At 68.9% G+C, this 54,687-nt stretch carries 56 protein-coding genes and 1 pseudogene (1 of these 57 only partly in view); 34 read left to right on the top strand and 23 right to left on the bottom strand.

Features of this window, described 5'->3' with window-relative positions; translation table 11 throughout:
- Window positions 1-328: the start of an endopeptidase La gene (lon, locus tag ACFYPC_RS02825; RefSeq protein WP_388669589.1), read on the bottom strand. The gene continues 2,093 nt to the left of window position 1, outside the view; the window shows 328 of its 2,421 coding nt (coding positions 1-328); it begins with the start codon at window positions 326-328; the stop codon falls past the left edge of the window.
- Window positions 329-836: 508 nt separating this feature from the next.
- Here lon and ACFYPC_RS02820 point away from each other — a divergent pair.
- From ACFYPC_RS02820 to ACFYPC_RS02795, 6 genes and pseudogenes are all read left to right on the top strand, one after another.
- Window positions 837-950, top strand: a pseudogene (locus ACFYPC_RS02820) (GNAT family N-acetyltransferase); the annotation flags it as partial.
- A 140-nt stretch (window positions 951-1,090) separates the two neighbouring features.
- A complete protein-coding gene (locus tag ACFYPC_RS02815) occupies window positions 1,091-1,768 on the top strand; it encodes a spermidine synthase (RefSeq protein ID WP_388669586.1) in 678 nt (225 codons plus the stop codon).
- A 113-nt stretch (window positions 1,769-1,881) separates the two neighbouring features.
- Window positions 1,882-2,619: a response regulator transcription factor gene (locus tag ACFYPC_RS02810; RefSeq protein ID WP_266832490.1), complete on the top strand. Its 738-nt coding sequence runs from the start codon at window positions 1,882-1,884 to the stop codon at window positions 2,617-2,619.
- A 37-nt stretch (window positions 2,620-2,656) separates the two neighbouring features.
- Window positions 2,657-3,847, top strand: a complete 1,191-nt coding sequence (locus tag ACFYPC_RS02805; protein ID WP_388669583.1) for an ATP-binding protein — start codon at window positions 2,657-2,659, stop codon at window positions 3,845-3,847.
- Between the two features lie 291 nt (window positions 3,848-4,138).
- Window positions 4,139-7,969, top strand: a complete 3,831-nt coding sequence (locus ACFYPC_RS02800; RefSeq protein ID WP_388669580.1) for a multifunctional oxoglutarate decarboxylase/oxoglutarate dehydrogenase thiamine pyrophosphate-binding subunit/dihydrolipoyllysine-residue succinyltransferase subunit — start codon at window positions 4,139-4,141, stop codon at window positions 7,967-7,969.
- Between the two features lie 246 nt (window positions 7,970-8,215).
- On the top strand, window positions 8,216-8,401 hold the full coding sequence (locus tag ACFYPC_RS02795; RefSeq protein ID WP_266832462.1) for a DUF6104 family protein: 186 nt from the start codon (window positions 8,216-8,218) through the stop codon (window positions 8,399-8,401).
- Between the two features lie 204 nt (window positions 8,402-8,605).
- On the opposite strand, the gene ACFYPC_RS02790 is transcribed toward ACFYPC_RS02795, so the two are convergent.
- Window positions 8,606-8,797, bottom strand: a complete 192-nt coding sequence (locus ACFYPC_RS02790; RefSeq protein ID WP_388669577.1) for a hypothetical protein — start codon at window positions 8,795-8,797, stop codon at window positions 8,606-8,608.
- A 227-nt stretch (window positions 8,798-9,024) separates the two neighbouring features.
- Between ACFYPC_RS02790 and ACFYPC_RS02785 the strand changes: the two genes are divergently transcribed.
- On the top strand, window positions 9,025-9,948 hold the full coding sequence (locus ACFYPC_RS02785) for a DUF4097 domain-containing protein (RefSeq protein WP_388669574.1): 924 nt from the start codon (window positions 9,025-9,027) through the stop codon (window positions 9,946-9,948).
- 1 nt (window position 9,949) lies between these two features.
- Complete coding sequence (locus ACFYPC_RS02780) at window positions 9,950-11,146, top strand: helix-turn-helix transcriptional regulator (protein ID WP_388669571.1); 1,197 nt, start codon at window positions 9,950-9,952, stop codon at window positions 11,144-11,146.
- A 96-nt stretch (window positions 11,147-11,242) separates the two neighbouring features.
- Here the strand turns inward: ACFYPC_RS02780 and ACFYPC_RS02775 are convergent, their stop codons facing one another.
- The 4 genes from ACFYPC_RS02775 to ACFYPC_RS02760 all read right to left on the bottom strand — a co-directional run bounded on the left by ACFYPC_RS02775 (window position 11,243) and on the right by ACFYPC_RS02760 (window position 14,521).
- Entirely contained in the window at window positions 11,243-11,815 is a 573-nt protein-coding gene (locus ACFYPC_RS02775; protein WP_388669568.1) for a Clp protease N-terminal domain-containing protein, read from the bottom strand.
- Window positions 11,815-12,024 carry a helix-turn-helix domain-containing protein gene (locus tag ACFYPC_RS02770; RefSeq protein ID WP_388669566.1) on the bottom strand — a complete coding sequence of 70 codons (210 nt, stop codon included), beginning with the start codon at window positions 12,022-12,024 and terminating at the stop codon, window positions 11,815-11,817. The genes ACFYPC_RS02775 and ACFYPC_RS02770 overlap by 1 nt, the downstream gene beginning before the upstream one ends.
- Window positions 12,025-12,152: 128 nt before the next feature.
- Window positions 12,153-13,118 carry a zinc-binding dehydrogenase gene (locus tag ACFYPC_RS02765; RefSeq protein ID WP_388669563.1) on the bottom strand — a complete coding sequence of 322 codons (966 nt, stop codon included), beginning with the start codon at window positions 13,116-13,118 and terminating at the stop codon, window positions 12,153-12,155.
- A gap of 128 nt (window positions 13,119-13,246) precedes the next feature.
- The gene (locus tag ACFYPC_RS02760; RefSeq protein ID WP_388669560.1) at window positions 13,247-14,521 is read right to left on the bottom strand and encodes an NADP-dependent malic enzyme; all 1,275 of its coding nucleotides are present in this window, start codon (window positions 14,519-14,521) and stop codon (window positions 13,247-13,249) included.
- Window positions 14,522-15,082: 561 nt separating this feature from the next.
- Between ACFYPC_RS02760 and ACFYPC_RS02755 the strand changes: the two genes are divergently transcribed.
- The 3 genes from ACFYPC_RS02755 to ACFYPC_RS02745 are packed head-to-tail and all read left to right on the top strand — an operon-like array spanning window position 15,083 to window position 17,799.
- Window positions 15,083-16,036 carry an ABC transporter substrate-binding protein gene (locus ACFYPC_RS02755; RefSeq protein WP_388669557.1) on the top strand — a complete coding sequence of 318 codons (954 nt, stop codon included), beginning with the start codon at window positions 15,083-15,085 and terminating at the stop codon, window positions 16,034-16,036.
- A 33-nt stretch (window positions 16,037-16,069) separates the two neighbouring features.
- Window positions 16,070-17,008, top strand: coding sequence for an amino acid ABC transporter permease (locus tag ACFYPC_RS02750; RefSeq protein ID WP_388669554.1), 939 nt, complete (start codon window positions 16,070-16,072; stop codon window positions 17,006-17,008).
- Window positions 17,005-17,799, top strand: coding sequence for an amino acid ABC transporter ATP-binding protein (locus ACFYPC_RS02745; protein WP_388669551.1), 795 nt, complete (start codon window positions 17,005-17,007; stop codon window positions 17,797-17,799). The genes ACFYPC_RS02750 and ACFYPC_RS02745 overlap by 4 nt, the downstream gene beginning before the upstream one ends.
- A gap of 197 nt (window positions 17,800-17,996) precedes the next feature.
- Here the strand turns inward: ACFYPC_RS02745 and ACFYPC_RS02740 are convergent, their stop codons facing one another.
- The gene (locus tag ACFYPC_RS02740) at window positions 17,997-18,755 is read right to left on the bottom strand and encodes a class I SAM-dependent methyltransferase (RefSeq protein ID WP_388669548.1); all 759 of its coding nucleotides are present in this window, start codon (window positions 18,753-18,755) and stop codon (window positions 17,997-17,999) included.
- 116 nt (window positions 18,756-18,871) lie between these two features.
- Here ACFYPC_RS02740 and ACFYPC_RS02735 point away from each other — a divergent pair, with 116 nt between their 5' ends.
- Complete coding sequence (locus ACFYPC_RS02735) at window positions 18,872-19,501, top strand: CGNR zinc finger domain-containing protein (RefSeq protein WP_388669545.1); 630 nt, start codon at window positions 18,872-18,874, stop codon at window positions 19,499-19,501.
- On the opposite strand, the gene sodX is transcribed toward ACFYPC_RS02735, so the two are convergent.
- Complete coding sequence (gene sodX, locus ACFYPC_RS02730; protein WP_388670039.1) at window positions 19,405-19,839, bottom strand: nickel-type superoxide dismutase maturation protease; 435 nt, start codon at window positions 19,837-19,839, stop codon at window positions 19,405-19,407. The genes ACFYPC_RS02735 and sodX overlap by 97 nt on opposite strands.
- Window positions 19,840-19,984: 145 nt before the next feature.
- Here sodX and sodN point away from each other — a divergent pair, with 145 nt between their 5' ends.
- The 6 genes from sodN to ACFYPC_RS02700 all read left to right on the top strand — a co-directional run bounded on the left by sodN (window position 19,985) and on the right by ACFYPC_RS02700 (window position 23,908).
- Window positions 19,985-20,380, top strand: a complete 396-nt coding sequence (sodN, locus tag ACFYPC_RS02725; protein WP_388669542.1) for a superoxide dismutase, Ni — start codon at window positions 19,985-19,987, stop codon at window positions 20,378-20,380.
- Window positions 20,381-20,602: 222 nt separating this feature from the next.
- Window positions 20,603-21,232: a hypothetical protein gene (locus tag ACFYPC_RS02720; RefSeq protein ID WP_388669539.1), complete on the top strand. Its 630-nt coding sequence runs from the start codon at window positions 20,603-20,605 to the stop codon at window positions 21,230-21,232.
- 162 nt (window positions 21,233-21,394) lie between these two features.
- The gene (locus ACFYPC_RS02715; protein WP_388670036.1) at window positions 21,395-21,775 is read left to right on the top strand and encodes a helix-turn-helix transcriptional regulator; all 381 of its coding nucleotides are present in this window, start codon (window positions 21,395-21,397) and stop codon (window positions 21,773-21,775) included.
- A gap of 10 nt (window positions 21,776-21,785) precedes the next feature.
- Window positions 21,786-22,220: a VOC family protein gene (locus tag ACFYPC_RS02710; protein ID WP_388669536.1), complete on the top strand. Its 435-nt coding sequence runs from the start codon at window positions 21,786-21,788 to the stop codon at window positions 22,218-22,220.
- Between the two features lie 72 nt (window positions 22,221-22,292).
- Complete coding sequence (locus ACFYPC_RS02705) at window positions 22,293-23,132, top strand: hypothetical protein (protein ID WP_388669533.1); 840 nt, start codon at window positions 22,293-22,295, stop codon at window positions 23,130-23,132.
- Complete coding sequence (locus ACFYPC_RS02700) at window positions 23,129-23,908, top strand: VOC family protein (protein ID WP_388669530.1); 780 nt, start codon at window positions 23,129-23,131, stop codon at window positions 23,906-23,908. Before ACFYPC_RS02705 ends, ACFYPC_RS02700 begins: the two co-directional genes overlap by 4 nt.
- A gap of 42 nt (window positions 23,909-23,950) precedes the next feature.
- Here the strand turns inward: ACFYPC_RS02700 and ACFYPC_RS02695 are convergent, their stop codons facing one another.
- The 5 genes from ACFYPC_RS02695 to ACFYPC_RS02675 form a co-directional block, all read right to left on the bottom strand.
- Window positions 23,951-24,289 (bottom strand): DUF952 domain-containing protein, encoded by a 339-nt coding sequence (locus ACFYPC_RS02695; protein ID WP_388669527.1) that lies wholly within the window; start codon window positions 24,287-24,289, stop codon window positions 23,951-23,953.
- Between the two features lie 9 nt (window positions 24,290-24,298).
- Window positions 24,299-25,540: an RNA polymerase sigma factor gene (locus ACFYPC_RS02690; protein ID WP_388669524.1), complete on the bottom strand. Its 1,242-nt coding sequence runs from the start codon at window positions 25,538-25,540 to the stop codon at window positions 24,299-24,301.
- 5 nt (window positions 25,541-25,545) lie between these two features.
- Entirely contained in the window at window positions 25,546-25,959 is a 414-nt protein-coding gene (locus ACFYPC_RS02685) for a YciI family protein (protein WP_388669521.1), read from the bottom strand.
- A gap of 106 nt (window positions 25,960-26,065) precedes the next feature.
- A complete protein-coding gene (locus tag ACFYPC_RS02680; protein WP_388669518.1) occupies window positions 26,066-26,269 on the bottom strand; it encodes a hypothetical protein in 204 nt (67 codons plus the stop codon).
- Between the two features lie 26 nt (window positions 26,270-26,295).
- Window positions 26,296-26,883 (bottom strand): dihydrofolate reductase family protein, encoded by a 588-nt coding sequence (locus ACFYPC_RS02675; protein WP_388669515.1) that lies wholly within the window; start codon window positions 26,881-26,883, stop codon window positions 26,296-26,298.
- Between the two features lie 169 nt (window positions 26,884-27,052).
- On the opposite strand from ACFYPC_RS02675, the gene ACFYPC_RS02670 reads away from it, so the two are divergent.
- Window positions 27,053-27,652: a TetR/AcrR family transcriptional regulator gene (locus ACFYPC_RS02670; protein WP_388669513.1), complete on the top strand. Its 600-nt coding sequence runs from the start codon at window positions 27,053-27,055 to the stop codon at window positions 27,650-27,652.
- Between the two features lie 387 nt (window positions 27,653-28,039).
- Here ACFYPC_RS02670 and ACFYPC_RS02665 read toward each other — a convergent pair whose 3' ends face one another.
- Both ACFYPC_RS02665 and ACFYPC_RS02660 read right to left on the bottom strand, forming a co-directional pair.
- Complete coding sequence (locus tag ACFYPC_RS02665) at window positions 28,040-29,122, bottom strand: family 2 encapsulin nanocompartment cargo protein polyprenyl transferase (RefSeq protein ID WP_388669510.1); 1,083 nt, start codon at window positions 29,120-29,122, stop codon at window positions 28,040-28,042.
- 116 nt (window positions 29,123-29,238) lie between these two features.
- The gene (locus tag ACFYPC_RS02660; RefSeq protein WP_388669507.1) at window positions 29,239-30,645 is read right to left on the bottom strand and encodes a family 2B encapsulin nanocompartment shell protein; all 1,407 of its coding nucleotides are present in this window, start codon (window positions 30,643-30,645) and stop codon (window positions 29,239-29,241) included.
- 257 nt (window positions 30,646-30,902) lie between these two features.
- On the opposite strand from ACFYPC_RS02660, the gene ACFYPC_RS02655 reads away from it, so the two are divergent.
- From ACFYPC_RS02655 to ACFYPC_RS02645, 3 genes are all read left to right on the top strand, one after another.
- Window positions 30,903-31,136 (top strand): hypothetical protein, encoded by a 234-nt coding sequence (locus ACFYPC_RS02655; protein WP_384382613.1) that lies wholly within the window; start codon window positions 30,903-30,905, stop codon window positions 31,134-31,136.
- A gap of 173 nt (window positions 31,137-31,309) precedes the next feature.
- A complete protein-coding gene (locus ACFYPC_RS02650; protein ID WP_388669503.1) occupies window positions 31,310-31,900 on the top strand; it encodes an N-acetylmuramoyl-L-alanine amidase in 591 nt (196 codons plus the stop codon).
- A 249-nt stretch (window positions 31,901-32,149) separates the two neighbouring features.
- The gene (locus ACFYPC_RS02645; protein ID WP_388669500.1) at window positions 32,150-33,184 is read left to right on the top strand and encodes a 1-aminocyclopropane-1-carboxylate deaminase/D-cysteine desulfhydrase; all 1,035 of its coding nucleotides are present in this window, start codon (window positions 32,150-32,152) and stop codon (window positions 33,182-33,184) included.
- Between the two features lie 30 nt (window positions 33,185-33,214).
- On the opposite strand, the gene ACFYPC_RS02640 is transcribed toward ACFYPC_RS02645, so the two are convergent.
- Window positions 33,215-34,810 (bottom strand): Na+/H+ antiporter, encoded by a 1,596-nt coding sequence (locus ACFYPC_RS02640; RefSeq protein WP_388669497.1) that lies wholly within the window; start codon window positions 34,808-34,810, stop codon window positions 33,215-33,217.
- A gap of 62 nt (window positions 34,811-34,872) precedes the next feature.
- Between ACFYPC_RS02640 and ACFYPC_RS02635 the strand changes: the two genes are divergently transcribed.
- The 3 genes from ACFYPC_RS02635 to ACFYPC_RS02625 all read left to right on the top strand — a co-directional run bounded on the left by ACFYPC_RS02635 (window position 34,873) and on the right by ACFYPC_RS02625 (window position 37,020).
- Window positions 34,873-35,133 (top strand): UBP-type zinc finger domain-containing protein, encoded by a 261-nt coding sequence (locus tag ACFYPC_RS02635; RefSeq protein ID WP_388669494.1) that lies wholly within the window; start codon window positions 34,873-34,875, stop codon window positions 35,131-35,133.
- Between the two features lie 310 nt (window positions 35,134-35,443).
- Complete coding sequence (locus tag ACFYPC_RS02630; protein WP_266454474.1) at window positions 35,444-35,857, top strand: anti-sigma regulatory factor; 414 nt, start codon at window positions 35,444-35,446, stop codon at window positions 35,855-35,857.
- Window positions 35,854-37,020, top strand: a complete 1,167-nt coding sequence (locus ACFYPC_RS02625) for an RNA polymerase sigma factor SigF (RefSeq protein WP_388669491.1) — start codon at window positions 35,854-35,856, stop codon at window positions 37,018-37,020. Before ACFYPC_RS02630 ends, ACFYPC_RS02625 begins: the two co-directional genes overlap by 4 nt.
- A 35-nt stretch (window positions 37,021-37,055) precedes the next feature.
- On the opposite strand, the gene ACFYPC_RS02620 is transcribed toward ACFYPC_RS02625, so the two are convergent.
- Entirely contained in the window at window positions 37,056-37,502 is a 447-nt protein-coding gene (locus ACFYPC_RS02620) for a hypothetical protein (RefSeq protein ID WP_388669488.1), read from the bottom strand.
- 293 nt (window positions 37,503-37,795) lie between these two features.
- Between ACFYPC_RS02620 and ACFYPC_RS02615 the strand changes: the two genes are divergently transcribed.
- The gene (locus ACFYPC_RS02615; protein ID WP_388669485.1) at window positions 37,796-38,764 is read left to right on the top strand and encodes a diacylglycerol/lipid kinase family protein; all 969 of its coding nucleotides are present in this window, start codon (window positions 37,796-37,798) and stop codon (window positions 38,762-38,764) included.
- Between the two features lie 319 nt (window positions 38,765-39,083).
- On the top strand, window positions 39,084-39,341 hold the full coding sequence (locus ACFYPC_RS02610; protein ID WP_016639615.1) for a WhiB family transcriptional regulator: 258 nt from the start codon (window positions 39,084-39,086) through the stop codon (window positions 39,339-39,341).
- 250 nt (window positions 39,342-39,591) lie between these two features.
- On the opposite strand, the gene ACFYPC_RS02605 is transcribed toward ACFYPC_RS02610, so the two are convergent.
- On the bottom strand, window positions 39,592-41,058 hold the full coding sequence (locus ACFYPC_RS02605) for a sensor histidine kinase (RefSeq protein ID WP_388670033.1): 1,467 nt from the start codon (window positions 41,056-41,058) through the stop codon (window positions 39,592-39,594).
- Between the two features lie 399 nt (window positions 41,059-41,457).
- Window positions 41,458-42,153 carry a TetR/AcrR family transcriptional regulator gene (locus ACFYPC_RS02600; RefSeq protein WP_388669483.1) on the bottom strand — a complete coding sequence of 232 codons (696 nt, stop codon included), beginning with the start codon at window positions 42,151-42,153 and terminating at the stop codon, window positions 41,458-41,460.
- 96 nt (window positions 42,154-42,249) lie between these two features.
- On the opposite strand from ACFYPC_RS02600, the gene ACFYPC_RS02595 reads away from it, so the two are divergent.
- On the top strand, window positions 42,250-43,002 hold the full coding sequence (locus ACFYPC_RS02595) for an SDR family oxidoreductase (protein ID WP_388669480.1): 753 nt from the start codon (window positions 42,250-42,252) through the stop codon (window positions 43,000-43,002).
- 164 nt (window positions 43,003-43,166) lie between these two features.
- Window positions 43,167-43,952 (top strand): glucosamine-6-phosphate deaminase, encoded by a 786-nt coding sequence (nagB, locus tag ACFYPC_RS02590; RefSeq protein ID WP_388669477.1) that lies wholly within the window; start codon window positions 43,167-43,169, stop codon window positions 43,950-43,952.
- A gap of 236 nt (window positions 43,953-44,188) precedes the next feature.
- Here the strand turns inward: nagB and ACFYPC_RS02585 are convergent, their stop codons facing one another.
- The 4 genes from ACFYPC_RS02585 to ACFYPC_RS02570 all read right to left on the bottom strand — a co-directional run bounded on the left by ACFYPC_RS02585 (window position 44,189) and on the right by ACFYPC_RS02570 (window position 48,867).
- Window positions 44,189-45,688 (bottom strand): glycoside hydrolase family 3 protein, encoded by a 1,500-nt coding sequence (locus tag ACFYPC_RS02585; RefSeq protein WP_388669475.1) that lies wholly within the window; start codon window positions 45,686-45,688, stop codon window positions 44,189-44,191.
- A 9-nt stretch (window positions 45,689-45,697) separates the two neighbouring features.
- Window positions 45,698-46,528: a carbohydrate ABC transporter permease gene (locus ACFYPC_RS02580; RefSeq protein WP_388669472.1), complete on the bottom strand. Its 831-nt coding sequence runs from the start codon at window positions 46,526-46,528 to the stop codon at window positions 45,698-45,700.
- Window positions 46,525-47,514 carry a carbohydrate ABC transporter permease gene (locus tag ACFYPC_RS02575; RefSeq protein ID WP_388669469.1) on the bottom strand — a complete coding sequence of 330 codons (990 nt, stop codon included), beginning with the start codon at window positions 47,512-47,514 and terminating at the stop codon, window positions 46,525-46,527. Before ACFYPC_RS02575 ends, ACFYPC_RS02580 begins: the two co-directional genes overlap by 4 nt.
- Before the next feature lie 81 nt (window positions 47,515-47,595).
- Window positions 47,596-48,867 carry an extracellular solute-binding protein gene (locus ACFYPC_RS02570; protein WP_388669466.1) on the bottom strand — a complete coding sequence of 424 codons (1,272 nt, stop codon included), beginning with the start codon at window positions 48,865-48,867 and terminating at the stop codon, window positions 47,596-47,598.
- Between the two features lie 404 nt (window positions 48,868-49,271).
- Between ACFYPC_RS02570 and ACFYPC_RS02565 the strand changes: the two genes are divergently transcribed.
- The 5 genes from ACFYPC_RS02565 (at window position 49,272) to mctP (ending at window position 54,453) form a co-directional block, all read left to right on the top strand.
- The gene (locus ACFYPC_RS02565; RefSeq protein WP_384382628.1) at window positions 49,272-50,036 is read left to right on the top strand and encodes a GntR family transcriptional regulator; all 765 of its coding nucleotides are present in this window, start codon (window positions 49,272-49,274) and stop codon (window positions 50,034-50,036) included.
- A gap of 114 nt (window positions 50,037-50,150) precedes the next feature.
- A complete protein-coding gene (locus ACFYPC_RS02560; RefSeq protein WP_388669463.1) occupies window positions 50,151-52,289 on the top strand; it encodes a carbon starvation CstA family protein in 2,139 nt (712 codons plus the stop codon).
- Window positions 52,261-52,461, top strand: coding sequence for a YbdD/YjiX family protein (locus ACFYPC_RS02555; protein WP_388669460.1), 201 nt, complete (start codon window positions 52,261-52,263; stop codon window positions 52,459-52,461). Before ACFYPC_RS02560 ends, ACFYPC_RS02555 begins: the two co-directional genes overlap by 29 nt.
- Window positions 52,462-52,591: 130 nt before the next feature.
- Window positions 52,592-52,846, top strand: coding sequence for a DUF3311 domain-containing protein (locus ACFYPC_RS02550; RefSeq protein ID WP_388669457.1), 255 nt, complete (start codon window positions 52,592-52,594; stop codon window positions 52,844-52,846).
- Window positions 52,843-54,453 (top strand): monocarboxylate uptake permease MctP, encoded by a 1,611-nt coding sequence (gene mctP, locus ACFYPC_RS02545; protein ID WP_388669454.1) that lies wholly within the window; start codon window positions 52,843-52,845, stop codon window positions 54,451-54,453. The genes ACFYPC_RS02550 and mctP overlap by 4 nt, the downstream gene beginning before the upstream one ends.
- Window positions 54,454-54,687: the final 234 nt, after the last annotated feature.

Raw genomic sequence — 54,687 nt, 5'->3', positions numbered from 1 at the left:
GTGCGGCTCCCGGACCCGTGGTCCCGGCGCCGATCTGCACGCGCCCACGGCCGCGGATCAGCGCGCCCGGGTCGCCGTCGGCAAGCCGGCCGACCTGTTCGACCGTCCCGAGCACACCCGTGCCCGCGTACGTCCCGTCGATCCGCGGCACCAGCAGCACCTGCGGCTTCCCCGGTGTCGAGCGGGCGGCAGCCTGAGCGGCCTCCACCGCGGCCCGCACATCGGTGTCGTTCAGGTCCAGCGGAACCACCATTCCGGGCAGCACGACCTCGTCGTCGAGCGGCAGCACGGGCAGGTTGAGCGGTGTGGACGTCGTATCGGCAGCCATGATCTTCCTCTCGACAAGCAAGTTGAGCTATGTGGACTCAATGCTTGTGAGCGCTCTGGTGTTCCCCCAGGCTGTTCGCTGTCAGCGATCGCGGTCGTACGCGAGCCGGGAGGGCCCCGTGACCTTGGCGCCGGGGGCGAGCCGGCCCGGCGCGTCGATGTGCGTGGAGCCCGCCGGGGGCCGCCCTGAACGGCATGACCTCGCCAGGACGCCGCCCACCTATTCAGTTGCCACGTCTCGTACCGTCCGGACCGTCTCCCCAGTGACGGACACCGAAGCCCACCCCTTTCTCGCCGCCTACGACGACCAGATGAGGGGCGCCCCTCCCACCCTCCTACGGGGGTCGGATACGAACAGGACGGGCCGCTGCTGCGGATCGTCGGGCAGTTTCGCGGCCTGGTAAGCGGTCCGCGTGACCTCGGAGTGGGCGGGGCGGAACTCGACCGCCTGATCGCCCGGCAGCGGGAGTACTTCGCCGCGCGCGGTGAGGCGGTGGAGTGGAAGACGCGGGGGCACGACCGGCGTACTCGCCGGAACACCGGACGGGCGGGCACTGTACGAGTCCCTCGGATGGCGCGTGGAGGCACCGTTGACGAGCGCGAAGTTCACCGGGGGCGTCTGAACCTCCGTCGGCCGCTGCCCGCCGTGGCCGGCCTCGTCGTGGTCCCCCTCGCCGGCCAAGGCGGCTGCGCGCCGACTCCACCCCCTGGCACGGGTGTGATTCGGCCGCCCGGCGTCAGGGAGAGCTGCCAAGATGGGCCGATGGTCACCTCGTACGACACCCCCGCAGTGATCGACCGTCGCGAGGGCCCGTACGGCGAGGTCGTGCTGCGGCGTCACGGTGCGCTGCTGCAGATCATCGCCAACGGGTGCTTCCTGATGGACACCTCCGACGGCCGTTCGGAGCGGCTGCTCATCGACGCCGCGTACGGCGCGCTGGACGGGCGGGCGCAGCCGAGGCTGCTGATCGGCGGTCTCGGCGTCGGGTTCTCACTCGCGCACGCGGCCTCGGATCCGCGCTGGGGGCGTATCACCGTCGTGGAGCGCGAGCCGGCGGTGATCGACTGGCACCTCGGCGGCCCACTGGCCGCACTGTCGGCCGAGGCGCTCGCCGATCCGCGCACGGAGATCGTCGAAGCGGATCTGCTCGCCTACGTCAATGAGATTTCCGACACACACGACGCGCTGTGCCTGGACATCGACAACGGGCCCGGCTGGACGGTCACGGAGGGCAACGAAAGCCTCTATTCGGAGGCCGGACTCGCAGGCTGTGCAAGGGTGTTGAAGCCCGGCGGGGTACTCGCGGTGTGGTCGGCGCGACCCTCTCCGGAATTTGAAGGAACCCTACGGAATGCCGGGTTCAAGGGGGTCCGTACCGAAGAGGTCCCCGTTGCCCGGGGCGTTCCCGACGTCGTCCATCTCGCGGTAAGACCTGGATAGCCGAGCCGCGGTGGCTGCCCGTACTCTGCTTCCCTGACGCAGATCATTCAAGCGTCAAGCGCAGTCATGGGATCACCCCACGGATTCCGGAAAGCACACTTCAGGGGCGGGCGATGGAGCAGACACACACCTCCCACAACGGCGCGGCGGCGACACCCGGCGCTCAGCGACGGGTCCTGGTCGTCGAGGACGACCCGACGATCGTCGACGCCATCGCGGCACGTCTGCGCGCCGAGGGATTCCTGGTGCAAACCGCGGGCGACGGCCCGGCCGCCGTCGACACCGCCGAGGCCTGGCAGCCCGACCTGCTGATCCTCGACATCATGCTGCCCGGCTTCGACGGGCTGGAGGTCTGCCGACGGGTGCAGGCCCAGCGCCCGGTGCCGGTGCTGATGCTCACCGCGCGCGACGACGAGACCGACATGCTGGTCGGCCTGGGCGTCGGCGCCGACGATTACATGACGAAACCGTTCTCCATGCGCGAGCTGGCCGCCCGCGTACACGTCCTGCTGCGCCGCGTGGAGCGCGCCGTCGTGGCCGCCTCGACGCCCCGCAGCGGGATCCTCAGGCTCGGCGAGCTGGAGATCGACCACGCGCAGCGCCGGGTACGGGTGCGCTCGGAGGACGTGCACCTCACGCCCACCGAGTTCGACCTCCTCGTGTGCCTCGCGAACACCCCGCGGGCCGTACTCTCGCGTGAGCAACTGCTCGCCGAGGTCTGGGACTGGGCGGACGCCTCCGGCACCCGGACCGTGGACAGCCACATCAAGGCGCTGCGCCGGAAGATCGGCGCCGAGCGTATCCGTACGGTCCACGGCGTGGGCTACGCCCTGGAGACCCCGACTCCCTGAGCCGGGCGGCCGGGGCCTTCTTCAGGGGGCTGATGTGATGAGCGGGTTCGGGGACCGCAAGGGTGCCAGACCCGGGGTCGGGGAGCGCGGGAACAGCGGCTCCGGATGCGGGGAGCGCAAACGCGCCGGCTCCGGTCCGGGCGGGTCCAAGGACGAGAGCCCCTGGGGTGGCGTGCGGCCCTTCTCCATCAAGACGAAGCTCGGCACCCTGGTCGTCGTCTCGGTCTTCATCACCACGGGTCTGTCGATCATCGCGGCGCGCACGCAGACCGAACTGCGCTTCATCACGGTGTTCTCGATGATCGCCACACTGCTGATAACGCAGTTCGTGGCGCATTCGCTCACGGCCCCGCTCGACGAGATGAACGCGGTCGCCCGGTCCATCTCGCACGGCGACTACACGCGCCGCGTGCGCGACGACCGCCGGGACGAGCTGGGCGACCTCGCCCTGACGATCAACCTGATGGCCGACGAGCTGGAAGCCCAGGACCGCCAGCGCAAGGAGCTCGTGGCGAATGTCTCCCACGAGCTGCGGACCCCCATCGCGGGGCTGCGCGCGGTCCTGGAGAACGTCGTGGACGGCGTCTCCGCCGCCGACCCCGAGACGATGCGTACGGCTCTGAAGCAGACGGAGCGGCTCGGCCGTCTCGTGGAGACGCTGCTCGACCTGTCCAGGCTGGACAACGGCGTCGTACCGCTGCGTCAGCGCCGCTTCGAGGTGTGGCCCTACCTGTCGGGCGTCCTGAAGGAGGCCAACATGGTCTCCACCGCACGCGCGGACATCGCCTCGGGCTCCGGCAGCCACACGCGCACCGACGTCCATCTGCACCTCGACGTGTCGCCGCCCGAGCTGACCGCGCACGCGGACCCGGAGCGGATCCACCAGGTCGTCGCCAACCTCATCGACAACGCGGTCAAGCACAGCCCGCCGCACGGCCGGGTGACCGTCAGGGCCAGACGCGGCGACCACCCGGAGTCCCTCTCCCTGGAGATCCTTGACGAGGGTCCAGGCATTCCGAGGTCGGAGTGGCACCGCGTCTTCGAGCGGTTCAACCGCGGCGGGGTCCCCGCGCCGCACGGTCCCGGCAGCGACGGCGGTACGGGCCTGGGCCTGGCCATCGCCCGTTGGGCGGTCGATCTGCACGGCGGGCGGATCGGGGTGGCCGAATCCGAGCGGGGTTGCCGGATCGAGGTCATCCTTCCAGGGCTTCCCTCTTTGCCAAGTTGACGTAAAGTTCGAACCGGAGCCACAAGATCCTTCGCCGTTCGTCACTGGCGGGCGTGTGGTCGGGCAGAGGGCCACGTGAGTCGTGCCGGGGCCTCGGGCAGACGTACTCCCGCATGCCCGTTCCGGGCCGGAACCCCGCTTGTTTCCCGCCATTTCCACCCCCGAAACACACTTTCCGGTGTGACTTACACGACGATGGCCTGCCCGGCCTGACCTTCCCGGCCAGGGAGGCGTAGCCTTGATTCCCGCTGTCCATCACCTTGTGAGAAGCGGAAGAGGGCGGTTGCCGCCGTGTCGCCACAGTCCCCCAGTAACTCGAGCATCTCGACCGAAGAGCAGGCCTCCGGGAAGAACCCGGCTGCTGCGTTCGGACCCAATGAGTGGCTCGTCGACGAGATCTATCAGCAGTACCTCCAGGACCCGAATTCGGTAGACCGAGCCTGGTGGGACTTCTTCGCCGATTACAAGCCGGGCGCCGCTGTCGCCTCGGCTCCGGCGGGTACTGCGGCCGCGGGGGCCGCAGCAACCACCACAGCAGCTCCGGCCGCTCCCGCAGCACCTGCGGCTCCCGCCCAGGCGGCGCCGCCGGCTCAGTCCGTACCGGCGCCCGCGCCGGCGGCTGCTCCGCCGGCTGCTCCGGCTCCCGTGAGGGCCGCCGCCGCTCCGGCTCCGGCGAAGGCCGCTCCGGCCGCCGCCAAGCCCGCCGCCGCGAAGCCCGCCGAGGGCAAGGCCGCGCCGGCGACCGAGGCTCCGGCCGGTCCCGAGTACGTGACGCTGCGCGGCCCCGCCGCCGCGGTCGCGAAGAACATGAACGCCTCGGTCGAGGTGCCCACGGCCACGTCCGTGCGCGCGGTCCCGGTGAAGCTGCTCTTCGACAACCGCATCGTCATCAACAACCACCTGAAGCGCGCCCGGGGCGGGAAGATCTCCTTCACCCACCTCATCGGCTACGCGATGGTGCAGGCCATCAAGGCCATGCCGTCGATGAACTACTCCTTCACGGAGAAGGACGGCAAGCCGACCCTGGTCAAGCCGGAGCACGTGAACTTCGGCCTCGCCATCGACCTGGTGAAGCCCAACGGCGACCGCCAGCTGGTCGTCGCGGGCATCAAGAAGGCCGAGACGCTGAACTTCTTCGAGTTCTGGCAGGCCTACGAGGACCTCGTCCGCCGCGCCCGTGACGGCAAGCTGACGATGGACGACTTCACCGGTGTCACGGTCTCGCTGACCAACCCCGGCGGCCTCGGCACCGTCCACTCCGTCCCGCGTCTGATGCCCGGTCAGTCGGTCATCATGGGCGTCGGTTCGATGGACTACCCGGCGGAGTTCCAGGGCACCTCCCAGGACACCCTGAACAAGCTCGGCATCTCGAAGGTCATGACGCTCACGTCGACCTACGACCACCGGGTCATCCAGGGCGCCGCCTCCGGCGAGTTCCTGCGGATCGTCGCGAACCTCCTGCTCGGCGAGAACGGCTTCTTCGACGAGGTCTTCGAGGCCCTGCGTATCCCCTACGAGCCGGTCCGCTGGCTCAAGGACATCGACGCCAGCCACGACGACGACGTCACCAAGGCCGCCCGGGTCTTCGAGCTGATCCACTCCTACCGGGTCCGCGGCCATGTCATGGCCGACACCGACCCGCTGGAGTACCGCCAGCGCAAGCACCCCGACCTGGACATCACCGAGCACGGGCTCACGCTGTGGGACCTGGAGCGCGAGTTCGCGGTCGGCGGCTTCGCGGGCAAGTCCCTGATGAAGCTGCGCGACATCCTCGGCGTGCTGCGTGACTCGTACTGCCGCACCACCGGCGTCGAGTTCATGCACATCCAGGACCCGAAGCAGCGCAGGTGGATCCAGGACCGCATCGAGCGCTCGCACTCCAAGCCGGAGCGCGAGGAGCAACTGCGCATCCTGCGCCGGCTGAACGCGGCGGAGGCCTTCGAGACCTTCCTGCAGACGAAGTACGTCGGCCAGAAGCGCTTCTCCCTGGAGGGCGGCGAGTCGGTCATCCCGCTGCTCGACGCCGTCCTGGACAGTGCCGCCGAGTCGCGCCTGGACGAGGTCGTCATCGGCATGGCCCACCGCGGCCGGCTGAACGTGCTGGCGAACATCGTCGGCAAGTCGTACGCGCAGATCTTCCGCGAGTTCGAGGGCAACCTCGACCCGAAGTCGATGCACGGCTCCGGCGACGTGAAGTACCACCTGGGCGCCAACGGCACCTTCACGGGCCTGGACGGCGAGCAGATCAAGGTCTCGCTGGCCGCCAACCCGTCCCACCTGGAGACGGTCGACCCGATCATCGAGGGCATCGCCCGCGCCAAGCAGGACATCATCAACAAGGGCGGCACGGACTTCACTGTCCTGCCCGTCGCCCTGCACGGTGACGCGGCCTTCGCGGGCCAGGGTGTGGTCGCCGAGACGCTCAACATGTCGCAGCTGCGCGGCTACCGCACGGGCGGCACGGTCCACATCGTCATCAACAACCAGGTCGGCTTCACCGCCGCCCCGGAGTCGTCGCGCTCCTCCATGTACGCCACCGACGTGGCCCGCATGATCGAGGCGCCGATCTTCCACGTGAACGGTGACGACCCCGAGGCCGTCGTCCGCGTCGCGCGGCTGGCCTTCGAGTTCCGCCAGGCGTTCAACAAGGACGTCGTCATCGACCTGATCTGCTACCGCCGTCGGGGCCACAACGAGTCCGACAACCCGGCGTTCACGCAGCCCCTGATGTACGACCTGATCGACAAGAAGCGCTCGGTGCGCAAGCTGTACACCGAGTCCCTGATCGGTCGCGGCGACATCACCCTGGAAGAGGCCGAGCAGGCGCTGCAGGACTTCCAGGGCCAGCTGGAGAAGGTCTTCACGGAGGTCCGCGAGGCCATCTCGCAGGCTCCCGAGGCTCATCTCCCGGAGGTGCAGGCCGAGTTCCCGGTGGCCGTGGCGACCGCGATCTCCCAGGAGGTCGTGAAGCGCATCGCCGAGTCCCAGGTCAACATCCCCGACCACGTCACCGTCCACCCGCGGCTGCTTCCGCAGCTGCAGCGCCGGGCGGCGATGATCGAGGACGACACGATCGACTGGGGCATGGGCGAGACCCTCGCCATCGGCTCGCTGCTCCTTGAGGGCACCCCGGTCCGTCTTTCTGGCCAGGACTCCCGCCGCGGCACCTTCGGCCAGCGCCACGCGGTGCTGATCGACCGCCGCACCGGCGAGGACTTCACCCCGCTCCAGTACCTCTCGGACGACCAGGCGCGCTACAACGTCTACGACTCGCTGCTCTCCGAGTACGCGGTCATGGGCTTCGAGTACGGCTACTCGCTGGCCCGTCCCGAGTCGCTGGTGATGTGGGAGGCGCAGTTCGGCGACTTCGTCAACGGCGCTCAGACGGTCGTCGACGAGTACATCTCGGCGGCGGAGCAGAAGTGGGGCCAGACGTCCGGCGTCACCCTCCTGCTGCCCCACGGCTACGAGGGCCAGGGCCCGGACCACTCCTCGGCCCGCATCGAGCGCTTCCTCCAGCTGTGCGCCCAGAACAACATGACGGTCGCGCAGCCGACGCTCCCGTCGAACTACTTCCACCTCCTGCGGTGGCAGGTGCACAACCCGCACCACAAGCCGCTGGTGGTCTTCACCCCGAAGTCGATGCTGCGCCTCAAGGCCGCCGCGTCGAAGACGGAGGAGTTCACGTCGGGCGGCTTCCGCCCGGTCATCGGCGACGACACCGTCGACGCCGCCGCGGTCCGCAAGGTCGTCTTCTGCGCCGGCAAGCTGTACTACGACCTTGAGGCCGAGCGGACGAAGCGCGGCAGCACGGACACGGCCATCATCCGCATCGAGCGCCTGTACCCCCTCCCGGGTGCCGAGCTCCAGGCGGAGATCGCCAAGTACCCGAACGCCGAGAAGTACCTGTGGGCCCAGGAGGAGCCGGCGAACCAGGGTGCCTGGCCCTTCATCGCCCTCAACCTGATCGACCACCTCGATCTGGCGGTCGGCGCCGACATCCCGCACGGCGAGCGCCTGCGGCGCATCTCCCGCCCGGCCGGCTCGTCGCCCGCCGTTGGCTCCGCCAAGCGGCACCAGGCCGAGCAGGAGCAGTTGGTGCGCGAGGTGTTCGAGGCGTAGGTCTCGCTACACGGTTCCTTCCGTACTCGGTTCCGTACGTCGACGGAGGCCCGGTTCCCTTTCGAGGGGCCGGGCCTTCGGCGTGCGCGCGGGCCGGGCCTTCGGCGTGTGCGCGGACCGGGCCTTCGGCGTGCGCGCGAGAGGACCTCCGGACGTCAGCCGCCCCCGCCTATCCTTTTCCCAGCCCTTCCCGCACGGGAAGACTGGAAGACTCCCGTCCGCCACTTCACCCACGGAGCACCACCCATGTATTTCACCGACCGCGGCATCGAGGAACTGGAGAAGCGGCGCGGCGAGGAAGAGGTCACCTTCGAGTGGCTCGCCGAGCAGCTGCGTACGTTTGTCGATCTCAACCCGGACTTCGAGGTCCCGGTGGAGCGGCTGGCGACTTGGCTGGCACGGCTGGATGACGAGGACGACGAGGAAGAGTAGTCGCGGCTCGCGCAGCTCCGGCTCGCGCAGCAGCGGCTCCTGCAGCTACGGCTGCCGTATTCCCCGACTGCCGTAGCTCGCCCCCCGGCTCTCGTAGCTCACGCTTACGCAGCTCCGGCTGGGGCTCGCGCAGCTCCGGGCTGGGGCTCGCGCAGCTCCGGCTCGTGCGGGCGTCGGCCAACCGTGCCGTGGTGTCTGCCGCAGTCAGCCGAAGGCCCGCAGCCGGTCGTACGCGAGCCCGAGCGCGCGCCATGGATCCTCAGCAGGGTTCCCGCGGCGGGTCCAGCCGCCACCGGCGAGCAGCGCGCGCATGCCCCGCGCGGGCGTCCGCGGCGGAGTCGGGCCCGACAGGCGAGGATGCAGCCGCTGTGGTCGGCGTCCCACCAGCGAGCGCATACGGGCCAGGGAGCGCCGACGGCCAGAGCTGTGGCCCAGCCGGTGAGCACCCGGTCGACGGGCTCGGCACTGTGCAGCCACGGCCGGCCCTCGGGACCAGCACACTCCACTCGGCGCCGGCCGCCATCAGAACGGGTGTCTTGACTTTCCGCATCCACGATATATCGTGTTACACGGAAGACGCGATATGGCGCGTCCCGTCCCGATCCTGTCGAGGAGGTCGCACCATGTCTGAGTGGTCCGTCGCAGAGCCCGGCAAGCTGACCTTCGACACCCCCGTGACGGCTCTGCATGTGCGCGTGGTCAACGGAACAGTGAACGTGGTGGGCACCGACGAGGGTTCCGCCCGGCTCGAAGTATCCGAGTTGGAGGGCCCGCCGCTCCTGGTGACCCAGCAGGACGGCACACTGACGGTGGCGTACGAGGATCTGCCTTGGAAGGGCTTCCTCAAGTGGCTCGACCGCAAGGGCTGGCGCCGCAGCGCGGTGGTCTCACTGGCCGTCCCGGCGAGCACCCGCGTCGAGCTGGGCGTGGTCGGCGCCGCCGCCGTGGTCTCCGGGACGGACGGCCGGGTCGAGGTGAAGGGCGTCACGGGCGACACGACACTGGTTCGCATCGCCGGTCCTGTGCGTGTGGACACGGTCTCCGGGAACCTGGAAGCCCAGGCCGTCACCGGTGACCTCCGCTTCAACTCCGTCTCCGGCGACCTGACGGTCGTCGAGGGCTCCGGCTCTTCCGTGCGGGCAGAGTCCGTGAGCGGCTCGATGATCGTGGATCTGGATGCCACGGGCACTCCGACGGACGTCCGGTTGTCGAACGTCTCGGGCGAGATCGCCATCCGGCTCCCGCACCCGGCGGACGCGGTGGTGGAGGCGAACACCGCGAGCGGCAGTGTCTCCAGCACCTTCGAAGATCTCCGGGTCGGCGGACAGTGGGGCGCCAAGAAGATCACCGGCCGGCTGGGCGCGGGCAACGGCAAGCTGAAGGCGGTGACCGTCTCCGGTTCCATCGCCCTGCTGCGCAGGCCGCCCACGGAGGACGAGCAACCTGAGGGCCCCCAGGACTCCGCCCCCGAGACCCCGGCAAAAGCCCCCTCCGAGGCCGTTGCCGACGCGCCGACCGACGCCCCGACCAGCAAGAAGGTGCTCTGAGATGCCTCCCGTATTCGCCCATGGCCGCCTTCGTCTCTACCTCCTCAAGCTGCTGGACGAGGCGCCGCGCCATGGGTATGAGGTGATCCGGCTCCTGGAGGAGCGCTTCCAGGGCCTGTACGCCCCCTCGGCGGGCACCGTCTACCCCCGGCTGGCGAAGCTGGAGACCGAGGGACTGGTCACCCACACGACCGAGGGCGGTCGCAAGGTGTACGCGATCACGGACGCGGGCCGCGCCGAACTGGCCGACCGCAGCGGTGAGCTGGCCGATCTGGAGCTGGAGATCCGCGAGTCGGTGGCGGAGCTCGCGGCGGAGATCCGTGCCGACGTACGGGGCGCGGCAGGCGACCTGCGACGCGAGATGCGGGCGGCGGCCACGGAGGCCCGGCGGGTTGGCACGGGTGGTTCGAGTGACTCCGCGCCCCATGAACACAACGCCGCCCGGGGTGAGTTCGGGGACTACGGCGACAACCTCGACAAGGAGTCGTGGCGGGTCGCGAAGGAGGAGATGCGGCGCGTCAAGCAGGAGTGGAAGGAGCAGGCCCGCCGCGCGAAGGACGAGAGCCGCCGTGCCCGCGACGAGGCCCAGCGTGCCCGCCGCCAGGCCAAGGAGGCCCAGGAGAGGGCCCGGGCCCAGGCCCAGGAAGAGATGCAGCGCATGGCCAAGCACGTCCAGGACCAGGTCCAGGACCACTTCGCACGGGGCGACTGGCCGACGGGCGTCCGCGAGGGCCTGACCGAGCTGGCCAAGGAGTTCGGCGAGTTCGGAAAGAACTTCGGCAAGGACCTGGGCAAGGACTTCGGCTTCGGCCGCACGGAAACGGCAACCGGATCGGCCACGTCGGCCACGTCGGCCACATCGACCACATCGACCACATCGGCCACATCGGCCACATCGGCCACATCGGCCAAGGCAACAGGCGAGACAAAGGAGGCGCCGGGGACTGGGACGAAGGAGCCGGTGTACACGGTCACCCCGGACGATTTCCCCGCCGGCTACGAACCCTCCTGGGCCCACGAGGACTCCACCGGCAACCCGGCCCGCGACCTGGACCGCCTCCTGGACCGCTTCCGCGACGACATCCGCGACGCAGCCCGCGACCACGGGGTGACGGAGGACCAACTCCGCGACACCCGCCGCCACTTGTCGACGGCAGCGGCACACATCGGAGCGGCATTGCGCAGGGCTGCCCCTTAGCCCGTCCGGCATTTCGGGGATCTGGGGGCGGGAGCCGTCAAGTACGGGACGGGCAGGGGCGGAGGGGGGCGATCACTGCCCCCACCCGCCCACACGTCACCCCGCCTTGGCCTCCCCGCCCCCGTCCCCGTACAGCACCCGCACGACCCCCGCGTACGTCACCCCGTGGTCGGCCAGCACCTCGGCAGGCACACCGGGCCGCGAGGCCAGCGCCATCAGAAGGTGCTCGTCCCCGATGCGCCGGTCCTGATGGGCGAGGGCGATCCGCAGGGACTGGGTGAGTACGTCCTTGGCCCCAGGAGCGAAGCCGGGCCGCCGCGACCGGCGCCCGCCGGCGCCACGCTGCCCCGACTCCAACGCGCCCACCCCGTGCGCCTCCTCCACCCGGGAAACGATCTCCGAGAGGTCGATACCGAGCCCCGAGAGAGCGTCGGCGTCCGCACGGGAGAGCCCACCACGCCGCCGCGCCTCGGCGAGTTCCCGTACGACGGAGCCACGCCGCCCCACCAGTCCGAGCGACGCCAGGACGAACGATCCCCGGCTGCCTTCCCGGTCAAGGAGAGCGAGCAGCATGTGCGCTTCCTCGACCCGCCCCTCCCCCGCCCGTTCGCAGTGGTCGACCGCCCCCTCGACCACGGCCCGCGCGTCCTTCGTGAACCGCTCGAACATCACTGCCTCCCGTACTTCTTGTGCACGGCCTGCCTGGTCACTCCGAGTTCCGCGGCGATCTCCTGCCACGACCAGCCCTGATTGCGCGCACTGCGCACCTGTACCGCCTCCAACTGCTCCAACAGCTTCCGCAGCGCGGAAACCGCCCGCAGCCCGATACGCGGATCACGATCACCCGCTCGCTCGGCAAGATCCGTTGCTTCGGTCATGATGTCAACCTACATTGACACACGACACACGTCAACCAGAGTTGACACGCAAACGGCGGGCTCGAGAAGCAAACGGCGGGCTCGAGAACCCGAGCCCGCCGCATCCGCAAACCACCTGCATGCGACCGTCAGTCCACGGTGAGAACGATCTTCCCGAACTGGTCGCCGGACTCAAGCCGTTCGAACCCCTCGCGGGCCCGGTCGAGCGGCAGCACCTCATCGATGACGGGCCGCACACCGGTGGCGGCGCAGAACGACAGCAGGTCCTCCAGCTCGTCCTTGGTGCCCATCGTCGAGCCGACGATCTTGAGCTCAAGGAAGAAGACGCGGGTCAGTTCGGCGTGCGAGGGCCGGTCGCCGCTGGTGGCACCCGAGATGACCAGCGTGCCGCCGGGCCGCAGCGACTTGATGGAGTGCGACCAGGTGGCGGCCCCCACCGTCTCGATGACGGCGTCGACACGCTGCGGCAGCCGAGCCCCGGTTTCGACCGCCTCCACGGCCCCCAGCTCGATGGCCCTCTTCCGCCGGGCCTCGTCGCGGCTGGTGGCGAACATCCGCAGCCCCGCGGCCTTCCCCAGCACGATCGCGGCCGTCGCCACCCCTCCGCCGGCGCCCTGGACGAGCACGGAGTCGCCGGGGCGCACGCCCGCGTTGGTGAAGAGCATCCGATACGCCGTCAGCCAGGCGGTGGGCAGACAGGCGGCCTCCGCGAACGACAGCTCCCTGGGCTTCGGCAGCACGTTCCACGCGGGCACGGAGACCCGCTCCGCGAAGGTGCCCTGGTAGCGCTCGGTGAGAATGGATCGGGGCTCCTTGTGGCCGACCCCGTGCCCGGTCTGCCCGATGACGGAATGCAGCACGACCTCGTTGCCGTCCTCGTCGATCCCGGCGGCGTCGCACCCGAGGATCATCGGCAGCTTGTCCTCGGCCAGGCCAACTCCGCGCAGCGACCACAGGTCGTGATGGTTGAGGGAAGCGGCCCGCACGTTCACAGCCGTCCAGCCCGGCCTTTCCTCGGGGGCCGGGCGCTCCCCCAACTCCAGGCCGTTGAGCGGCTGGTCACGGTCGATTCGGGCGGCGTAGGCAGCGAACATGACCTTGACGATAGGCTCCGCCCCCGCCGGACGGAACCACGTCCCCGTGTGACACGCGTCCCGCGACGTCCGGGGGCACAAAAAATGGCCCCGCCGGAAAATCCCGGCGGGGCCACCCACTCCACACCTCAGCGCCGGGCCACACCCTCCGCCCGAGCAGCCGCGGCCACCGCGGCCGTAACCGCCGGAGCCACCCGCTCGTCGAACGGCGAGGGAATCACGTAGTCCGCGGCAAGGTCGTCCCCGACCACCGCGGCCAGCGCGTCGGCCGCCGCGATCTTCATCCCCTCGGTGATCCGGGACGCCCGCACCTGAAGCGCGCCCGCGAAGATCCCGGGGAACGCCAGCACGTTGTTGATCTGGTTCGGGAAGTCCGACCGCCCGGTCGCGACGACGGCCGCGTACTTGTGGGCGATCTCCGGATGCACCTCGGGGTTCGGGTTGGCCATGGCGAACACGAACGCGCCCTCGGCCATGGAAGCCACCGCCGGCTCCGGCACCGTACCGCCGGAAACACCGATGAAGACGTCCGCACCGGCCAGAGCGGACTCCAGCGAACCGGAGATGCCCGCCTTGTTGGTGAGCGCGGCCAGCTCGCGCTTGACGTCCGTCAGGTCGTCGCGGTCCGCGGAGACGACACCCTTGCGGTCCGTGACGGCGACATCCCCGAGCCCGGCCTCGAGCAGGAACTTGGCGATGGCGACACCGGCCGCACCCGCACCGGAGATCACCGCGCGCAGGTCACCCAGCTCCCGGCCGGTCAGCTTCGCGGCGTTCCGCAGCGCCGCCAGGGTCACGACGGCGGTCCCGTGCTGGTCGTCGTGGAAGACCGGGATGTCCAGCCGCTCCTGGAGCTTCCGCTCGATCTCGAAGCACCGGGGTGCCGAGATGTCCTCCAGGTTCACTCCCCCGAAGGAGGGCGCCAGCCGGACCACCGTCTCGACGATCTCGTCGACGCCGGTGCAGGCGAGCGCGATCGGCACGGCGTCGACCCCGCCGAACTGCTTGAAGAGGATCGCCTTCCCCTCCATCACCGGAAGGGAGGCCTCGGGGCCGATGTCCCCGAGTCCGAGCACGGCCGTACCGTCCGTCACCACAGCGACGACGGACGACTTCCACGTGTAGTCGTGGACGAGCTCCGGCCGCTCGGCGATCGCACTGCACACCTTGGCTACGCCGGGCGTGTACGCGAGGGAAAGGTCGTCCTTGTCACGGACGGGCACGGTGGCCTGCACGGCCAGCTTGCCGCCACGGTGCAGCGCAAACGCGGGGTCGAAGGAATCGAAGGAACCGAGGGACTCGCCCGCCCGCTCCTGATCCGTACCGCCGTCGATGCTGCTGACACTGCTGCCACCGCTGTCACCACTGAGCGCGGTGCGAGGATTGACAATCTCCGCTGCCACTTTGTTTTACCCCTTAAGTCTTCAAGTTTTGAGGGTGACCACTCCTGATTGAGGGGTGGGCGGGCACCGCGCAAGCCCAGCCGCCGTGGTTGCGTACGGGCGATACGCGACGGGCGCGCCGCACACGCGCCCTGAGCCCCGGATGAGGGGTGTAAAGAACCTTCCTACCGGACGGACGGCTTGGACGGCGAGTGCATGGCGGGAAGGTCACACGTCGGCGACATGACTCATAGTCGAATACGTGGAGAAGTGTAGACAAGTGTGGACAAGTGCAGGATTTGCCCACATCGCGCCGCATATGCCGGAGCGGGTGCCGCTCGGATCCTGTTGATATGCCGAACATCTTCCGGTCGGAAGGATCGGTTCCCGCACAAGATCCGGCCTCGTTGTACCGGCCTGGGGCGGTTCGGGGGCCACCCGTTATCCGATTTTGACATGGCTGGTCGTCTGAATGACAACGTCCGAATGGCAAGATGCCGTAATCACACAAGGTCGCGACACCCGAAGGTGTGTGTTCTCGTCGACCCATCGGCACCTCACTCATCCGCCGGAGGACCCAACATGACCGCAAGCTCCACCCGTCGTACGACCGCCATGCGCTCCCGGACAGCTGCGGTCGGCGCGATCGCGGTCGCGGGTGCCCTGCTGCTCGCCGGCTGCGGCGACCAGACGAAGGACACCGGCTCGGACAGCACGGCAACGAGTTCGGCACCGCTGGCCGACAAGCTGCCCACGCCAATCCGCGATGCGGGCGTCATCAAGGTCGGCTCCGACATCGCGTACGCGCCGGTCGAGTTCAAGGACGACTCCGGCAAGACGGTCGGTATCGACCCCGACCTCGCGGCCGCGATGGGCAAGCAGCTCGGGGTGACGTTCGAGTTCGAGAACGGCACCTTCGACACCCTGATCACGGGCCTGCGCTCCAAGCGGTACGACATCGCCATGTCCGCGATGACCGACACCAAGGACCGCCAGGACGGTGTCGACTCCGAGACCGGCAAGAAGGTCGGCGAGGGCGTCGACTTCGTTGACTACTTCACCGCGGGTGTCTCGATCTACACCAAGAAGGGCAACGACCAGGGGATCAAGACCTGGTCCGACCTGTGCGGCAAGAAGATCGCCGTGCAGCGCGGCACGGTGTCGGAGGATCTCGCCAAGGCCGAGGCCAAGAAGTGCACGGGCGGCAAGACGATCTCCATCGAGTCCTACGACAACGACCAGCAGGCCCAGACCCGCGTGCGCGCCGGTGGCGCCGACGCCGGCTCCTCCGACTTCCCGGTCGCCGCGTACGCCGTGAAGACCTCGGGCGGCGGCAATGACTTCGAGCTCGTCGGCGAGCAGGTCGAGGCCGCCCCGTACGGCATCGCGGTCGCCAAGTCCAGCACCGAGCTGCGGGACGCCCTGAAGGCCGCGCTCGACGCCATCATCAAGAACGGCGAGTACGACAAGATCATCGCGAAGTGGGGCGTCGAGGCCGGCGCCGTCAAGGAAGCCACCATCAACGGTGGCAAGTGACCGCGCGACCAGCGGCACTGAAAGGCAACATCCGTGACTGTTGACATCGACAAGCCGACCGGCCCCGAGGGCACTCCCCCGGCCGGACCGGAGGCCATCAAGGCCATCCCGGTCCGGCACTACGGGCGGTATCTATCTGCGGTGATCGCGATCGGCCTCCTGGCGTCGATCATCTACGCGTTCTCGCAAGGCAAGATCAACTGGGGCGCCATCCCCGACTACTTCTTCAACGACCGCGTCCTCGGTGGTGTGGGCAAGACGCTCATGCTGACCGTGCTGGCCATGCTGATCGGCGTCGTCGGCGGCATCCTGCTAGCGGTGATGCGCCTGTCGAAAAACCCGGTGACGTCGTCCATTGCGTGGTTCTACATCTGGTTCTTCCGCGGTACGCCTGTCCTGGTTCAGCTCATCGTCTGGTTCAACCTCGGCCTGGTGTTCGAGTACATCAACCTCGGCCCGATCTACAAGGACTACTGGTCCAGCTTCATGACGCCGCTACTGACGGCGCTGCTGGGCCTGGGCCTGAACGAGGCCGCATACATGGCGGAGATCTGCCGCGCCGGCCTCCTCTCGGTCGACGACGGCCAGACCGAGGCCAGCCATGCTCTGGGCATGAGCCACAGCAGGACCCTGCGCCGGATCGTGATCCCTCAGGCGATGCGCGTGATCGTGCCGCCTACGGGCAACGAAGTCATCAACATGCTCAAGACGACCTCGTTGGTCTCGGTGATCCAGTACTCAGAACTGCTCCGCGTCGCCCAGGACATCGGCCAGACATCCGGCGCCCCGGCGGAGATGCTGTTCCTCGCCGCGGCCTGGTACCTGCTGTTGACCTCGGTGTTCAGCGTCGGCCAGTACTACCTTGAGCGTTACTACGCCCGCGGCTCCAGCCGCAGCCTGCCGCCCACCCCGTGGCAGAAGATCAGGGCGAACGTGCTCTCGCTGTCGAGCCGGAAGGGAGCCACGGCATGACCGAGAAGCTGAGCAAGGCGGACTCCAGTGGCACCCCCATGGTCAAGTCCGAGGGCGTCCACAAGTCCTTCGGTCCGGTCGAGGTCCTCAAGGGCATCGACCTCGAGGTGAAGTCCGGCGAAGTCTTCTGCCTCATCGGCCCTTCCGGCTCCGGCAAGTCGACCTTCCTGCGGTGCATCAACCACCTGGAGAAGATCAACGCGGGGCGCCTGTCCGTCGACGGTGAACTGGTCGGCTATCGCCAGAAGGGCGACAAGCTGTACGAGCTCAAGGACAGCGAAGTCGCGCTGAAGCGGCGGGACATCGGCATGGTGTTCCAGCGCTTCAACCTGTTCCCGCACATGACTGCGCTCGAGAACGTCATGGAGGCGCCGGTCCAGGTCAGGGGTGTCAGCAGGACCCAGGCGCGGGAGCGCGCGGGCCAGCTCCTGGAGCGCGTGGGCCTTGCCGACAAGGCGAAGACCTACCCCTCGCAGCTCTCCGGCGGCCAGCAGCAACGTGTCGCCATCGCCCGCGCGTTGGCGATGGACCCCAAGCTGATGCTCTTCGACGAGCCCACCTCGGCGCTCGACCCGGAGCTCGTCGGTGACGTCCTCGACGTCATGCGCGACCTCGCCGAGTCGGGCATGACGATGATCGTCGTCACCCACGAGATGGGCTTCGCCCGTGAGGTGGGCGACTCCCTGGTCTTCATGGACGGCGGTGTGGTGGTCGAGGCCGGCAACCCCCGCGACGTACTGACGAATCCACAGCACGAGCGGACGCAGTCGTTCCTGTCGAAGGTGCTGTAGCGGTACGGATGGAGAGGGGCGGTACGGGATATCCGTACCGCCCCTCTCCATGAACCGTCGCGAGTCTCCGTACGGGAGTGGCCACTTGAGGCGCTCCGTGAATCGCCGTACCGGAGTGACTACTTGAGTCTCTCCGTGAATATCCTTACCGCAGTGGCCACTTGAGAGTCTCCGCCTGAATCCCCGTACCGGAGTGACTACTTGACCGCGAGCACCAGCGCGTCGGACGGTGAGCGCCACACGGGGCGGGCCTCTCCGAAGCCCTTCTCGCGCAGTACGCGGGCGTGCCAGTCGGGGGAAGGCGTCTCGCCGTCGGCGTGCTCGCCGTAGATCTCGAAACGGCGGGCGGTCGGCGCGGCCAGGACGGGGTCCTGGGCGGCCAGCTTCCACCATTCGGCCCAGTCGAGGACACCTTTCACCTTGGCCTGATCCATACGGGCGTGCCGCTGCGCGCGGTCCGCCGCGTTGATCCGGGGCGTCGTCTCGTCGATCATGTGGTCGGCGTTCATGAAGACACCGCCGTCGCGGACGAGTTCCGCGATCTGACCGTAGAGGGCCGCGAGGGGTTCGCTGTGCAGCCAGTGCAGGGCCGTCGCGGTCAGGACGGCGTCGTACGAGTCGTACGGCAGCCGGGCGGGCCACTGGGGATCCTTGAGGTCGGCAGTGACGAAGGTGACCCGGTCGTCGCCCGCGAAGGTGCCCTCGGCGATGGTGAGCAGCGCGGGGTCGAGGTCGACGCCGGTGCTGGTGGCGCCGGGGAGGCGGTCGAACAGCCGGGCGGTGATGGTTCCGGTGCCGCAGGCCAGGTCGAGGACGCGCGGCGCGGGTCCGACCAGGGCCTCCACCATGTCGAGCATCACCCGGAAGCGCTCCTCGCGGTCCGGCATGTACCACTCCTGCTGCCGGTCCCAGCTCTCCTGCCAGGCTCCCCAGTCGGTTCCGGTGGTGGTGGTCATGAAAGCCCCTTCGCTCGGCCACGTGATACCGGGCAGTGCCCGTAATACCCTTGAAGCGCAGTCATCTGTTACTTGTCCGCATCCACGACGATAGAGCGCCCTCGTAAGGACTACAAGTGGAACTGGCCTATTACTCGGATTACGCGGTCCGCCTCGTCAACAGCGAGGAGCCGCTCCGGGGCAAGGACTCGCTCACCTCGGTGGACGCCGTCCGTGACCTCTTCGGAGGCAACTCCTCGGCGGCCCGCCGGACCACGGACGCGGACGTCACCCGCTTCCGCTCCGTGCGGGCCCGGCTGCGCGCGGTCTTCGAGGCGGCCGACGGCGGCAACGAGACCCTGGCCGTGGACCTGCTGAACTCACTCCTGCTGGAGTTCCCGGTGAGCCCGCAGATCTCCGGGCACGACTACCGGGACGACGACGGGCGCCCGCTGTGGCACATGCACCTGGCGGACCACCCGTCGAACGCGACCGCGGGCTACGCGGCGATCGCGGCGATGGGCCTGGCCTTCCACCTGACGGAGTACGGCGTCGACCGCCTGGGCCTGTGCGAGGCAGCGCCCTGCCGCAACGCCTACCTGGACACCTCCACCAACCGCTCACGGCGCTACTGCTCGGACCGCTGCGCGACCCGCGCCAACGTGGCCGCCTACCGCGCCCGCAAGCGCCTGGAGGCGGACCGGTCGGACAGCACGGGCCTGGCGGCGCCGAGCAGCCAGCGCGCCAGCGCGAACGGCGACCGCTGATCCCTGCACAACGGGCGGTACCGGAATCGCACCTTCCCGAGAATGAGCTCCTCGGGCACGGCGCCGTAGTCGGTACTGTCCCCGCCGGCGTACGCGTTGTCGCCGAGCACCCACCACCCGCCCTCACGCCGCTCCGCGACCCGCTTCACCACCAGCAGATCCTGCTGGAACGGATGCCGCAGTACGACGACGTCCCCGGGCCCCACCCGCGCCCCGTACTGCACGACGAGCCGATCCCCGTGACGCAGCGTGGGCACCATGGACGGCCCCGTCACCTCCGCCGCCCCAAACGGCAGAAGGGCCCTCCCACGCTCGGTCTCCTGCGACAGCTCCGGCATCACCGGCACCTCCCCGGTCCTATCCTCCACGAGTCCCAGTCTCACCCTGGACTTTTGTCCTAAGCCCATGGGGGCACTCGCGAAAACCCGTCTCCTACGGAGTAATGTCCCACCTGAGAAGACGATCACGAGGAAGGACAGCAGCATGCTCTCCCGCCTGTTTGCCCCCAAGGTCAAGGTCAGCGCGCACTGCGACCTGCCCTGCGGTGTGTACGACCCCGCTCAGGCCCGCATCGAGGCGGACTCGGTGAAGGCCGTGCAGGAAAAGATGGCCGCCAACGACGATCCGCACTTCCAGGCGCGCGCCATCGTCATCAAGGAGCAGCGCGCCGAGCTCGCCAAGCACCACGTCTCGGTGCTCTGGAGCGACTACTTCAAGCCCCCGCACTTCGAGAAGTACCCGGAGCTGCACCAGCTCGTCAACGACACCCTGAAGGCCCTCTCGGCCGCCAAGGCGTCCACCGACCCGGCGACGGGCCAGAAGGCGCTGGACTACATCGCCCAGATCGACAAGATCTTCTGGGAGACCAAGAAGGCCTGACGTCACGCCAGTTCAAAAGACCTGGCACCACGTCAGTTCACCATGACCGGCGAGCGGTGCACCCTCGCGGGTCAGCGCGATCAATGCGTACGGAAGGGGCTCGGCCGGAGAACCGGCCGGGCCCCCTCTGCTGCCGCCGGGACGGTGCACCAGGCCTGGGCTGCGGCCGTGACCAGGACCGTGCCCTGAAGGAATTCATCAAGGCTGAGAATGAAAAAACCGATGTCAGACATCGCGAAGGCGGCTCTCGAACGAGGACCCCATGCCCCGGACGTCAAGGGCATGGACCGACAGGCCCTGGACCTCAGTGACGGTCCTGCAGTCGCTGACGTCTGGACCGACGGCGATCTCGGATTCGTCCTCCTCCTGCACCGCAGGAGCGACGGGTTCGTCGCGAGCGAGCTGTACTACTCCACCAAGGACTCGAACCTGCGCTGGACAGATACGGAGCACCTCTCGGGAGGCATCACCGGCTTCGATCCGACGCAGGCCCCCACATCCGGGCAGGTCCTGTCCAACGCGATTCTGGCGGTGGTGTCCGACTCCGAATCCAGGCTTTCCACCGGCCGTAGCGGATACGAGGACGACGGCGAACTCATCCGTGTCTACGAACTCCTGGTGAGCGGAACGGTCGGCCACCTTCGTATCGAGCGTATCGAGAAACAGCAGTACACCCCCGGGACGGCGCCCACGCGCACCGCGCACACCTCATTCGAGAAAGGCCTTTCGTCGCCCGTGGCGATCGCGGTCGTGCGGCCCGGTGAAATCCTTCGTGTCGTCCCTGTGGAGCGGAACACCTCGCCAACCAATGCGACAGGCGAAGGCTTCGACCTGTTTCCAGCGGTGCAATGAGCTCGGCAGGGACGCCATCTCGCTGGTCCTGTGCCACAGGCGTGAGCATGACCACGACCGTACAGATCCCTTCGACGCCGCCCCCGTGTCAGTCCCCCGTGCCATCCTGGTGCCGTGACTGTGGTGGAGGATCTGGTCCGGCTGCGCCGGGCCCGGGACCGGATGGACCGGGAGTACGCGGAGCCGCTGGAGATGGCGGAGCTCGCGCGCACCGCGCTGATGTCGCCCGGCCATTTCCAGCGGAGCTTCCGGGCCGCCTTCGGTGAGACTCCGTACACCTATCTGATGACCCGCAGGATCGAGCGCGCGAAGGCCCTCCTGCGCCGCGGCGAGCTGACGGTCACGGAGGTCTGCTTCGCCGTGGGCTGTACGTCGCTCGGTTCGTTCAGCTCCCGTTTCACGGAGCTGGTCGGCGAGACGCCGAGCGCGTACCGGGCGCGACCGCACGAGCACGGCGCCCCGATCCCGTCCTGCGTGGCCCAGCGCCTCACCCGCCCGGCCCGCCACCGCAATCCGGAGGCAGAACCGGGCACACGCCTCTAGCCTGGCCCCCATGACTGGACCCGTACATGACCTGAAACTGTCCCAGTGCTTCATCGCCGTGGACGACCACGACAAGGCGCTCGCGTTCTACCGTGACGTCCTTGGTCTGGAGGTCCGTAACGACGTCGGATTCGAGGGAATGCGCTGGGTCACCGTCGGTTCGCCGCTGCAGCCGGACGTGGAGATCGTCCTTGAGCCCCCCGCGGCCGACCCGAACGCGTCCCCCGCCGACAAGCAGGCGATGGCCGAACTCCTGGCCAAGGGCATGCTGCGCGGCGTGATCTTCTCGACGCCGGACTGCGACGCTCTCTTCGCCCGCGTCCAGGCCTCCGGCGCCGAAGTCCTCCAGGAACCGATGGACCAGCCCTACGGCGTCCGCGACTGCGCCTTCCGCGACCCGGCGGGCAACCTCCTCCGCTTCAACACACGCACTCCCGGGGCCTGACCGATGCTCGGACGGCCCGGTCCCGGATGCGCGGGGCCTACCATCGGCTGATCACCACCTCCGGGAGACCCCATGCCGTCCGCGCGCCCCAGCATCCTGTACGTCAGTGACCTGGCCTATCCCGCCAAGGGCCGCCGGTACTGCGACGAGGACATCTTCCTCACCTCCCGGCTGCGCGAGGAGTTCGACATCGCCGTGTGCCACCCGCTGGACGCGGCCGCGCTGATGAACGCCTTCGACGCGGTGGTCGTACGCAACAGCGGCCCGGCCCTGAACTACCAGGCGCAGTACGACGCGTTCCGCGAGCGTGCGGTCGCGGACGGTGTACGCGTCTACAACCAGCTCTCGGGCAAGGGCGACATGGCGGGCAAGGGATACCTGGTGGAGCTCACGGCGGCCGGGTATCCGGTGATTCCCACCGTCGACCGCGTGGAGGACCTCGGCCGGCTCGGGGACGTCGACACGTACGTAGTGAAGCCGAAGCTGGGCGCGGACTCCATAGGGCTGGAGTTCGTGCCCCGGGAACGGCTCACCGACCCGGCGGCGTACGGCGACGTCCTCGTCCAGCCACGCGTCGACTTCGCCTACGAGGTGTCCTTCTACTTCGTGGACCACACCCTCCAGTACGCCCTGTACGCGCCCCGCCCCGACGAGCGGTGGGCCCTGGAACCCTACGAACCGACCGAGCGGGACCGGGAGTTCGCGCAGCGGTTCGTCGACTGGAACGACATCGCGTACGGAATCCAGCGCGTGGACGCCTGCCGGGCACCCGGCGGTGAGCTCCTCCTCGTCGAGCTGGAGGATCTCAACCCGTACCTGTCCCTGGACACCCTCTCCCCCACCGCGCGGGACGCGTTCGTCGCGCGCGTGAAAACGTCGTTGCACGGCCTGATCGGAGAGAAGACACCATGACGGAGCCGAGCCGGCCGACAGAGCCGATCCGGTGGACCTACGCCTTTGTCGACCGGCCGATGAAGAAGTTCGCGGCGGCCTGCGACTTCTGGGCCGCGGTGACGCGTACCAAGCTGTCAGAACGGCGCGGCGACCGGGGTGAGTTCGTGACCCTGCTGCCCGAGGGGGCGGCCGACGCGTGCGTGAAGGCGCAGGGCGTCGCGGGGTCGGGGCCGGGCGCCGGCGGCGCGCATCTCGACCTCGCCGTCGAGGACGTACGCGCGCTGGTGGAGGCGGCGCTGCGACTGGGCGCCGAGACCGTCGCGGACCACGGAGAGTGGGCCGTACTGCGGTCCCCCGGTGGGCAGTTGTTCTGCGCGGTGCCGTGGCAGGGGGAGTCGACGCGGCCCCCGGTGGTCAAGGGACCGTCCGGTGTCACCAGCCGTGTCGACCAGGTGTGCATCGACCTGGCGCCCCCCGTGTACGAGGCGGAGATCGTCTTCTGGAGCGCCCTGACCGGATGGGAGTCCGACCCGGGCGCGCTCCCGGAGTTCCACGTGGTCAGACCGCCCGCCGAGCTCCCGGTCCGCATCCTCCTGCAACGCCTCGGCTCCGCCCGCCCCACCTCCGCCCACATCGACATCGCCTGCTCCGACATCGACGCGGTCCGTATCCGCCACGAGCTCCTCGGCGCCACTCTCCTCGGCCGGGGCGCCCGCTGGGCGGTGATGCGGGACCCCTCGGGCGGCCCCTACTGCCTGACACCCCGCGACCCCGAAACGGGCGGCCTGCGTTAGGACGTCGTGTCGCCACCGTGATCGGCCGGACAGTCCCGGCCGTCAGCCGCCGGGCCGCCACTCCTCGACGGCCACGACAGCCTCCACCGGAATCGGTCCATAGATGTGCGGGAACTCCTCGCCGCCGGCCTCCATGGCCTCGTAGCGCACGGGGGCGCCCAGGCGTTCGGCGTCGATCACCAGGACCACCAGTTCGTCGGGCCCGGCGTACGAGCCGTACACGAAGGCGGCCACTGCCGGGAGTTGGTGTCGCAGGGAGCAGTGGATGAAGCCCACCTCCTGGAGGGTCCGGCCACGGGTGGACATCTCGTACGCGCCGGACGCACGCGCCGCGTCCCAGAGGGAACGCTCGGTGAGGTGAAGGAGGGGTTCGTCAGCCATACCCGAACGCTACGGTCCCAGACGGGCGGCCCGCACCTGCAAGTAGCGCTGCTCGGGAAGGCTGAGGGTCTTCCCGGCCGCCGACTCGTAGGCGGCACGAGCCCCCGACGTGTCCCCCGCGCGCTCCAGCAGGTGACCGCGGACGGCGTCGAGCCGGTGCCCGAGCGCCGACTCACCCGCCAGCCCTTCCAGTTCGGCAAGTCCCCTCCCAGGCCCGTGCACCATGGCCACCGCCACCACACGGTTGAGACGCTCGACGGGCCCGGGGACCCGGCGGACCAGGATGTCGTACAGGCCGAGGATCTCGCGCCAGTCCGTGGCGTCCGCCGACGGCGCCTCGTCGTGAACGGCGGCGATGGCCGCCCGCAGCTGATACGGCCCCGCCCTCTCCCGCGACACTGACAAGGCCTCGGTCACCAGCGCCACGCCCTCCTCGACCGCCGCCTTGTCCCACCGACCGCGGTCCTGCTCGTCGAGCGGGACCAGTTCACCGTGCGGACCGGTACGCGCGGCGCGCCGGGCGTCGGTCAGCAGCATCAGCGCCAGCAGCCCCGCCACCTCACGGTCCTCGGGGAGGAGCCGGCGGACCGTGCGGATCAACCGGATGGCCTCGCCGGCGAGTTCGGCGCGCTGAAGGGCCGCTCCTGAGGTCGCCGTATAGCCCTCGTTGAAGATCAGGTACAGCGTGTGGAGAACGGCGGGCAGCCGTTCCTCCCAGTTGTCCGGACGCCCGAACCTCGTCCCGCGCACCCGTTGCTTCGCCCGGCTGATGCGCTGGGCCATCGTCGCCTCGGGTACGAGCGAGGCGCGGGCGATCTCCGCCGTCGTCAGGCCGCCGACGGCCCGCAGGGTGAGCGCGATCTGGCCGGGCGGGGTCAACTCCGGGTGGCAGCAGAGGAAGAGGAGGGAGAGCGTGTCGTCCTCGCTCGGCGCCCGGGCCGCTCCCGGCGGCGGCGCCAGGAACTCGTCCCGGGGCGTGAGCGCCGCGGCCCTCTCCTCCCGCAACCGCCGCGCACCCTCACTGCGCAGGGCATCCGTCAGCCGCCGCGAGGCAACCTTGATCAGCCAGCCTCGCGGGTTGTCGGGCACGCCGTCGCGGGCCCACTGTCCGGCCGCCGCGAGCAGCGCCTCCTGTACGGCGTCCTCGGCAGCGTCGAAATGCCCGTATCTCCGCAGAAGCGCGCCGAGAGCCCCCGGCGCGTGTCTGCGCAGCAGGCCCTCGACCTCGGTCGTACGGCTCAGCTGACCCATACGGCTCAGATGTCCCCGTCGCCGCTCATGATCTGCCGGATGACCACCGGGTAGTCGGTGGCTCCCTCGGGAACGGGGCACTGGGCGACGCGCGCGGCGATCTCCGTGACCCGCTCCAGGCTCTCGCACTCCAGGATCCAGAAGCCGGCCATCAGCTCCTTGGTCTCGCTGTACGGCCCATCGGTGATGACGGGCTTGCCGTCCTTGTCGGCCGCGACCAGCCGGGTCTGGGCAGGCTCGGCCAGACCTTGCGCGTCCAGCAGCTCCCCTGACTCGGAGAGGTCATTGTTGATCGCGCCCATGAAGGCGTACATGGTCTGGAGCTCCTGCTCGCTCCAGACCGGGGACCCGGGGGAGGGGTTGCCCCGCATACCCTCGTAGTCGGCCTGCGTTCCCTGCACCATCACCAGGTACTTCATGAGTCCGCTCCTTCGGTTTCCTCGGTTCGGACCGCCCGTGCCGGGCGGCTCTCGCAGGAGACGTCGGAGCCGCCCCGCGTTTCTCTACACGGCCACGCGGACTCGGTCAGGCTTTTTTCGTCACGGGATCCTCGGACCGAACAGCGGCCCGGGGCTCCTCCTCGGCTTCGTCGGCATACGCCTTGCATTCGGGGTTCCGGCAAGGTCCGGGTACCCACACGGGAACCCACGCGCCCAGGGTCTTGTGCCTCTTCACGACCGTGGCGACCGGCTGCCCGCAAGCGGAACAAACGTACTCATCGGTGCCCATGTCTTCAGGGTATTGCGGAAGGGCGTTCAGCGCTTCCTGCTGTACGTCCTCACCATCACCCCGTTCTTGAACACGCGGACCTGGTCGAGCGCGTACTCGCGCACGTCGAACCCGGAGCCGAACATCGGCATGCCGGAGCCCAGCACCACCGGGTACGTCTTGATGACCAGCTCATCCACCTCGTCGACCAGCGCGCCCGCGAGCCGCGAGCCGCCGCACAGATAGATGCCGAACTCGCCGTCCTCGGCCTTGAGTTCCCGAACCCTCCCGACGACGTCGTCCGCGATGATCTCGACATGCGGGTCGGGAGACTCCTTGAGGCTGCGCGAGGCGACGTACTCGCGCAGATGCGCGTACGGGCTGGTGACGCCGAGTTCCAGTGCGATGTCGTAGCTTGCGCGGCCCTGGATGATCGTGTCGAACCTCCGGTTCTCCAGGTCGTCGATGCCGAGCGGACGACGGCCGTGGGTCGGCAGGGTCTCCGGATACTCCGCTTTCAGAAAGTCCTCGAAGAACTCCTCGTCGACGAACGGCATGAAGGACTGTGCGTCGCCGTCCGGGCCTCCGATGAAACCGTCGATCGAACAGGCGATGAAGTACGTGAGCTTGCGCAAGCGGGTCTCTTTTCCTTGGCGACGTTCGCGGCGACTCCTGCGGCCACCCTCGAACCACTTCAGTTATAGTACTTCAGATGTAGTGGTTACAAGGATTTATTCTGCCGCCGCAACGGTCCCCAGTGATCCCAGCGGCCAACGATCTCTGAGATGTCCGGAGGAAGCACCGATGGCAAGGAACCCTGAGCGCAGGGCGGCGCTCGTCGACGCGGCCGTGGAGGTGCTGGCACGCGAGGGCGCACGCGGCCTGACCTTTCGCGCGGTGGACGCGGGGGCCGGCGTGCCGGTGGGCACCTCGTCGAACTACTTCAGCGACCGCGACGACCTGCTGAGCCAGGTCGACGCCCACCTCCACCAGCGTCTGGCCCCCGACCCGTCCGTGCTCGCCGAACTGCTGAAGGCCCCGAAGGACCGCTCACTGGTCCTGGCCTTCATGCGCGACCTGCTGGCCCGCGCCACCCGCGACCGCACCGGCTATCTCGCCCTCTTCGAAATGCGCCTGGAGGCCACCCGCCGCCCCGCCCTGCGCGCCTCGTACACCAAGTCGATTCGCGGCGACCTCGAAGAGGGCATGGAGTTCCACCGCAACGCCGGTCTCCCCGGCGGCGACGAGACCGTCACAGTTCTCTACCTCGCCATGCTCGGCCTCCTCCTGGAACACCTGACCCTTCCCGGCGTCCTGGAGGGCGTGCTGCCAGAGGTCACGGTCCCGGACGGCCTGGTGGAACGGATCGTGATGACGATCGTGCCGGAGGCGAGGGATTCTTAGCCGTCCGGCGTTTCATCCCCGGCCGGGCAGGGAGCTTTCAGCCCGTCCGGCGTTTGAGGACGGGGCCGTTTCGGCCGAGGCGGGGGTCCGGGGCAGCAGCCCCCCCGGGGGGAGGGGACGGGCAGGGGCGGAGAGGGCAAAAACAGGCCCCGCACACCGTGGGGATGTGCGGGACCTGCCCGGAGCCCGGAACCGTACGGAGGTCAGGTGCCGCACGAAACCAGGAACTCCGGGAACTCCGGGAACTCCGGGAACTCCGGGAACTCCGGGAACTCCGGGAACTCTGAGGGACTATGGGGACTCTGATGGACTATGGGGAGACCTGGAAGACACCAGCGGCACCGGTAGTACCTCCAACCAGTACCTCCAACCACCCCGTTGACGCCCTCAGTTGCTGCGCCGCGTCACGAACTCCGCCAGCGCGAGAAGCCCGCCCGCCGCCTCCGGATCAGGCACCGCCCGGGACAGCTCATGCATCGCCCGGGCCATCCGGTCGGCCGCCTGGACCTGCGCCCAGTCACGGCCCCCCGCCCGCTCGACCGCCAGTACCGTACGCTCCAACTCCCCTTCCTGGTGAGGAACCCCGTACAGCGAGGCAAGCTCGGCCGCCGCAGCCGTACCGGAGGTGAGCGCGGCCACCACGGGCAGCGACTTCTTCCGGGCTACGAGGTCCGCTCCGGCGGCCTTGCCGGTGCGACTGGGATCCCCCCAGATCCCGATCACATCGTCGATCAGCTGAAATGCGAGCCCGGCCTCCCGGCCGAACGCGTCCAGCGCCTCGACGTCCTCGTCCCCCGCCCCCGCATACAGCGCACCCAGCGCGCAGGCACAGCCGAGCAAAGCGCCCGTCTTGGCCTCCGCCATGGCGAGACACTCGTCGAGGGTGACCTCGTCGGGGCCGCGCTTCTCCATGGCGGTGTCCGCGTGCTGCCCCTCGCACAGCTCGACGACACAGGACGCGAGCCGGGCGGCGGCCGCCGAGGACGCCGGGTGCGGGTCCTCGGCGAGCAGCCGTTGAGCCAGCGCCTGCAGGGCGTCCCCCGCGAGGATCGCGTCGGCGTCGCCGAACACGGTCCAGGCGGTGGGCCGGTGCCTGCGGGTGGTGTCCCGGTCCATCACGTCGTCGTGCAGCAGCGTGAAGTTGTGGATCAACTCCACCGCGGCGGCCGCCCGTACGGCGCTCGCGTGCTGTCCGCCGAGCGCCCGGACCGCAGCGAGCACGAGCGCGGGCCTGATCGCCTTGCCCGCGTTGCCCGCCGCGGGCGTGCCGTCCGCGTGCTCCCAGCCGAAGTGGTAGAGCGCGATCCGGCGTATGGAGCCGGGCAGCGAATCGACGGCTCTGCGCAGCTCGGGGTCGACGGACGCGCGGGCACGCTCCAGAATCACCGCCGCTTCCTGCCCTCCCCCGCTCTCGGCCTCGCCCGAACGGGGTGACCCCGGCCGCGGACTCGGCCGCACCTGCTCCTCCATGGGCCTCCCGATGGGACTCCGCCTGTCGAAACTCTCGGCCGGACTCTGCTGCGCCGCCGGTCTACCGGGTCTACCCGGCGGGCCGGGCGGAGACACAACACCCGGCGTGGGGGGCGTCACCGCCAGCGGCCGATCTCGACGTTCTCCAGGATTCCCAGGGCGTCGGGCACGAGCACCGCGGCCGAGTAGTACGCCGTCACCAGGTAGGAGATGATCGCCTGTTCGTTGATGCCCATGAAGCGCACCGACAGGCTCGGCTCGATCTCGTCCGGGATACCGGCCTGCTGGAGTCCGACGACCCCTTGTTCGGCCTCGCCGGTACGCAGGGCGATGATCGAGGTCGTACGAGCGTCGCTGACCGGGATCTTGTTGCACGGGAAGATCGGCACCCCGCGCCAGGTCGGGATACGGTTGCCGGCCATCTCGATGGTCTCCGGCACGAGTCCGCGCCTGTTGAGCTCGCGGCCGATCGCGGAGATCGCGCGCGGGTGGGCGAGGAGTAGCTTGGTGCCCCGCCTGCGGCTGAGCAGTTCGTCGAGGTCGTCGGGGCCGGGCGCGCCGTCGTGCGGCTGCAGCCGCTGCTCGTACTCGCAGTTGTTGAGCAGCCCGAAGTCTCGGTTGTTGATGAGCTCGTGCTCCTGGCGCTCCTTCAACGCCTCCACGGTGAGCCGCAGTTGCTGCTCCGTCTGGTTCATCGGCTGGTTGTAGAGGTCGGCCACGCGCGTGTGGAGGCGCAGTACGGTCTGGGCGATGCTCAGTTCGTACTCGCGCGGCGCCGCGTCGTAGTCCACGAAGGTGCCGGGGATGTCCGGCTCTCCGGTGTGGCCGGCCGCGAGGTCGATCTCCCTCTCTCCGTACTTGTTGGCACGCTGTTCCGGAATCGCGCGCAGCGACTGGAGGTGGTCACGCAGGGACTCGGATCGCTCCGCGACCTGCTCGAAGTCGTTGCGGGGCAGCGTGAGCACGGTGCACGCGGTGACCGCGCGAGCCGTGTACTCCCAGATGGAGTCCGGGTCGATGAGCGCCTGCTCCCCGAAGTACGCGCCGTCGGCGAGGACGCCGAGGACCGCGTCGTCCCCGTAGGGACCCGTGCCCGTCTTCTCCACCTTGCCGTGCGCGAGCAGGAACACCTCGTCGGACGGGCTGCCGAACGAGACGAGCACCTCCCCCGGGGCGAACTCCCGCTGCTGGCAGCGCTGAGCGAGCTCGCCGAGCACCTCCTGATCCTCGTACGACCGCAGCACGGGCAGTTCGCCGAGCTCTGCGGGGATGACCTGGACGCGGTCACCGGTCTTCACGAATGTCACGCGGCCGTCGCCCACGGAGTAGCTGAGCCGCCGGTTCACGCGGTACGTGCCACCTTGTACGTTCACCCAAGGAAGCATCCGCAGCAGCCAGCGTGAGCTGATCTCCTGCATCTGGGGCGCGGACTTGGTGGTGGTGGCCAGGTTCCGCGCGGCGGATGTGCCGAGACTCTGCTGCGGCTTGCCCTGACCCGCGCGGACCTCTTCGCCTACCGACATGAAAATTGCCCTCCCGTTGTGCACTGATCTGCAAGGACAAGCCTTTCATCACGGAGCGTGCTGGTGCTATTACACGAATGAGGGGGAATGGATCACCGACGGAGTGGGCACTGGGTGAGCGGTTTTCGTCAGCCGGTCGAACAGTGCACGGTTGTGCCGGTGGGGAACTTCAAGATCTGGTCAAACGTTGGGCACTGTGACCGATGCTTCGATGGACGCTTCGGCTGAGGCTTCGACGTACGAGGACGGGAATCGGCATGGCAGGCTTTCTGGACCGCGCCAAAGAGCAGGCACAGCGAGGGCTCACACAGGGCAAGCAGAAGATCGACGACGTGCAGGCACAGCGCGCCGGCGGCGACCTGTTGAAGAAGCTGGGCGCCGCATACCTGGCGGAGCGGCGCGGCAGCGGCTCTCCGCAGGCGACACAGCAGGCCCTGCAGGCGGTGGAGAACCACATCGCGACGCACGGCGACAGCTTCCTGCACGCCTGATCCGGGCCTCCCTTCGCGCCACGGCTCACCGCTGGACATCACCGCACGTCGCTGACCGGATCGGCTCGCACGCTGTGCGAACGGCTGGGTCCGGCCACCGGTTTGCGAGTACAAAGCGGCGGTAGGAGACGGCCGCGACAGGCGGTCGGCGTTCAGCGCGAAGGAGGGCGGTCATGGCCCCACCCATGTCCGCGAGCGGTTTCCTGAACCGGCTCAGCGAGGCGGGCGTCACCGTCGTCGAGGTCGGCGACTGGGAGCACCACAACCGCAATCACAAGGGCCCGTGGGGTCCGGTGTACGGCGTGATGATCCATCACACGGTGACCTCGGGCAGCAAGCGCACCGTCGAGCTCTGTCGCGACGGCTACGCGGAGCTGCCCGGGCCGCTGTGCCACGGCGTCATCACCAAGGACGGCGCCGTCCACCTCGTCGGCTACGGCCGGGCCAACCACGCGGGCCTGGGTGACGACGAGGTACTTCGCGCCGTGATCGCGGAGAAGCGACTCCCGCCGGACAACGAGGCGAACACCGACGGCAACCGCCATTTCTACGGCTTCGAGTGCGAGAACCTCGGCAACGGCGAAGACCCCTGGCCCGATGCCCAGCTGGACACGATCGAGAGGGTCGCCGCCGCGATCTGCCGCCACCACGGCTGGACGGAGCGCTCGGTGATCGGCCACCTGGAGTGGCAACCGGGCAAGATCGACCCGCGCGGCTTCACGATGGACTCCATGAGGAAGCGTGTGCGCGACCGGCTGAAGTGACCGCGGCGCCGGGCAGCGCCCCTGGAATCCCCCAGACCGTCGGCGGCACACACCCCGGCACGGCTACCGCCCGCCCGGCCCTGCACCGCCTGCCGTCCGCGGGCCCGGCTCACCCAACCCTCCGGAGACCCGGTCAGCACACCACCGGTCCTCCGGAAACCCAGCCCGCACACCACCCACCCCACCGCAGACCCGGCCCGCACACCACCCACCCCACCGGAAGACCGTCGGAGGGGCCGCCCCGGACGCATGTCCGACAATGGCAGGGTGACCCGCCCGGACATCCCCACCGCCGCCACCCTTCCCAGCGCCGTCACCACGGCTTCCACCACCCCCACCACCCCCACCACTCCCACCACTCCCGACGTACCCCTCACCTCCAAAGCGCCGCCACTCGACCTCAACGTCCTGTGCCCCCGCCTCCCCTCACCGTCGCAGGACATCGTGGAAGACCGCTTCGACCGTCACGGCGTCCGGCTGGTGCTCAAGCGGGACGATCTGATCCATCCGGAGCTGGTGGGCAACAAGTGGCGCAAGCTGGCCCTGAACCTGGCAGCGGCGGCGGGCCGTACGGTGGTCACATTCGGCGGGGCGTACTCGAACCACCTACGCGCCACGGCAGCAGCCGGCCGCCTGCTCGGGTTCCCCACCATCGGCGTGGTCCGCGGCCAGGAGCTGTCCGGGCGCCCCCTCAACCCCTCACTCGCCCGATGCGCGGCTGACGGCATGCGACTGCACTTCGTCGACAGATCGACGTACCGCCACAAGTCCGAGCCGGAGACACTCGCCGGGATCCTGCGCGCGCTGGGCGCCGAGGACGCGTACGTCGTACCCGAGGGCGGCAGCAACTCCCTTGCCGTACGCGGCTGCCGGGCGCTCGGCGAGGAGCTGCGCGGCCACGCCGATGTCGTCGCCCTGCCCTGCGGCACCGGCGGCACACTGGCGGGTCTGGCCGCAGGGCTCGCCCCTGACCAGCGCACCCTGGGCATCCCCGTCCTCAAGGGCGGCTTCCTGAGCACCGAGATACAGGCCCTCCAAGTCAGCGCCTTCGGCGCCCGCCGCGGCGACTGGTCCCTGGACGAACGCTTCCACTTCGGCGGCTACGCCCGCACCGCCCCCGAGCTCGACACCTTCGCCGAGGACTTCCAACAACGCCACGGCCTGCCCGTCGAACGTCTCTATGTCGCCAAAATGCTGTACGGACTTGTCGCTCTCACCGCGGAGGGCGCCTTCCCGCGCGGGACGACGGTGGCAGCCGTGATCACCGGAGCAGCGCTCTCCTGAAGCGGGTGTTCGGTCGGCCGACGAGACCGCTCACGTCGTCTCCCGGTACGCCGCCGCCTCCTCCAGGTCCAGCCTGCGCAGCAGCGTGCGCAGCATCTCGTCGTCGATGTAGCGGAGGTCGCGCAGCCGCACGAAGACCTCGCGCTCTGCGCCGATCATCTCGCCGGACAGCCGACGGTAGGTGTCGTCGGCGGATTCGCCGGTCACCGGGTTCACCGCGCCGAGGCGCTCCCAGACGGCGTTGCGGCGGCGCTCCAGGACCGCGCGGAGGCGGTCGGCGAGCGGTGGGGGCAGAGCATTGCGTTCGTCCTGGAGGAGCTCCTCCAGGCGCTGTTCGGCGGCCCGGGACGCCTGCGCCTGGGCGTTGGCCTCGGCGAGCGTCTCGCTCTGCGCGTCGCGCCCCGGCAGCTTCAGGAAGCGGATCAGCGGGGGCAGCGTCAGTCCCTGCACCACCAGGGTCCCGATCACCGTCGTGAAGGTCAGGAAGAGGATGAGATTGCGGTCCGGAAAGGGCTCACCGCTGTGCGTGGTGAGCGGGATCGAGAACGCGATGGCGAGCGAGACCACGCCCCGCATCCCGGCCCAGCCGATGACGAAGGGCCCTTTCCAGGTGGGGTTCTCCTCCCGCTTCCGGATGCGCGCCGAAAAAATCCGCGGCAGGAAGGTCGCGGGATACACCCACACGAACCGGGCCGCGACCACGACGAGGAAGAGGGCCACCGCGTACCAGGCAGCGTCGACACCCTCGTACTCTTCAAGACCCCTCAGGACGACCGGCAGTTGCAGTCCGATCAGCGCGAAGACCGCCGACTCCAGGACGAAGGCGACCATCTTCCACACCGCCTCCTCCTGGAGCCGGGTCGCGAAATCGACCTCCCAGGAGCGGTGCCCGAGATAGAGGGCGACGACGACCACTGCGAGCACCCCGGAGGCGTGCACCTGCTCGGCGACCCCGTACGCGACGAAAGGGATCAACAAGGAGAGGGTGTTCTGAAGAAGCGCTTCCCTCAGGTGGGTGCGCAGCCAGTGGAGCGGCACCATCATCAGGAGTCCGACCGCGATGCCGCCGACCGCCGCGAGCAGGAACTCGCCGATGCCGCCCGCCCAGGTCGCACCCTCGCCGACCGCCGCGGCGAGCGCCACCTTGTAGGCGGTGATCGCGGTCGCGTCGTTCACCAAGGACTCGCCCTGAAGGATCGTGGTGATCCGCGAGGGCAGCCCCACCCGTCGCGCCACCGCCGTGGCCGCGACCGCGTCCGGCGGCGCCACCACCGCGCCCAGAACCAGCGCCGCGGTCAGCGGCAGGCTCGGCACGAGCAGATAGGCGACCCAGCCGACGACCAGGGTCGCGAAAAGGACGTAGCCGACCGACAACAGGGCGACGGGTCGCAGTTGCGCCCGCAGATCGAGGTACGAGCTGTCGGTGGCCGCCGTATACAGCAGCGGGGGCAGCAGCAGCGGGAGCACGACGTCGGGGTCGAGTTCGTAGTCGGGCACCCCGGGGACGTACGAGATCACCAGGCCCACGGTGACAAGCAGCAGGGGTGCCGGCACCGATGTGCGGCGTGCGGCCGCCGCGCATGCCGCGCTCCCCGCGACCAGCAACAGCAGTGGCAAAATGTGCATCGTCTTCCGCCCGCCCTCTGTTTTCGCGCGACTTCCCGCACACCCGACGTAACCTGGCAATCATGAAACAGTGCACGCACGCGGACGCGTTGCCGCACCCCGAGCCCGAGCCACTGAGCGAGACCTGCCTGGAGTGCCTTGCCGCCGGCACACACCCCGTGCAGCTTCGCCTCTGTCTCTCGTGCGGGCACCTCGGCTGTTGCGACTCCTCTCCGTTGCGGCATGCGACGCAGCACTTCAAGGACACCGGGCACCCGATCATGCGCACCTTCGAACCCGGTGAGAACTGGCGCTGGTGCTTCGTCGACCACGTACTCGTATGACCCGTCGACCGCCGCGTGGACGGCATACTGGCGGGGGCCGCGGATCACATGCGCGTGTGACCCGCGATCCGGACGGTTCGACCGTCTGACGCCTGGGTACGTCAACCCGGCGCGTTCTCTTCCTAATTGGGGCCGCAGACCCCTAGCCACTGTCCGTACTCATATGCTTACTATGAGTGACAGCAAGGGGCGGGGTCCCCGGGACAGGAAACTTGGGAGCGCGGTAGCGTCACCGCTGAACCACCTAGCGCGTTACCCCGGGGGGCGACCCTCGGCCCCTGAAAGAGCTTGTACCACCATGGAGGTGAGGGTGTCCCAGATCGCAGGCGAGCCCGCGACCAAGGACTTCGTGGAAGTCCGGCTGCCCGCCGCGGGCGCCTACCTGTCGGTGCTGCGTACGGCCACGGCCGGACTCGCGGCCCGTTTGGACTTCACCCTCGACGAGATCGAGGACCTGCGCATCGCGGTGGACGAGGCCTGCGCGATTCTGTTGCAACAGGCCGTCCCCGGATCGGTGCTCAGCTGTGTCTTCCGGCTCATCGACGACTCACTGGAGGTCACGGTCTCGGCCCCGACCACAGACGGTCACGCCCCCGCGCGGGACACCTTCGCCTGGACCGTCCTCTCCGCCCTCGCGGGCAAGGTCGAATCCACCGTCGCCGAGGACAAGACCGTGACGATCAGCCTCTACAAACAGCGCGGCGCGGGACCCGGGCCGGCGTGAGGAACGGGGACGGGCCGGTGCGGGAGGAAGAGCGCGGCACACGGGAGCTTCCCGCCGAGCTGGTGGGCGGGCCGCGGCGTACGGCGGACGGCGTCGTCGACGGCTTCCCCGAGCAGGCCCGGCCGCACCCGGAGGACGGCGCGGTGTCCGCGGAGACCGCGCCGGTCGACGCGGACGAACGGGAGAAGCCCTCCGGCCAGGGCGAGGGGCGACGGGAACCGGAGGGTGCCGCGCCCAGCACGCCCGAAGAAGGACGGCTGGGCGTCTCCCCTGCTCGAGCGGAGCCGGGAGCTCGGGGAATGGTGACGGGCGGGACTATGAGCGAGCACGAGCGGCACGACAAGCCGGAGGCGCAGAGCGTGCAGGGCGCGCAGCACGGGCCGAGCGCCCAGCACATCCGGCACGACCCCCGGGACCGCAGCGGGGCACGGACGATGTTCATCGAGCTGCGCAAGCTGGCGGACGGCAGCGCCGAGTACGCGGAGCTGCGCAACCAGCTGGTCCGCATGCACCTGCCGCTCGTCGAGCACCTCGCGCGCCGCTTCCGCAATCGCGGCGAGCCGCTGGACGACCTCACGCAGGTCGCCACCATCGGCCTGATCAAGTCGGTGGACCGCTTCGACCCGGAGCGCGGCGTCGAGTTCTCGACGTACGCGACGCCGACGGTGGTCGGTGAGATCAAGCGCCACTTCCGTGACAAGGGCTGGGCGGTGCGCGTCCCGCGGCGCCTCCAGGAGCTGCGTCTGGCGCTCACCACGGCCACGGCCGAGCTGTCGCAGCAGCACGGCCGGTCTCCGACGGTGCACGAGCTGGCCGAGAAGCTCGCCATCTCGGAGGAGGAGGTCCTGGAGGGCCTGGAGTCGGCCAACGCGTACTCCACGCTGTCCCTGGACGTTCCCGACACCGACGACGAGTCCCCCGCCGTCGCGGACACCCTGGGCGCCGAGGACGAGGCTCTGGAGGGGGTCGAGTACCGCGAGTCCCTCAAGCCACTCCTGGAGGACCTCCCGCCCCGCGAGAAGCGAATCCTGCTCCTGCGCTTCTTCGGCAACATGACGCAGTCCCAGATCGCCCAGGAAGTCGGCATCTCCCAGATGCACGTCTCCCGGCTGCTGGCCCGGACCTTGGCCCAGCTCCGCGAGAAGCTGCTCGTCGAGGAGTAGGACCGCACTGCGGCGGGGTCCTGCGGCTCGGTCCGCTACTCCTCCCGGACGCCGCCCGGGCCTTGGATTCCCAGCGCCCGGGTCGTCGCGGGGTTCACCAGCAGCACCAGGGCCGCGATCGCGACGACGGCCAGGGCGATGCCCGCGGGGATCGCCACGCTGTCGGCCTGAAGCAGGTTGTAGGCGACGGGCAGCGCCATGATCTGGGTGATCACCGCGGGGCCCCGGCTCCAGCTGCGGCGTCCCAGCAGTCCGCGCGTGGCCAGCAGCGGGAGCAGGGCGAGCACCAGCAGCGTCACACCGCCGGTGACGGCCTGCTGCCGGTCGTCCGGGTCGCCCGACAGGCCCAGTACGAGCAGGTAGACACCCCCCGCCGCCAGGGCGAGCCCCTCGATCGCGGTCAGCGCGGCCGCGGCGGTCAGGCGCCCGGGGCGGGGATCTGGGGCAGGGGCGTCGGAGGTGGAATTCTGCTCACGGCTCACTCCTGAAGAGTAGCCCGCGGCTTCGGCAGGCCCAGGACCCCGGGGACCACCTCGCACGGGGCCTGGGGCCCTCACCCGCCCTCTCACCCGCCCCTGCCCCAGATCCCCGTCCCACCACCGACCAAGGCCAGCCCCACCGCCCCACGTAGGCAAACCCACCGCCGGCCGAGGCCGAGCTCACGCCCCGACACGACCAGCCCCACCGCCCCACGTGGCCAGGCTCACGGCCCGGACTCTTACTTGATCCCTACTCGGCGTGGGACGAGTACCGCCGACTGGGTACGCTGCATCGCATGCGTGCACTTCTCGTGGTCAATCCGGCGGCAACCACCACAAGTGCGCGCACGCGTGACGTCTTGATCCACGCGCTGGCGAGCGAGATGAAGCTGGAAGCGGTCACCACCGAGTACCGCGGGCACGCCAGAGACCTCGGCCGGCAGGCCGCCGACAGCGAGGACATAGACCTGGTCGTCGCCCTCGGCGGCGACGGAACGGTCAACGAGGTCGTGAACGGCCTGCTGCACCACGGCCCCGACCCGGAGCGCCTGCCCCGCCTCGCCGTGGTCCCCGGCGGCTCCACCAATGTCTTCGCCCGCGCCCTCGGCCTGCCCAACGAGCCGGTGGAGGCGACCGGCGCCCTGCTGGACGCGCTGCGCGAGGAGCGAGAGCGCACGATCGGACTGGGCCTCGCCGCCGGCACCCCGGGTACCGCGGACGAGTCGGTGCCGTCCCGCTGGTTCACCTTCTGCGCGGGCCTCGGCTTCGACGCGGGCGTGATCGGCCGGGTCGAGCAGCAGCGCGAACGCGGCAAGCGCTCCACCCATGCGTTGTATTTGCGCCAAGTACTACGGCAGTTTTTGGACGAACCTCATCGCAGGCACGGAACGATCACCCTGGAGCGTCCCGGCCAGGATCCGGTCACCGATCTGATCCTGTCCATCATCTGCAACACCGCGCCGTGGACTTTTCTCGGCAATCGTCCGGTGTACGCCTCGCCTAAGGCTTCGTTCGATACCGGACTCGACGTACTCGGCCTCAGTCGCATGTCGACGGCTTCCGTTGCCCGGTATGCCACCCAGTTGCTCACTTCGTCCCCCGAGCGCGGACCCCACGGCAAGCACGCAGTGTCCTTGCACGACCTGACGGACTTCACCTTGCATTCGAAGGTGCCGCTCCCCCTCCAGATGGACGGCGACCACCTCGGACTGCGTACGAGCGTGACGTTCACAGGCGTACGCCGTGCACTGCGTGTGATTGTGTGAGTGGAAGGGCCCAAAGTCCTTTCACTCGAACGTTTAGACCAGGGTCCACCCCATGGAAGTACGGCTGTGACCTAGTCGACACCGAGGAATCAAAAAAAACTTTCCAGAAGGGGTTGTATCCGCCGCTGAGGTTTGCGAGTCTCTACGTGGCGATCGGGACGGCCCGCAGCATCGGCCCCACAGAGAGCCAGAACCCCTCCTCAAATCACAGGACCACGTCAGGTCATCTGGCAGTCGGCCCTTCCCTTGTTGAGGGATTCGTGAAAGCGTTCACATTCACAAGCAACGTGCATGTAATACCCAAGGAGAGGTAGCAGCCATGGACTGGCGTCACAACGCCGTTTGCCGCGAGGAAGACCCCGAGCTCTTCTTCCCCATCGGCAACACCGGTCCTGCGCTGCTGCAGATCGAGGAAGCCAAGGCCGTCTGCCGCCGCTGCCCCGTCATGGAGCAGTGCCTGCAGTGGGCGCTCGAGTCCGGCCAGGACTCCGGCGTCTGGGGTGGCCTCAGCGAGGACGAGCGTCGCGCGATGAAGCGCCGCGCCGCCCGCAACCGAGCCCGTCAGGCCTCCGCCTGACGCACCACCCCGCACGAGCCTGAGCTTGGCGGCGCGTACAGCGAGTACGCTTCTCCCGCCCCCGAGCCGCAGCGCGCAGTACCCCCCAATGCGCATAGCAGCGTAAGCGTTGGCAGTGGCCCCGGACCTGTTGGTCCGGGGCCACTGCCATGCGCCGGAGCCACTGCCATGCGCCGTGGTCGCTGTCGGCCTTTGCGTCTGCGTGGATCGCGTGTAGATCCTGGTCGGTTGCGCTGTCCCCGCCCGCCCGCTATTTGTGCGCCACCACGGGGATGTCGAGGATCACCTGCGTACCGCGCTCCGGGGCCGCCACCATGTCGAAGGTTCCTCCCAACTCACCCTCCACCAGCGTCCGTACGATCTGCAGACCCAGGTTTCCCGAGCGGTGCGGGTCGAAGCCCTCGGGGAGACCGACCCCGTCGTCCTGGACGGTGACCAGCAGCCGGGCGTCCTTGGTGCTGCCGCCTCGGACCGCCGAGACCTCGACCGTGCCGCGGTCGCCCTCGCGGAAGCCGTGCTCCAGGGCGTTCTGCAGGATTTCGGTGAGCACCATGGAGAGCGGGGTCGCGACCTCGGCGTCCAGAATCCCGAAACGGCCGGTGCGCCGGCCGGTGACCTTGCCGGGCGAGATCTCGGCGACCATGGCGAGCACCCGGTCGGCGATCTCGTCGAACTCCACCCGTTCGTCCAGGTTCTGGGACAGCGTCTCGTGCACGATCGCGATCGATCCGACCCGCCGCACGGCTTCCTCCAGAGCTTCCCGGCCCCGGTCCGACTCGATCCGCCTGGCCTGCAGCCGCAGAAGTGCCGCCACCGTCTGGAGGTTGTTCTTCACCCGGTGGTGAATCTCCCGGATGGTCGCGTCCTTGGTGATCAACTCGCGCTCGCGGCGCCGCAGTTCGGTGACATCACGCAGCAGCACCAGCGAACCGACCCGGGTCCCCTTGGGCTTGAGCGGGATCGCGCGCAGCTGGATCACCCCTTCCCCGCTCTCGATCTCGAACTCGCGGGGTGCCCAGCCACTGGCGACCTTGGCCAGCGCCTCGTCCACCGGCCCTCTGGACGGGGCGAGTTCAGCCGTGGTCGAGCCGAGGTTGTGTCCCACCAGATCGGCGGCCAGGCCGAGGCGGTGGTACGCCGACAGCGCGTTCGGAGACGCGTACTGGACGATCCCGTCCGCGTCCAGGCGGATCAGCCCGTCGCCCACCCGCGGCGAGGCATCCATGTCGACCTGCTGGTCGGGGAACGGAAAGGAACCCGCCGCGATCATCTGGGCGAGATCTGACGCGCTCTGGAGGTACGTCAGCTCCAGCCGGCTCGGGGTGCGCACGGTGAGGAGGTTGGTGTTGCGGGCGATGACGCCTAGAACACGCCCTTCCCGTCGTACGGGAATGGACTCGACCCGTACGGGAACCTCCTCACGCCATTCCGGATCGCCCTCGCGCACGATCCTGCCCTCGTCGAGTGCGACATCCAGCAGGGGGCGCCGGCCGCGCGGGACGAGGTGGCCCACCATGTCGTCCTGGTAGGAGGTGGGGCCGGTGTTCGGCCGCATCTGGGCCACGGAGACATAGCGCGTGCCGTCGCGCGTGGGGACCCATAGAACGAGGTCTGCGAAGGAGAGGTCGGAGAGCAACTGCCACTCCGAGACCAGCAGATGCAGCCACTCGAGGTCGGAGTCACCGAGAGCGGTGTGCTGGCGTACGAGGTCGTTCATGGAGGGCACGCCTGCGAGCGTACCCGCCGTTTACGACAAGCCCCGAAACCAGCCGGGTCGCAGGGCAGCGGCGGGGCCCGGAGACACCCGCGGGCCGCGGCGCCTGGGAGGGACCCTCAGCCCTCCCGGCACCGCAGCCCGGAGCAACAACGGCCACGGGGTGTGCGGTCCCGATCGGCCGAAGAGAGGAGCCGGAGCAGTCAGGGCAGAGAGCACCGGATCCTCGGTCCGCCTTCCTGTGCGGGGAAGACGGAGGCTTGTTCAGTTGAAGCTCTTAATGCCTTGCCCATGCATTGTGGACTAGACCATGCTCCTGCGTCCATGGTGCCGGTGTCCATGCGCGGGCGAATGTTTGTTGTTGTCTCTTTATCCGACATACGTCGGCAGCCACCATGCAGACTAGCCCGCCGGGCTGCATGAGCGGGGCCAGATCGCCATCGCGAGTTCGGCCAGGGCCTCCAGCTCTTCCTTGGTTGCTCCGTCACGCGCCTGCTGGGACATTCCCTGGATCATCGCCCCGGTGTGCCGGGCGAGGGCCGCGGCGTCGGTACTCGAAGGCAGTTCACCTGCGTCGATCCCCGCCTGTATACGACTCTCGAAGGCAGCGATGTTGGCGTTGCGCCGCTCGCGCAGGGATTCCTCGACCTCCGGCGAGGTGCAGTTGGTGGCCGCGTGGACGACCAGGCAGCCGTGCGGGTGGCGCGGATCGGTGTACTCGGCGGCGGCCTCGCGCAGCATCCGTTCCACCGCGGCTCGGGCGGTGGGCTCCTCGGCAAGGGCGCGCTCCCCGAACGAGCCGTACTTCGTGCCGTACGCGCGGACGACCTCGTCGAAGAGCGAGCGCTTGTCGCCGAAAGCGGCGTAGAGGCTCGGGGCGCCGATGCCCATGACGCGGGTCAGGTCGGCGACGGAGGTCGCCTCGTACCCGTGCTCCCAGAAGGCGAGGATCGCCTTCTCCAGTGCGGTCTCGCGGTCGAAGGACCGGGGACGGCCACGCTGCTTGACCGGCGTCCCGACGGCCGCCTTGGCCGACACCTCAGCCTCCGTGCCGCCGTCCGTCGGGTCGTCCAGCCCGGTCTGCTGCCTGCTCACCATGGGATGGATTTTATAGCGGATGCTAGAGAAATGTCGGCGGACTGCTGTACGGTTTTTCTGTAGCGACCACTAGGGAAATGCAAAGGGGGCGCCGACATGGGCGTGCTTGCGGGCAGGACAGCACTCGTCACGGGCGGCAGCAGGGGCATCGGGCGGGGCATCGCCGAGCGGCTGGGGAGGGACGGCGCGCGGGTGGCCGTGCACTACGGCAGCAATGAGACGGCGGCGAAGCAGACGGTCGCCACGATCGAGGCGGCGGGCGGATCGGCGTTCTCGATCGGGGTGGAGCTGGGCCTGCCGGGCGACGCGGAGGCGCTGTGGGATGCCTTCGACCGGCACGCGGAGGGTCTGGACATCCTGGTGAACAACGCAGGGATCGGCACGTCGAGCGCACTGGGCGAGATAACCGAGGAGGAGTACGACAAGGTCTTCGCGGTGAATGTGAAGGCGCCCCACTTCATCGTCCGGCACGGCCTCGGCCGACTCCGGGACGGCGGGCGGGTTGTCAACATCTCCTCGGGGCTCGCGCGGACCGCGGCGATGCCGGACAAGATGGCGTACGCGATGACGAAGGGCGCCCTGGACGTCTTCACCCGCGACCTGTCCAAGGTCCTCGGCCCCCGGGGCATCACCGTGAACTCGGTGGCGCCCGGCATCATCGACACCGACGTCAACGCCGAGCTCCTGCACGCGAGCGACGAGTCGTGGGCCCAGGCCGCGGCCTATTCGGCGCTGGGCAAGGTGGGGACACCGGCGGACGTGGCGGACGTGGTGGCGTTCCTGGCCTCGGACGCGGGGCGTTGGGTGACAGGCAGCTGGGTGGATGCGACCGGGGGTTCGCTGCCGTAGGGCCGACCGCCGAGTTCCGCCGGCCCGACAGGGGGGTCGGTGGGGTGCGGGAATGAGGGGCGTTCGACACGATGAGATGGTGAGGCTCTGCTAGATTGGTCTATACCACATGAGTCCCCCTTTGGATTCCAGTCGAGTCCCCTCTCCAGATCGGCAGGCCCAGCGTGGAAGTTGTCATCGTCCCGGACGCCAAGGCGGGCGGCGAGCTGATCGCCGAGGCCATGTCGGAGCTGCTCCGACACAAGCCCGACGCGCTGCTCGGCGTGGCCACCGGCTCGACTCCGCTGCCCATCTACCAAGCTCTGGCTGCGAAGGTGAGTTCCGGTGCCGTGGACGCCTCGCGGGCGCGGATAGCGCAGCTCGACGAGTACGTGGGGCTGCCGGCGGACCATCCCGAGTCGTACCGGTCGGTGTTGTGGCGGGAAGTGCTTGAGCCGCTCGGGCTCGGCCTGGATGCGTTCCTGGGCCCGGACGGTACCGCCGAGGACGTGCGGGCCGCGTGTGAGGCGTACGACGCGGCGCTGGCCTCGGCGGGCGGAGTCGATCTCCAGCTGCTCGGGATCGGCACCGACGGGCACATCGGGTTCAACGAGCCGTGCTCCTCGCTCGCCTCGCGGACCCGGATCAAGACGCTGACCGAGCAGACCCGCGTCGACAACGCGCGGTTCTTCGGGGGCGACATCGAGCAGGTGCCGCATCACGTCATCACGCAGGGCATAGGCACGATCCTGGAGGCGCGGCACCTGGTGCTGCTCGCGACGGGCGAGGGCAAGGCCGACGCGGTCGCGGCGACCGTGGAGGGGCCGGTCGCCGCGGTGTGCCCGGCCTCCGCACTCCAGCTCCACCCGCACGCCACCGTTGTCGTGGACGAGGCGGCGGCGTCCAAGCTGAAGCTCGCCGACTACTTCCGGCACACCTTCGTCAACAAGCCGGACTGGCAGGGTATTTAGGGGATCCGGCCGCCATCAGCCGCGGACGCCTGGACGCGGAGCACGGAGGCGGATACGCGTTCGCGGCCGCGCGGGCTCGGAGCACGAAGCCGGATCCGCAGCCGCAGCCGCAGCCGCGGAAGGCTCGGAGCACAGCCGCGGATACCCGGTCGCTGCCGGGAAGCAAATGAGCGAAGGTGCCTGGCCACCCCCCGTGGGCGGCCAGGCACCTTCGTATATGGGGAACCGCGGGGCTGTTACGGCCCCGCGATGACCTCCGCCGCCGCTCGGCCGCACACGTTCGCCGCGCCGTGCGTGGCGATGTGGAGGGCGCCCCTCGGCGGGGCCTGGGGTACGCCCATCTCGACCACGATCGTGTCGGGGCGGGCGGCGAGGAGGGTGTCGAGGGCCGCCGCCATCCAGGGGTGACGGTGTTCGTCACGGACGACGGCGACGATGCGCCGGGTGCCCGCCACGGAGAGCGCCACCGGACCGGCGTCCTCACCGGCGAAGCTGCCGGCCTCCGTGCCCGGGAGCAGACGGCTGAGTTCCGCCGTCACACCCCAGGGGGTCTCGTCGCCGACCGCGATGTTCGAGACAGGGGTGAGGGCGGCGACGTACGGCGCGTCGGTGACCGGGACGTACGCCTCGGTGCGCGTCACGGTGAGAGCGCGACGGGCGGCGACGAGTCCGACCTCGGCAAGCCCGTCCGTGCCAACGGCCGTCCTCGATCCGGCGGAAGCCGCGGAGGCCGTCCACCGGGCGAGCGCCCGCACCCGCTCCGCAGCGTCCGCGAGGCGTTCCTCGGGGAGTTCACCGTTGCGCACCGCCGAGACGAGGGCGTCGCGCAGGAGACGTACGGTGTCGTCGTCCGACAGCCCGCCGCCCACGCAGATCGCGTCGGCGCCCGCGGCGATGGCGAGGACGCTGCCGCGCTGGATGCCATAGGTGGCGGCGATGGCCTGCATCTCCATGCCGTCGGTGACGATGAGGCCGTCGTAGCCGAGCTCCTCGCGGAGCAGGCCCTGGAGGATGCGCGGGGAGAGGGTGGCCGGGCGGTCGGGATCCAGCGCCGGGACCAGGATGTGCGCGCTCATCACCGCGCGGGTGCCGGCGGCGATCGCGGCCCGGAACGGGGCGAGTTCGCGGGCGTCGAGCACCGACAGGTCGGCGTCGATGCGCGGCAGCGCGTGGTGCGAGTCGACCGCCGTGTCGCCGTGCCCCGGGAAGTGCTTGGTGCAGGCCGCGACGCCCGCCGCCTGGAGCCCGGTGACGTAGGCAGCCGTGTGCCTGGCCACCAGGTCGGTGTCGGCGCCGAAGGAACGTACGCCGATCACGGGGTTGCCCGGGTTCGAGTTCACGTCCGCGGACGGGGCCCAATTGAGGTTCACCCCGCACGCGGCAAGGCGACGGCCGAGCTCGAAGGCGACGTCCTGGGTCAGGGAGACGTCGTCGACCGCGCCCAGGGCGTGGTTGCCGGGGAAGGAGGAGCCGGTGTGGACCTCCAGGCGGGTGACGTCGCCGCTCTCCTCGTCGATGGCGACGAGGATGTCGTCGCGTTCGGCGCGCAACTGGGCGGTCAGGGCCGCGACCTGGTCGGGGGTGGCGATGTTGCGGCCGAACAGGCCGACCGAGGCCAGGCCCTCTCCCAGGTGCCGGAGCAGCCAGTCGGGGGCCGTGGTCCCTGTGAAGCCGGGCTGGAGGACAGTCAGCGCGTCGCGCGTGAGCGTGTCCGTACCACTGGCGAGTGTCGTCATCGGTCGGCGTTATCCCTTCACAGCGCCTGAGGTGAGGCCACTGACGGCCTTTCGCTGAAGGAAGACGAAGAGGACCAGGATGGGGATGGCGAAGAGCGAGGACGCCGCCATCGTGGCCCCCCAGTCGTCTCCGAAGACCGTCTTGAAGCTGTTCAGCCACAGCGGGAGGGTCTGGGACTCGATGTCCTTGTTGACGATGAGGACCATCGGGAACTCGTTCCAGGCACTGATGAACCCGAAGAGCGAGGTGGCCATCAGGCCGGGTGCGAGCAGCGGGAAGATCACCTTGATGAAGGCCTGGGTGCGGGTGCAGCCGTCGACCATGGCCGACTCCTCCAGCTCCTTCGGCACGGCGGCGACGTACCCGCGCAGCGTCAGGATGGTGAACGGCAGCACCATGACCATGTAGAAGAAGGTCAGGGGAACCAGGCTGTTCAGCATGTCGGCGTCGCGCACGATCATGTAGACCGCGATGACCATGACCTCCCAGGGGGCCATCTGCGCGATCATGAACGTGAGGATGAAGCCGCGCCGCCCCTTGAACCGCATACGTGCCAGCGCGAACGACGCGAACAGTGCGATGACGAGCGACATCAGCACCGAGAGCACCGTGACCGTCAGGGAGTTGCCGACCAGCGTCCAGAAGTGGTCCGCGTCCATGGCTGTCTTGAAGTGCTCAAGGGTCGCCTCGGTCGGGAAGAAGACGGGGGTTTCGGAGATGATGTCGCCGGTCGGCTTGAAGGCCGTGGCGAACATCCAGTACACGGGGAACGCGAGGATCACGAAGAGGACGATCGCCGTCGCGTTGGGCCACAGGCGGCCCATCAGGGAGCGCTTCACAGCTCGTCCTCCTCCTGCTTGATGACGGTCCGGAGGTAGTACGCGGTCAGGGCCAGCAGCGTCAGGATGGTGAGGAACGAGATCGCCGCGCCCATGCCGAAGTGCTGGTTGCCGACGCCCTCGACAAAGGCGTAGATCGGCAGGGTCTCGGTGAGCCGGTCGGGGCCGCCCTGGTTCATCGCGAAGATCTGCGTGAACGCTTTGAAGATCCAGATGACCTCAAGGAAGGTCGTCGCCCACAGGAACGGGCGCAGGAAGGGGAAGGTCACCGAGGTGAAGGACTTCCAGCCACCGGCACCGTCCAGGGCGGCTGCCTCGTACAGCTCCTTGGGGATCGTGGTCGACGCGGCGTAGAGGTTGATCGCCACGAAGGGGACCGACTGCCAGACGAGCAGCAGAATGATCACGGAGAAGGTGGAGAACTGGGTGCCGAACCAGTTGTAGTCGGCCATGGAGTGCCAGCCGAGCCTGTCCAGCATCCAGTTGACGACGCCGAAGCGCTGGGCGAACAGCCACTGGTAGACGGTGGTCGCCGCGACCATCGGCATCGCCCAGGCCAGTACCAGGCCGAGCAGCAGCGTCAGCCGCATGCGCTTGCCGAGCCGGGCGAGGAGCAGGCCGACGAGGGTACCGAGCACCATGATCAGGGCGACGTTGATGGCGGTGAAGACGACCGACCGTACGACGACGTTCCAGAATTCGGAGCCGGACAGAACCTCTTTGTAGTTCTCGATCCCGTTCCACTCGGTGAGGTGGAGGATCAACTGCCGTGGGTTCAGGTTCTGGAACGACAGCATGCCGTTCTTCACCAACGGCCAGCCCAGGAGCACGGCGGTGGCCGCAATCGCGGGCAGCAGGAGCAGATAGGGGGCGGACGCGCCGCCTCGCTTCCGCGTCGGGTTCTGTCCCTCACCCGGTGGGGGTACGTCGGACTTGTCTGTCCCGGCCGCCGGGACTGAGTCCGCGCGTTCGGTCTGCACTGACATGCTCGCCATCTCTCTGTGGCCCTACTGGTCATGCCCCACGGCGTCGGGGCGCCCCGTGGGGAGGGCGCCCCGCGCGGGCGATCAGCTCGTCTGCGAGAGACGCTTGTTGATCTCGTCCTCGACCTGTGCGGCCGCCTCGGCGGGCGACTTACCGTTCAGCACGGCGGTCATGTAGGACTTGATCGGGTTCGGGTCGTTCTCCACGGCGGCCCACTCGGGGATCAGCGGCGTGGTGCCACCGAAGGCCGCGGCCGGGGCGGCTGCCACGGCGGCGGGGTTGGCCGCCAGGTTGGACTCCAGCGACACCTTGTTCGGGATGACGCCGTTCTCCTTGGCGAGCGCGCCCTCGAACTTGTCGGACAGGGCCAGCTTCAGGAACTCCTTGGCGAGCTCCTGCTTCTCGCTGCCGGCGGCCACCGCGAAGTTGGAGCCGCCGAGGAAGACACCCTCGGGCTTGTCGGCCGTCTCACCCGGGATGGTGAAGTAGCCGATGTCCTTCTCGATGGCCTTGTTGGCCGCGATGGCGGTGCCGGCCTCCCAGCCCATGCCGATGAAGGCGCCGACGTTGCCCTTGGCGAAGACGTCGGCCTGCTGCGGGGTCGCCTCGTCCTTGTCCTTGGGGGCGTCGGAGAAGGACTGGTACTCCTTGTAGATCTCCATGGCCGCGGCGACCTTCGGGTCCGCGAGGTTGGAGACGTACTTGTCGCCGTCCTTCTTCACCAGGTCGGCACCCTGGCCGATGGTGAGGCCGTCGAAGAAGTACCAGTTCTGACCCGGCAGGTAGAGCGGCTCGGCGTCGGTCTTGCTCTCGATGGCCTTGAGGTCCGTGAAGAACTCGTCACGGGTCTTCGGGGTGTCCGTGATGCCGGCGTCGGCCCAGACCTTCTTGTTGTAGATGACGACGCGGTTGGCGAAGTACCACGGAGCCGCGTACTGCTTGCCGTCGAAGACGGAGGACTCGTTGAGGGCCTCGGTCCAGTCGGTGCCGATCTCCGACTTGAGGTCACTCAGGTCGGCGAGACCGCCGGTGGCCGCGTAGGCGGGGGTCTGGGTGTTGCCGACCTCGATGACGTCCGGCGGGTTCTCCTCGGAGAGCGCCGTGGTGATCTTCTGCTGGATGCCGTCCCACTGCTGGGTCTCGAACTTCAGCGTGGCGCCGGTCTGCTTCTCGAATTCCGCCGTCAGGTCCTTGGTCCAGCCGGGAGGGGTCGAGCCGTCCATCGCCCACACGGTCAGGGTGTCGCCCTTGAAGCCGTCGGCGCCGGTGTCGCTGCCCCCGTCGTCGCCCCCACATGCTGCGATGGAGACCATCATTCCCGCGATACCGATCGCGGCTATCAGCTTGCGCTTCACGCCATCCTCCTCAGGGATGCCACAATCCCCCCTGCCCACCGCGTGACACACGCCGAGTACTGCCCGTGGGGCTGGGACCTGGACCAATGGTGTAGACCAGTACGGGGAGCTTGGCCTAGACCTAGAACGGGTGTCAAGGGTGTACAAGCACGTCCAGTCGGACGTTATGGGACCGACATACGCAGGGACCTTTAAGTAGGTAAGTGGCATAACAGGCGGGCGCGTTCACCCGTACGCTCAGCCGGTCCGTGCTCGATGGACTAGACCAACCATGAACGCCGACGGTATAAGAGGGGGTCACGGAGCGTGCGGGGGGATACTCGCACGACAAGCCGTGCCACGATGTGAGCCGTGGCCGATCGGTTATGTCGGCCGCTTCGGCACCGGAGCCGGGAAGGCAGGACATGAGCACCGACGTCAGCAGTGCGGAGAACGAGGGTGGGGCCCCCATCCGTACCGCGCGCGTGCCCAAGTACTACCGCCTGAAGAAACACCTTCTCGACATGACGGAGACGCTCCCGCCGGGCACCCCGGTGCCGCCCGAGCGCACCCTGGCCGCGGAGTTCGACACCTCCCGCACGACCGTCCGTCAGGCCCTCCAGGAACTGGTCGTCGAGGGCCGCCTCGAACGCATCCAGGGCAAGGGTACGTTCGTCGCCAAGCCGAAGGTCTCCCAGGCGCTGCAACTCACCTCGTACACCGAGGACATGCGTGCCCAGGGCCTCGAACCCACCTCGCAGCTCCTGGACATCGGCTACATCACCGCCGACGAGACCCTCGCCGGCCTGCTCGACATCACCGCGGGCGGCCGCATCCTGCGCATCGAGCGGCTGCGCCTGGCGAGCGGCGAACCGATGGCGATCGAGACGACCCACCTGTCGGCGAAGAGGTTCCCCGCCCTGCGCAGGTCGCTCGTCAAGTACACCTCGCTCTACACCGCGCTCGCCGAGGTGTACGACGTCCACCTCGCCGAGGCCGAGGAGACCATCGAGACCTCGCTGGCCACCCCGCGCGAGGCCGGCCTGCTCGGCACCGACGTCGGCCTGCCCATGCTGATGCTCTCCCGCCACTCGCTCGACAGACACGGCGAGCCGGTGGAGTGGGTGCGGTCGGTGTACCGGGGGGACCGGTACAAGTTCGTGGCGCGCCTGAAGCGCCCCCAGGACTAGCGGTGCTCATGCTCCCCCAGGAATAAAGCACTTGGGGTGGTGCAGGAGGCGTAGCGCTACTCCTCTTCCTGTTCTACGGTCCCCCCGTCATCGCATGGACGGGAGGACGACCCGGTGCGCACCGCGAACACTCGATCCATCGTCATCTGGACCCTCGTCGCGCTGGTAGGTGCCGCGGGCTGGTCCGTACTCGCGCTCTCGCGGGGCGAGGAGGTGTCGGCCGCCTGGATGATCGCCGCCGCGCTCTGCTCGTACGCCATCGCCTATCGCTTCTACTCGAAGTTCATCGCCTACAAGGTGCTCAAACTCGACAGCACCCGGGCGACCCCGGCGGAGCGGCTGAACGACGGCATCGACTTCCATCCGACCGACCGGCGCGTGCTGCTCGGCCACCACTTCGCCGCGATCGCGGGGGCGGGCCCGCTCGTCGGCCCCGTACTGGCCGCGCAGATGGGCTACTTGCCCGGCACCATCTGGATCATCGTCGGCGTGATCTTCGCGGGCGCGGTCCAGGACATGGTCGTCCTGTTCTTCTCCACGCGCCGCGACGGCCGCTCGCTGGGGCAGATGGCCCGCGAGGAGATCGGCCCGTTCGGCGGGGCCGCCGCGCTGGTCGCCACCTTCGCCATCATGATCATCCTGCTCGGCGTGCTCGCCCTGGTCATCGTCAACGCGCTCGCGCAGTCGCCGTGGGGCACCTTCTCCATCGCGATGACCATCCCGATCGCGCTGCTGATGGGCTTCTACATGCGGGTGCTGCGGCCGGGACGGGTCACCGAGGTGTCGTTGATCGGCGTCGGACTGCTGCTGCTCGCGCTGGTCGCGGGCCGCTGGGTCGCGGAGTCGTCATGGGCCGACACCTTCACCCTCGCCCCCTCCACCCTGGTCATCTGGATGGTGGCGTACGGCTTCATCGCCTCGATCCTCCCCGTGTGGATGCTCCTGGCGCCCCGCGACTACCTCTCCACCTTCATGAAGATCGGCACGATCGCCCTGCTCGCGCTCGGCGTCATCATCGCTCTGCCGACCCTGAAGATGGACCCCGTCACGGACTTCGCCTCGCGGGGCGACGGCCCGGTCTTCGCCGGCTCGCTCTTCCCGTTCGTCTTCATCACCATCGCCTGCGGCGCGCTGTCCGGCTTCCACTCGCTCATCTCCAGCGGCACCACACCGAAGATGATCCAGAAGGAGACGCAGATCCGGATGATCGGGTACGGCTCCATGCTCATGGAGTCGTCGGTCGCCGTGATGGCGCTGGTCGCCGCGAGCATCATCGACCCGGGCCTGTACTTCGCGATGAACGCGCCGGCCGGAGTCATCGGCACCACCGTCGAATCGGCGTCGCAGGCGGTGGCGAACCTCGGCTACACCATCTCGCCCGCGGACCTGGCGAAGGCCGCACAGCAGGTCGAGGAGTCCACCCTCCTCTCCCGCACCGGCGGCGCGCCCACCCTCGCCCTCGGCGTCTCGGAGATCTTCTCCCAGGTAACCGGCGGGAGCCTGCGGGCCTTCTGGTACCACTTCGCGATCATGTTCGAGGCACTGTTCATCCTGACCGCCCTCGACGCGGGCACGCGTGTGGGCCGGTTCATGCTCCAGGACATGCTGGGCAACGTCTACCGGCCCTTCAGGAACGTAAGCTGGAAGCCCGGCCTCGTCATCACCAGCGGCATCGTGTGCGCCCTGTGGGGCTACTTCCTCTGGGTCGGCGTCCACGAGCCGCTGGGCGGCATCAACCAGCTGTTCCCGATCTTCGGCATCTCCAACCAGCTGCTCGCCGCGGTGGCCCTGGCCGTCTGCACGACACTCCTGGTGAAGTCCGGACGCCTCAAGTGGGCCTGGGTGACCGGGGTTCCGCTGATCTGGGACGCGGTCGTCACCCTCACCGCGAGCTGGCAGAAGGTCTTCTCCAGCGACCCGCGCGTGGGCTTCTTCAAGCAGCGTTCGGTGTACCAGGACGGCATCGACGCGGGCAAGGTCCTGCCACCCGCGAAGAACATGGACGACATGCACACGGTCGTCACCAACTCCACGGTGGACGGCGTCCTCGCGGCGGCCCTGGCCGTCCTGGTCATCGTCGTGATCGCGGACGCGGCCCGGGTCTGCATCCGTCACATACGCCGCCCCGCGCTCTCCACCCTGACCGAGGCACCGTACGTGAAGTCGAAGATCATCGCCCCGGCCGGGCTGATCCCGACCAAACAGGAGAAGGCGGAGGAGCTGGATGCGGTCGGTGCTGCACAAGGCGATTAGCGGAGTCCGTTGGTACGTACGGGAATTGACGGACGAATCAGCATACGACCGCCATATCGAGCACATCCGAGAAGGTCACCCCTCCGCGGCCGTCCCCACCCGGCGCGAGTTCGAGCGGATGCGAACGGCCCGCCGGGACAAGGACCCCCGGCAGGGGTTCCGCTGCTGCTGAGGACCCATATACAGCTATCCGGACGTCATTCGCAGACTGACATATGGACAGGGGTTCCGTTTACCTGACCTCGTCGCCTAGATTGCCTGCGCGTTACACCAGGTGATCAGTGAGGGGACGGAGCCGCCATATGTCAGATGCGCCTGAAGTGAAGCCACCAGTGGTGACACCGGTCCGGGTGGTGATCGCCCTCTGCCTGCTCGCGCCGTTCGTCGCGATGCTGTGGGTCGGCTCGTACGCCACGACCGACCCGACCTTCATCGGAATCCCGTTCTTCTACTGGTACCAAATGCTCTGGGTGTTCATCTCGGCCGCCCTCACGATGACCGCGTACAAGCTGTGGCAGCGCGACCAGCGCGCCCGCAAGGGGGGTGCCGGATCATGAACGACGGCGTGAACGGCGTCGCACTCGCCGTCTTCATCTTCTTCTTCCTGGCCGTCACGGTCATGGGCTTCCTGGCCGCACGCTGGCGCAGGGCGGCCGACGGGCAGAGCCTCGACGAATGGGGCCTGGGCGGCCGGTCGTTCGGCACCTGGGTCACCTGGTTCCTGCTGGGCGGCGACCTCTACACGGCGTACACCTTCGTGGCCGTACCGGCCGCGATCTACGCGGCGGGCGCGGCCGGCTTCTTCGCAGTGCCGTACACGATCCTCGTCTACCCGCTGATCTTCACGTTCCTGCCCCGCCTCTGGTCGGTCTCGCACAAGCACGGCTACGTGACGACCTCGGACTTCGTACGAGGCCGCTTCGGCTCGAAGGGCCTGTCCCTCGCCGTAGCAATCACGGGCATTCTCGCCACGATGCCGTACATCGCACTCCAACTGGTCGGCATCCAGGCGGTCCTGGACGTCATGGGCGTAGGAGGCGGCGAGAACACCAACTGGTTCGTCAAGGACCTGCCCCTTCTGATCGCCTTCGGCGTACTGGCCGCGTACACCTACTCCTCGGGCCTCCGCGCCCCCGCCATGATCGCGTTCGTGAAGGACACCCTGATCTACATCGTGATCGCGGTGGCCATCATCTACATCCCGATCAAGCTGGGCGGTTTCGACGAGATCTTCAAGGCGGCGAACGACAAGTACACCGCAGCGGGCGCGGGCGGGACCGTCCCGGCCGAAGCGGGCCAGTGGACGTACGCCACCCTCGCCCTCGGCTCGGCACTGGCCCTGTTCATGTACCCGCACTCGATCACGGCGACGCTCTCCTCCCGCAGCCGCGAGGTGATCCGCCGCAACACCACGATCCTCCCCTTGTACTCCCTCATGCTGGGCCTGCTGGCCCTGCTCGGTTTCATGGCGATCGCGGCCGGAGTGCAGGTGGACAATGCCCAACTCGCCATCCCCCAGCTCTTCGAGAACATGTTCCCGGACTGGTTCGCGGGCGTGGCCTTCGCGGCGATCGGCATCGGCGCCCTGGTCCCCGCCGCCATCATGTCGATCGCGGCGGCGAACCTCTTCACCCGCAACATCTACAAGGACTTCATCAAGCCGGACGCCACTCCCGCCCAGGAGACCAAGGTCTCCAAGCTGGTCTCCCTCCTCGTGAAGGTCGGCGCCCTCGCCTTCGTCCTCACCATGGACAAGACGGTCGCCATCAACTTCCAGCTGCTGGGCGGCATCTGGATCCTGCAGACCTTCCCGGCCCTGGTCGGCGGCCTCTTCACCCGCTGGTTCCACCGCTGGGCCCTTCTGGCGGGCTGGGCCGTCGGCATGCTCTACGGCACCCTCGCGGCGTACGGCGTGGCCTCGCCCACCCAGAAGCACTTCGGCGGCAGCTCCAAGGAGATCCCCGGCATCGGCGAGATCGGCTACATCGGCCTGACGGCGTTCGTCCTGAACGTCCTGGTGACCGTGGTCCTCACCTTCGCCCTCCGCGCCTTCAACGCCCCCGACGGCATCGACGAGACGAGCCCCGAGGACTACACGGCAGACGCCGGCGACAAGGGCGTACAGGTGGAACTCCCGCCGGCCACGGCGGGATCAACGCACTGACCACCGGGTGGGGGCTGGGGGGATTCTTTTCGCCCCCTCCGCCCCTACCCGTCCCTTGTTCCTGGGGGCTACGCCCCCAGACCCCCGCATCGCGCCGAACGCGCTCGTCCTCAAACGCCGGACGGGCTAGTTGGTGCCCACCGGCAGAAGGGGACGTGCCGGAACGTCCGCCCGCAGCGGCTGGCGCGTCAACGCCGCTCCCCTCTTGGGCAACCGATTCCGCGCCTGACCGAG

Origin of the sequence: Streptomyces sp. NPDC005808 (assembly GCF_042871385.1) — a bacterium.
Lineage (GTDB): Bacteria > Actinomycetota > Actinomycetes > Streptomycetales > Streptomycetaceae > Streptomyces.
This window is presented reverse-complemented; position numbering and strand designations above follow the sequence as displayed.

Excerpts from the sequence above, each read along its gene's own strand:
- ACFYPC_RS02815 (WP_388669586.1), top strand. The coding sequence starts at position 1,091 with ATGGTCACCTCGTACGACACCCCCGCAGTGATCGACCGTCGCGAGGGC.
- ACFYPC_RS02810 (WP_266832490.1), top strand. The coding sequence starts at position 1,882 with ATGGAGCAGACACACACCTCCCACAACGGCGCGGCGGCGACACCCGGC.
- ACFYPC_RS02805 (WP_388669583.1), top strand. The coding sequence starts at position 2,657 with ATGAGCGGGTTCGGGGACCGCAAGGGTGCCAGACCCGGGGTCGGGGAG.
- ACFYPC_RS02795 (WP_266832462.1), top strand. The coding sequence starts at position 8,216 with ATGTATTTCACCGACCGCGGCATCGAGGAACTGGAGAAGCGGCGCGGC.
- ACFYPC_RS02790 (WP_388669577.1), bottom strand. The coding sequence starts at position 8,797 with ATGCGCTCGCTGGTGGGACGCCGACCACAGCGGCTGCATCCTCGCCTG.
- ACFYPC_RS02785 (WP_388669574.1), top strand. The coding sequence starts at position 9,025 with ATGTCTGAGTGGTCCGTCGCAGAGCCCGGCAAGCTGACCTTCGACACC.
- ACFYPC_RS02780 (WP_388669571.1), top strand. The coding sequence starts at position 9,950 with ATGCCTCCCGTATTCGCCCATGGCCGCCTTCGTCTCTACCTCCTCAAG.
- ACFYPC_RS02775 (WP_388669568.1), bottom strand. The coding sequence starts at position 11,815 with ATGTTCGAGCGGTTCACGAAGGACGCGCGGGCCGTGGTCGAGGGGGCG.
- ACFYPC_RS02770 (WP_388669566.1), bottom strand. The coding sequence starts at position 12,024 with ATGACCGAAGCAACGGATCTTGCCGAGCGAGCGGGTGATCGTGATCCG.
- ACFYPC_RS02765 (WP_388669563.1), bottom strand. The coding sequence starts at position 13,118 with ATGTTCGCTGCCTACGCCGCCCGAATCGACCGTGACCAGCCGCTCAAC.
- ACFYPC_RS02755 (WP_388669557.1), top strand. The coding sequence starts at position 15,083 with ATGACCGCAAGCTCCACCCGTCGTACGACCGCCATGCGCTCCCGGACA.
- ACFYPC_RS02745 (WP_388669551.1), top strand. The coding sequence starts at position 17,005 with ATGACCGAGAAGCTGAGCAAGGCGGACTCCAGTGGCACCCCCATGGTC.
- ACFYPC_RS02740 (WP_388669548.1), bottom strand. The coding sequence starts at position 18,755 with ATGACCACCACCACCGGAACCGACTGGGGAGCCTGGCAGGAGAGCTGG.
- sodX (WP_388670039.1), bottom strand. The coding sequence starts at position 19,839 with ATGCCGGAGCTGTCGCAGGAGACCGAGCGTGGGAGGGCCCTTCTGCCG.
- sodN (WP_388669542.1), top strand. The coding sequence starts at position 19,985 with ATGCTCTCCCGCCTGTTTGCCCCCAAGGTCAAGGTCAGCGCGCACTGC.
- ACFYPC_RS02720 (WP_388669539.1), top strand. The coding sequence starts at position 20,603 with ATGTCAGACATCGCGAAGGCGGCTCTCGAACGAGGACCCCATGCCCCG.
- ACFYPC_RS02715 (WP_388670036.1), top strand. The coding sequence starts at position 21,395 with ATGGACCGGGAGTACGCGGAGCCGCTGGAGATGGCGGAGCTCGCGCGC.
- ACFYPC_RS02710 (WP_388669536.1), top strand. The coding sequence starts at position 21,786 with ATGACTGGACCCGTACATGACCTGAAACTGTCCCAGTGCTTCATCGCC.
- ACFYPC_RS02705 (WP_388669533.1), top strand. The coding sequence starts at position 22,293 with ATGCCGTCCGCGCGCCCCAGCATCCTGTACGTCAGTGACCTGGCCTAT.
- ACFYPC_RS02700 (WP_388669530.1), top strand. The coding sequence starts at position 23,129 with ATGACGGAGCCGAGCCGGCCGACAGAGCCGATCCGGTGGACCTACGCC.
- ACFYPC_RS02695 (WP_388669527.1), bottom strand. The coding sequence starts at position 24,289 with ATGGCTGACGAACCCCTCCTTCACCTCACCGAGCGTTCCCTCTGGGAC.
- ACFYPC_RS02690 (WP_388669524.1), bottom strand. The coding sequence starts at position 25,540 with ATGGGTCAGCTGAGCCGTACGACCGAGGTCGAGGGCCTGCTGCGCAGA.
- ACFYPC_RS02685 (WP_388669521.1), bottom strand. The coding sequence starts at position 25,959 with ATGAAGTACCTGGTGATGGTGCAGGGAACGCAGGCCGACTACGAGGGT.
- ACFYPC_RS02680 (WP_388669518.1), bottom strand. The coding sequence starts at position 26,269 with ATGGGCACCGATGAGTACGTTTGTTCCGCTTGCGGGCAGCCGGTCGCC.
- ACFYPC_RS02670 (WP_388669513.1), top strand. The coding sequence starts at position 27,053 with ATGGCAAGGAACCCTGAGCGCAGGGCGGCGCTCGTCGACGCGGCCGTG.
- ACFYPC_RS02665 (WP_388669510.1), bottom strand. The coding sequence starts at position 29,122 with ATGGAGGAGCAGGTGCGGCCGAGTCCGCGGCCGGGGTCACCCCGTTCG.
- ACFYPC_RS02660 (WP_388669507.1), bottom strand. The coding sequence starts at position 30,645 with ATGTCGGTAGGCGAAGAGGTCCGCGCGGGTCAGGGCAAGCCGCAGCAG.
- ACFYPC_RS02655 (WP_384382613.1), top strand. The coding sequence starts at position 30,903 with ATGGCAGGCTTTCTGGACCGCGCCAAAGAGCAGGCACAGCGAGGGCTC.
- ACFYPC_RS02650 (WP_388669503.1), top strand. The coding sequence starts at position 31,310 with ATGGCCCCACCCATGTCCGCGAGCGGTTTCCTGAACCGGCTCAGCGAG.
- ACFYPC_RS02645 (WP_388669500.1), top strand. The coding sequence starts at position 32,150 with ATGTCCGACAATGGCAGGGTGACCCGCCCGGACATCCCCACCGCCGCC.
- ACFYPC_RS02640 (WP_388669497.1), bottom strand. The coding sequence starts at position 34,810 with ATGCACATTTTGCCACTGCTGTTGCTGGTCGCGGGGAGCGCGGCATGC.
- ACFYPC_RS02635 (WP_388669494.1), top strand. The coding sequence starts at position 34,873 with ATGAAACAGTGCACGCACGCGGACGCGTTGCCGCACCCCGAGCCCGAG.
- ACFYPC_RS02615 (WP_388669485.1), top strand. The coding sequence starts at position 37,796 with ATGCGTGCACTTCTCGTGGTCAATCCGGCGGCAACCACCACAAGTGCG.
- ACFYPC_RS02610 (WP_016639615.1), top strand. The coding sequence starts at position 39,084 with ATGGACTGGCGTCACAACGCCGTTTGCCGCGAGGAAGACCCCGAGCTC.
- ACFYPC_RS02605 (WP_388670033.1), bottom strand. The coding sequence starts at position 41,058 with ATGAACGACCTCGTACGCCAGCACACCGCTCTCGGTGACTCCGACCTC.
- ACFYPC_RS02600 (WP_388669483.1), bottom strand. The coding sequence starts at position 42,153 with ATGGTGAGCAGGCAGCAGACCGGGCTGGACGACCCGACGGACGGCGGC.
- ACFYPC_RS02595 (WP_388669480.1), top strand. The coding sequence starts at position 42,250 with ATGGGCGTGCTTGCGGGCAGGACAGCACTCGTCACGGGCGGCAGCAGG.
- ACFYPC_RS02585 (WP_388669475.1), bottom strand. The coding sequence starts at position 45,688 with ATGACGACACTCGCCAGTGGTACGGACACGCTCACGCGCGACGCGCTG.
- ACFYPC_RS02575 (WP_388669469.1), bottom strand. The coding sequence starts at position 47,514 with ATGTCAGTGCAGACCGAACGCGCGGACTCAGTCCCGGCGGCCGGGACA.
- ACFYPC_RS02565 (WP_384382628.1), top strand. The coding sequence starts at position 49,272 with ATGAGCACCGACGTCAGCAGTGCGGAGAACGAGGGTGGGGCCCCCATC.
- ACFYPC_RS02555 (WP_388669460.1), top strand. The coding sequence starts at position 52,261 with ATGCGGTCGGTGCTGCACAAGGCGATTAGCGGAGTCCGTTGGTACGTA.
- ACFYPC_RS02550 (WP_388669457.1), top strand. The coding sequence starts at position 52,592 with ATGTCAGATGCGCCTGAAGTGAAGCCACCAGTGGTGACACCGGTCCGG.
- mctP (WP_388669454.1), top strand. The coding sequence starts at position 52,843 with ATGAACGACGGCGTGAACGGCGTCGCACTCGCCGTCTTCATCTTCTTC.